The sequence below is a fragment of the Leptolyngbya sp. BC1307 genome (assembly GCF_002286735.1).
Classification (GTDB): domain Bacteria; phylum Cyanobacteriota; class Cyanobacteriia; order Phormidesmidales; family Phormidesmidaceae; genus Phormidesmis.
On record NZ_NRTA01000001.1, the window covers coordinates 228,503 to 286,173 of the forward strand.

Consider the following 57,671-nt stretch of genomic DNA (forward strand, 5'->3'; position numbering starts at 1 on the left):
ACCCCAGACAGCTTTTCCGCTAGCTCCTTCGCCACGATCAGATATTGAAAAGGCTCGCCAGAGGCACTTTCTACCACTGCGTAAGTAAGTTCAGGATTCACCGAGACGGCGACGTTTGCCGGAATTGTCCAGGGCGTCGTCGTCCAGATAGCTACGCCCAGGCTGTCTAAGTAGGGATCGAGTGCTTCCTTGGCCGTAGCCGAGGCTTCTACCATCGGAAAAGCGACATAGATACTCGGAGAAACATGATCTTCTGGATACTCTAGCTCGGCTTCGGCCAGCGCCGTTTGCGATGAAGGGCTCCAGTGGACAGAGCGCAGCCCCCGGTAAATATGGCCATTTTCGACCATCTTGCCAAATACCCCGAGCTGAGCCGCCTCGTATTCTGGCGCAAGCGTCAGGTAAGGATGATCCCAGTCGCCCCAAACGCCATATCGCTGAAAGCCTGCGCTCTGCTTTTCGACGGTCTCCAGCGCAAATGCCTTGGCCTTTTGCCGTAGCGCAATCGGAGTCAGCTCACGCCGCTCAGCCGATTTGAGCTTTTGCAGCACCTTCAGCTCGATGGGCAAGCCATGACAGTCCCAACCGGGCACGTAGCGTACCTTCCGTCCCTGCAATATCTGATATTTGTTGATGATATCTTTGAGAATTTTATTCAGGGCATGGCCCATGTGCAGGTCGCCGTTGGCATAGGGCGGCCCGTCGTGCAGGATAAAAGGATCGCCCGGATTTTCTTCAGCTAGCCTTTCGTAGAGCGCCTTTTCCTGCCAGTAAGCCTGTAGTTCGGGCTCACGCTTAATCGCATTGGCCCGCATACTGAAGTCGGTCTGAGGCAGCAAAACCGTCTCTTTATAGCTTTTGGCTGTCTCGTTATTGGGGGCGCTTTTAGATTCACTCACAGGGGTCACAGTTGGACTTTTAGGACTCAGAAATATGGGGTAAGAACGGGGAGACTGGGAGGCAGATTAGGCTATTTTGCCTTGAAGTTTGGTTTGCTTCAAGTCAATCATCCCAATTGCTCTCTTCCCAGTCGTCTTCAGCTGGCTCGTCTGTTGGTTCGGCGGTCATCGGCGGCGGCGGCGGCGGCGGCGGCGCTTCAGGCAAAGGTGACTGGGAGGAAGGGGGAGCGGCAGGGGGCGATCGCCGGGGAATATCAATCACAGGCTTAGCAGGTTTGGGTTTGGTCAATGAAGTAATGACATCTCTAACCCACCCCACCAGGATTAGAGGCGCAGCTAGCAAACCGGGTTTTTCTCTAGCTTTCTGACCATCGGGTGAGCTAGAAATCACCTCGTCAGTCTCAAAGAGAGCGTCACCCCAATCTTCATCTAGGCCGGGCGATCGCGCCTCAACCCTCGCAGTCACTGCCTCATCCTCAGTCCTTTCAGGTCTATCTATAGTAAAGCCATCCGCTTCAGATTGACTGGCTGCAGCCTGCTGAACATCTGGCGGTTCAGCTACCGATTGATTCAAGGCAGCATCCGACTCAGCCACAGCAGAAGTGTCCTGCACTTCCTCTGAGACTTCCTCTGAGACTTCCTCTGAGACTTCCTCTGAGACTTCCTCTGAGACGACTTCCTCTAAAGCCTTCTCAAGCTCCGCTTCACTCCCGGCTTCTACACCTTTGTCTTCTGCACTCCTGTCTCCTGTCTCCTCCACCTCAGCCGTTTCCACCGAAAGAATCTCAGCCTCCGCTGAAGGGGGCGCAGTATAGTCTGGCTCTGTAGCCGGTTCGAGGGCAGCCGGTGGTTCTTCAATCAGCGCCTCTAGCGTCAGGGCGGCTGACGGCTCAGGCAGCGTCGCTAACACACCGTCCTCCACAAATTCGTATTCATAGACGGGCCGACGGCGGGGATCGAGCCGCTGGGTGAGTCGTTTTGCTGATGACTCGCCTAAAGTTCGTTTCTGCAGCCGGATCGGGCGGACCGAGTCATCAGGTACCAAGCGCAGCTGATTGAGCCGACTTTTTGCCCAGTCTGTGACCACTTCTGGCGTCAGAACAACCGGTGTCTGCTGGTAGACCGGTGTTTTCTCGCGGCGCACTGTCAGAGTTTGCCAGCCTAAGCCCAGCAGCAGGGTCACCGCCGTCAGTTGGCCTAGCAGCACTGCTCCTGTGATCTGCCCAGCGCAAAACCACAGCACCACGGCGTAAAACATGCCCAGCCCACTCCACAAAAAGTCAGAGCGGCGGTGCACCTCCGGATAAAAGAAGGCAGCCATATAAAAGATAAAGCTGGCTGAGCCGAGCAGCACAGCTAAAACATTTGCGAGCATTCGCCGACCGTTTGCGTCCGACTGGGTTTGCCTCCCTATTGTGGAGGATAAAGGCCGACTTGCGGTAGCTAGCCGTAAAACATCGCTGGGATCGCTACATCGCGCCCGACTTTTTGCTGAACAGTACCAGCACCGTTTTTACAATCAGCTGAATGTCATACAGCAGACTCCACTTACGCTGATACTCTAAATCGAGCTGAATCACTTCTTCAAAGGTGGTGACGGTCGAGCGGCCGTTGACCTGCCATTCGCCAGTCATGCCGGGCTTGACATTCAGGCGCTGCCACTGCGAGATCTCGTACTGGGCAATTTCATCCGGTGTCGGCGGGCGCGTCCCCACCAGGCTCATGTCGCCTTTGAGCACGTTCCAAAACTGAGGAAATTCATCCAGGCTGGTGCGCCGTAAAAATCGACCGATCTGGGTAATACGTGGGTCATTGTCGTTTTTGAATAGCGGCCCTTCTACTTTGTTGGCGACCTCGCGCTTGCGGGCTTCGGCATCGGTCACCATTGAGCGAAACTTCCAGATGGTGAAGCGTTTGCCCATCCAGGAGCAGCGGGTCTGAGCAAAGAAAATTGGGCCACCGTCTTCGCGTTTGATGGCGATCGCCACCACCACTGTCAAAACTGCCGTCAGCCCCAGCCCCACGAACGCCCCAATGATGTCCATCGCCCGCTTTGCTTTAGAACGGACTGATGGATGCGTCTCTGGCAGTTTTTCTAGAGCGGACTGCACTTGCGCTGGCGTCGTCGCTGAGGGATCTGTCGGTTTTGAAGCAGGCTCAATATGGAAAATCTGATCGAGTTCAGTCAGAGAAAGGGCCATTAGCACCTGATTAGGCACATTCACGAGCCGCAGCCTTGCGCCTTGTGACTCGCAAAGCTTGTGGCAAATGACCAGAGCGCCAATGCCGCTGCTGTCGATAAAGACCGTCTCACCAAAGTCTAAGACGACTTCTTTAAGATCAGGGTGATGGGCAAATGCCGTCTGACAGTCGCGCTTGAAGGCGACCGCCTCAACGACCGTAAATGCTTTTGCAAGTTGAATGGTACCCATTGACTCCCAGACGGCTGCTTTAGAACTGGCGGCTTTAGGACTGGCATTGGGTGCAGCGGTAAAGCTTTGGTGGGGGCTAGTCATGGCGTTAAATCGTCAGAGCAATTGCAGCTGCCTGGCCCTGCTTAGCTTCCCTAAAGTGGCTGCGCCCTCACAGTAGAAACACAGGTGCAGCGGTTAGCGCGGTAATTGTACAACGAGTGGAGACAGGCTTTGCTCGATCTTGGCTAAAAGGCAGACTCGCTCCATATCCATATATATAGGAGTGAATAGCCCTTTATCTGGTCAACTTATCGCAGAATAACCCGGCCTACCAGTACTTTTTACGGGCCTTTTGTCAGAACCTCATATCAGGTAGGGCTGCTTGTTGTTTTAATCAGGACGCTTGACAAAAGCCATTCGGGGGTTATCGGCAGTCTCTCATAGCAAGGGGCAAACGGCCCTGCGCCTTAGGACGTACCACCGAAGCGTCACTCAACCTCAAGCGGCTAAGCCCGTTAGCGACAGCAGTAGACCTGCCGCTGCACCCGCTAGTACCAGCCAGGCAGAATTCACCTTGAAGCAAAACACCATGATTGCACTCAAGACCGCCAGAATAACCGTCGGCCCATCAACCAGAGCCGCCTGCCCTAGGGTATAGGTGACGCCCGCCATCAGCCCTAGCGAAGCCGCATTGACGCCGTCTAAAAATCCGCGCGCCCAGGGCGATCGCCGCAGTTTGGGCACCCAAGGATTAACCAGGCCAACCAGCAGAAATGCCGGCAGAAAAATGCCGACGGTGCCAGCCAGCGCCCCGGCATGACCCGCTAGCAAGTAGCCGACAAACGTCGCGGTTGTAAAGACTGGCCCCGGCGTGAGCTGACCAATGGCAACGGCATCTAACAGCTGCTGTGAAGTCAGCCACTGATTTTGCTCGACCAGATCGCGCTGCAAAAAGGCTAGCAGCACGTAGCCGCTGCCGTAGAGGACACAGCCAATTTTAAGAAAGAATAAAAATACGCTGGCCCAGCCAATTGAGACGGCAGTCGCGGTGGTACTACCGACTTGAGCGATCGCACTAGAAAAAGGCAATAAAAAAGCGCCTGCGGTCGTCCCTCTAGACTGCCAGTTTTTAAACAGCATGACCGCCAGCCCGGCTAGCAGTAAGAGCGCCACCTCGTTGAGTCCGGCAAAGTAAGCAGCGATCGCCGCCATCCCAGCTAGCACTGTCGGCACGTCTTTAGCCGCCTTTCTCCCCAGCTTCACCAGCGCCTGTAGCACGACCGCGATAATCACCGGTTTAATGCCATACAGCAACCATTCCACCTGAGGCACGGTCTGGTAGCGCTCGTAAAGCGCAGCTAGCAGCCAGACCAAAACCATCGCCGGCAAAATAAAGCTGCCACCCGCGACAAACAACCCCGGCCACCGGGCTCTCTCATAGCCAATATGAATCGCTAGCTCAGTTGAATTTGGCCCCGGCAGCAAATTGGTCACCCCAATCAGGTCGAGCAGGTCTTCCCGGCTCATCCACTGCCGCCGCTTGACCACCTCATCATCCATCATCGCGACATGAGCAGCCGGGCCACCGAAGGCCACCGTCCCCAGGCGAAAGAAGACAGCCGCTAGTTCTTTCAACCGCTGCTGCTGCTGTTCGGGAGGCAGCGTCGCGTAGGCAGCAGTGGCTGGCGATATTGGACTGCTTGCTTTCTCTGAGTTCACGTCAGATCTCCTGACCAAGGCATCAAGTTGACATCTCAGACTATACAAAGCCTCAGGATAAAGCGCTGTATTTCAGAAGATAAAGCAGCTCATCTATTCCCGTTTAGAGGGGCACTACTCGTCTGTATTACCAGTTAGGACAGCAGCCGTTTTCTGCTCATCAAGTTTGAGCATAATCACGCTTAAGGGAGGTAGCGTTAGATCTAGCGAGTAAGGACGGTTGTGAAAAGTCCAGTCTTCTGACCATTTGCCACCCAGGTTGCCGATGTTTGCCCCGCCAAACTCACGAGCATCGCTATTGAAAATCTCCCGGTAGTAGCCCTTAGTCGGAATGCCGACCCGATAGTGGCTATGCGGCTGCGGTGTAAAATTACACACCGTTAAGATAAAGTCGTCGCTGTCTTTGTCGTAGCGAATAAATGACACCACGCTATGGCGATTGTCGCTACAGTCCACCCATTCAAAGCCTTCTTGAGAAAAGTCCTGCGTATACAGCGCAGGCTCGCGTCGATAGAGATGGTTGAGCCGCTCAATGCAGTGCTTGAGCTGCTTGTGGCCATCAAACTGCAATAGGTGCCACTCCAGGTCGCCCCATACATTCCACTCGCTCCACTGGCCAAACTCCATGCCCATAAACAGCGTCTTTTTGCCAGGATGAGCAAACATATAGGCGAAGAGCGATCGCAAATTCGCCATTTTTTGCCAGTCATCTCCCGGCATTTTGCCAATCATGTGGCTCTTGCCATGCACCACCTCATCATGTGAGAGCGCCAGCATAAAGTTTTCGCTAAAAGCGTACCAGATGCTGAACGTGACATTGTTTTGATGAAACTGTCGGAACCAGGGGTCCATCTCGAAATAATCGAGCATGTCGTTCATCCAGCCCATGTTCCACTTCAGGTTGAAGCCCAAACCACCGACATAGGTTGGCCAGGAAACCATCGGCCAGGAAGTCGATTCTTCAGCGATTGAAAGCGCGCCCGGATAGTAGCTAAAGATAGCGTGGTTCACCTGCTTGAGGCATTCCGCCGCTTCGATATTTTCCCGGCCACCGTAGTCGTTAGCGACCCACTCACCTGGCTTGCGGTTGTAGTCCAGATAAAGCATCGAGGCCACCGCATCAACTCGAATGCCATCAATATGGTACTTATCAAACCAAAACAGCGCATTTGCTACTAAGAAATTGCGCACCTCGTGGCGACCGTAGTTAAACACCAGGGTGCCCCACTCTTTATGCTCACCGCGTCGGGGGTCAGCATGCTCATACAGGTGCGTGCCGTCAAAGAAGGCTAAGCCGTGACCGTCTTTGGGAAAGTGGCCAGGCACCCAATCTACAATCACCCCAATGCCATGCTGATGACATTGATCAACAAGATACATAAAGTCTTCCGGGGTGCCATAGCGAGAGGTCGGCGCGTAGTATCCCGTCACCTGATAGCCCCAAGACCCGTCAAAAGGGTGCTCAGCCACCGGCAATACCTCAATGTGGGTAAAGCCCATTTCCTGCACGTAGGGAATTAGCTTGGCCGCTAGCTCTCGGTAGGTGAGAAACCGCGCCCCCGGTTTGAGCTCAGCCACCGTTACCACCGGGGCGTCACTGCCGTCGGCCATCTTTGCGGGCTCTGCCGAAGACGCATGTAACCAAGAGCCCAAATGCAGCTCATAGACCGAAATTGGCTGAGTCGTCGCGTCAGTCTGGCGGCGGTGCTCCATCCAGTCGCTATCTTGCCATGAGTGCTCCTCTAGATTGGTGACCACAGAGGCTGTCTTCGGTCTGACTTCCTGCTGAAATCCGTAGGGGTCTGACTTTTCGTAAATGTGCCCGTCGTAGTTTTTGATTTCGTACTTGTAAGAATCGCCCGCTTTGAGCTGCGGAACAAACAAGTCCCAAATACCGCTGTTGCCTTTACGCATCTGATACTGGCGACCGTCCCAGTTATTAAAATCGCCAATCACTGATACGTTGCGCGCGTTAGGGGCCCATACCGAAAAATAAACCCCCTTCACATCGCCGCTCACCGTGGGATGAGCGCCCATTTTTTCGTAAATGCGATGATGGTTGCCCTCAGCGAACAAATGCGCGTCAAAGTCGGTCAGTACCGGCGACTTAAATGCGTAAGGGTCGTAGACAACATGCTCATTAGCGCCTTCTTTGTAGCGAATCTGGTAGTTGGCTAGCTCCTGAGCGTCGATCACAACCTCAAAAAACTGAGGATGCTGATCATTTTGCATAGGGAACTCTTTACGCGCTTCGGGGATGACCACCCAGGCCGCATCTGCCTTGGGTAAATAGGTGCGCACAACCCAGACCTGCTGGCCGTCTTGCTCTATAGAATGCGGCCCTAAAACCTCAAAGGGGTTTTGGTGCTGATTCCAAACAATCCGCTCGATTTGTTCAAGAGCAATCGTTGACGACATATAAATCACCTGGTTCACGTAAGTTTTAAGTTAGAAGGGGCTGCTTTGCAGCTGATGTAGCTCCCTTTCGTTGGCCCTTGGCAACTAGCTGCACTTCCCAAGGCGCTAGATTGAAAAGACGGCTAAAGAATAGCTATATGGGCCTTTTAAGGACAAAGACCTATTTTGAGGACACTGCCCGCCCGCAGACTTTAGCAGCAATATTCGGGGCGTTTCTCAATCTATCAAAGACGACCTGCCCAATCGAACGCTGTCCCCAAATTCTGTGCCCTTGAAATAGCTATGTATAGCCAGCAACAGTCATTGAATGCGCGTTTGATATGCTTGCAAGCTTAACAAAACTTGATGACTTTAGGCGATTTTTCCAGGGAAAGCCCGGTTTTATAACCCGGCTAGATAGCCTAAGGCGAGAGCAATTGATATTTTCAACGCTCTTCCTTAAGTCTCTGCATACTCTGCATACCTGTTAGGTCTGACCTATCCTTTGCAGCTTAACTGTAGGTGGCAGCCCAGAAAACTACCTTATTACATAAATATTGACCGTCTGAATTGACAGACTGGGCGGAACAATTCGTGCGGGTCGTTAGGATAGCTATCGGCGCATGGCGGTAGCGAGATGCGCTACTGGATGAACGGCAAAATGGGCCGAACGGATCGCCGCAGTTGGAGAAGAAAAATCAGGTAGCGAACCTCTGTGCTGACTAAGGTATCGCCTGCAGGCGCTGCTAACACTTCCTGGATTTGAGCGTACTCGGCGGCGCTGAGGGGTTCTCCGGTGAGGGGCGATCGCGCCGCCGTAATCACTTCTGTCCGCAAAATTTCCTCAGGAATATCGGCAGCTGGCTCAAGCGCTGGATGCTCTGCAGAGATGGGCTCGGCGGGGGCGTTCTTCAGGTTAATTTCGGCAGCCGCTACCTGTACTGGCCCGATCCACAGTGCCACGCCTAGCCCCCAACCTAACTGGCCAAATGCTTTCAGCGCCATGGCAATCCTCCTTTAAGACAGCTACCATAGTGTCCCATAAGACATCGGTGTCGATCTTACCCGTGGCTTAAATTTGTAGAGTGCCAACGCTTAATGCAAAAGCTTTGGCACTGAGATGTTTGTGTATGCTTCTGTCCGAGGCTGGTCTATATAATGCTCTCGGGCCAGCGACGCGGATGAAGCAACTCACTGGTCTCACGGGCATCTGCTTGACGAATTCCCGCCTGCCGAACTCATTAGGAACCTATCTGAGCTATGAAATTTATCACAGGGAAACTCCCTAACACTGCGACCCGTCTGCTTACCCGAGGGCTGTTGGCAGCAGCTGTGATTACCGGCGTCGCGGGAGTCGCCCACCGAGCTGCGATCGCTCAAACCGTCTTGCAGCAGCAAGGGACCCTAGCCCCGATGGAAGATACCTATACCTTTGACGGGGAGATGGGCCAGAGTATGACCATCGAACTTCAGAGTGAAGAATTTGACACCATTTTGATGCTCAAAGGCCCGAATGGCGAAGTCTTAACCTCTAACGATGACTACGGCGGTACGCTCAACTCTACTATTGTGTTTGAGCTGCCTGAGAGCGGTACCTATAGCGCGGTGGCCAGCTCATTTTCAGGGCAGGGCGGCAGCTACCAGATCGAAATCCGTCCGGCCAGTGAGTATGAGCAGGTCTTTAGCCGGGCCTATAATCTCTCTATCTCAGAAGACTTTGCCGACTCGATTGAAGCCTATACAGCCGCGATCGCACTCGATGATACCAATCCGGGTGCTTACTTAGGCCGCGCTGAAGCCACCATCAACCGATCCTACCTTGACGCTGACAGCAGCATCAGCGGCCCGACCGACCTGCCTGAGCCCGTGATTGATGCTGTCGTCGCTGACTACCTCAAAGCCGCCGATTTGCTAGAGCAGCAGGGTCAGGCAGGCCCAGCCGCCTCCCTGCGCGAGCAAGCTCAGTACTTCACAGGGGAGCTTTCTGTTGAAGAACCGGCCCCCGTCCAACCTGAAGTCGCCCCGACGCCCCCAGCCGACAGCCCCATGCCTGTAGAGCCAGATGGCGGCATTGGCGACGGTGCGACCCCTCTACCTGACGCTGGGTAGCGTCTGATTTGAGCCACTCACCTCAGTGACTGATTAGCTCAGGTGAGTTTGGCTTTTGACATCTTCTTTGACATCTTCACTGAGCAGCGAGCGAAGTTAGGCCGTTATCGCTTGAGTCGTAGTTTGCCTAATAGTCGCCCGTCCAGTACCGCTAGACCGGCTAAAATCAGAGCCATGCCTGAGGCCGCTGTGAGACTTAGCCGCTCATGTAAAAAGACGGCGCTGAGCAGCAGGGCAGAAAATGGCACCAGAAAAGAGACTAGAGACGTTTTGACAACGCCCGCTTCCGCCAGCAGCCGGTAGTAAATCAGGTAGGCCAGGGCAGTTGGAAATATTCCTAGCGCCAGTACAGCGAGTCCGGCTGTCCACTGCCATTCCACGCTGAGTGGCCACTCTACTATCAGGGTGAGCGGCACCATAATCACCGCGCCCATTGTGACCGTCATGGTAGAAACGAGCTGAGCGGGAATCGCTTTAAACCGCCTTCCCCAAAACCCGGCTAGCGCGTAAGATAAAGCCGCCCCTAGAATTGCTAATTCGCCGAAACCTTGCAAGCTAAACCCCTGCAAAACGCCAGGGCCGATCAGCACTATTACACCGCTAAACCCCAGTAGCACGCCCAGTCCGCGAGTCAGCGTCAGCCGCTCTCCGACGATAAATACCGCCAGCACCACCGTAAAGATAGGCGCAGCCGCAATCAAGATAGAAGCCAAACTAGCGCTAATGTGCTGTTGCGCCCATACCACCAATCCAAACGGCAGTAGATTATTGAGTATGCTCAGTCCGGCGCACTGTACCCAGAGCCTCCGTTGCTGAGGCCAGCGCCGCCCCTGTCTTAAAATGACGAGATTAAGCATGACTGCGGCCACGCCCATACGCCCTAAAACGATCATCAGCGGAGAAAACGTCGGCAGCGCCAGTTCCATCAGAACAAAGGCGCTACCCCAAAAGCAGGCAAGCAAAGCCAGCCACAGCCACTGCCGTAACGACATATTTTTGCCAGATGAAAGTATTGCTTAAGTAAAATTCTTTATCTAGAGAATATACAAACAGAAGACAGTCTACTTCTGACTACTGTCTACTGTCTCCTGCCTCTTAATTCTCTACCAAGCCAAAGCATTCTAGCCCAAGCCAATACCTGACGCGATCGCCTTTAGCATCGGTAAATCTACAACAGGCAATGCTACTTAACCCACCTCGTGACCCGTCGCGGTGATAGCTTGCCGAACGGAAGATTCAGACATTTCTGAGTCTACTTCTACCGTCTTTTGCTCGATGTTAACTTTCACGTCTGCATTCTCATCGTGAACTTTGATCCCTTTGGTGATCGTATCGCCGCAGCCCGCGCACATAATGGACGGCACTTTGAAAGTCGTACTCATAGCTCAAAATCTCCTGGATAAAACCTTATGTATTAAGCATCACTGATCCTATCTGTTTAGGGGTAACCTGCCTGCCAAATAGCGGCTTGGCAGCCGATTTTTATGGCTATAGACAGGTCTTTAGTATGTCTGGGGAGATAAATGTAAGCGGATCTGCCGTAGCTTAGGAATGAATTATCTTCAGTAGAGGCTTATAACCCGCCGACAAATCGCCCGGGGCTAAGCAGCCGGTGGGGATCGAATTTTTGTTTGAGGGCGCTCATGACGCCTGAGGCATTGCCGCTGTAGCCCCAGATCTCTATCTTTTGCTTGAGCGCTTTGGGTGCTTGCAGGAGGGTCAAAAAGCCGCCGTTGATTTGGCAGTGCGATCGCAATTTTTCTAGTGCATTCACCAGCTCATCGGTCGTCTCGTTCACGCTCTCTAGCTGCACCCAGCCCAGCCCGCTACTGACCTGTAGCTTTGCCAGCGCGCTGGGCATGACGGTTCCTAAAAGCTTCAGCATTGCCGAAATAGCACTGGGTCGCAAACCCACCTTACAAATTAAGGTGCCAGACTGGAGCACATCTCCCAGTTGCTGCCAAAAGTCCTGATCGGCTTCACCATCGAGCGACTGGCAGGTCAGGCTGTGGTCTGTGGCAATCTTTTGTAGTCGTTCTATTTGCTCCTCGACGCCAGCCGGAATGCCTTGGAACCGTGCCACCAGACTTAGCGATGTCTCGCGGTCTAGCGAATCCATCAGGCTCGCAGACAAAATATCCAGTGCCACTGGTGTTAGCCCCGATAGCCGAATGGCCGCTGCTGCCTGCTCAATCGCGGCTGTTTCTCCAGAGAGAATGAGCGATCGCGACTCTGCCTGCACCGGATACAGCCGAAAAGTCAGCTCACTCAAGATGCCCAGACTGCCGTAAGCGCCTGTCATTAGCTTCATCAGGTCGTAGCCAGCCACGTTTTTAACCACGCGCCCACCGGCTCTCGCTAGCTTGCCGTCATAGCGGGCAAACTGCACGCCGATTAGCATGTCTCGCAGCCCGCCGTAGCGCTGTCGGAGCGAACCCGTATCGGCAGTTGCGACGACCCCGCCCACTGTGGCCTGATTGGCAAAAGCCGGATCAATCGCTAAGAACTGTTTTTGCTCAACCAATAGCTGCTTGAGTTCAGCCACTTTAAGCCCCGGTTCTACAGTGACCGTATAGTCCCCAACGGCGTGCTCCACGACCCGATTTAGCCGCGCCGTACTGATTACCAAGTCAATCTGCTGAGCCAGTCCGCCCCAGCTCAGTTTGCTGCCCTGACCCATGGGCAGCGATCGCCAACCGTTTTCAGCCGCTAAGGCCATGACTTTGCTCAGCTCGGCAGTCGTCTGGGGAAAAGCGATCGCCGCCGGGGGATGATCAGTGGCGATCGCGGCCATAATTTGCTGCTGCTGATCGGGCGCTACCTTTATCCACGGCAGGCTACCGGTCTCACCTAAGGCATCAGACAGTCGGGCTGCGATCGCACTCATATACACACCGATTACATGCAAAGCCATGCTTACCCTACCGGATAGCCAGTCCGGACAGCCAGGCCAAATAGCCAGGCCCGATAGTCGGGCAAGCTTCAATGATTTCAATCGATCCCAATCGCAACTGGCCCGGTGGTCGGCGCAGACGCTGTTGGCCCAACGCTGCGCTGACGGCGAAAATCGCGATATAGCTGATCGCGCCACGTCCAAAAGACGCTGAATGCCGGATCGTCAACCAGACCAGGCACCCCTTTATCGCAAATGCCCACAGGCAAATCGACGTAGATTGATGAGGGGAACTTGAGATACATCGACAGCCCAGCGACGGTTAAATCAGCCAGCGTCGGCTGGTCGCCACATAAATAGGGCTGCGTGCCCAAAATCAGACACAGCGCTTCCAAGTCTTGACGGAGAATCTCTGTCGCCGATTTTACCGCGCCCGGCCCGAAGCCAACGCCAGTGCCCAGCAGATTGAGAATATCGCCCGGCACCGCGCCTACTGCGGTTTTCACCAGATCAGGGGTAGAAATCGGTAGCAGCGCCGTCCGAAAGTTAGGGTGCTGATTAAACGCGCCAATCATCGCTTTGCGGCCATTTAAGCCAATCGACTCGTCCGCCCAGGCTTCCATCATCAGGCACAGGCCCTTTTGCTTGGGGTCAGTCGGAATGATTGGTCGCTCTGGATATCGAGTGTCTAGATAGCGGGCGATCGCCGTTGAATCTGAAATTACCTCGTTGCCGTCTTTAAGGACGGGCACCTGCCGCTGCCCAGACAACCTATAGAGATCTATCTGGCCAATACCTGGGGCAACTTCAATGGTTCGGTAGGGCAGCTGCTTGTAATCCAAGACCAGCCGCACCTTTTCGCAATAGTGAGACGCCTCAAACTGGTGTAGTTCTAACATACGAATTTCTCCTTGAATTAAGTCAGCTTCTCAGTAAAAACCGTAGGGCTGCATCGCTTTCGTAACCAGGGATTACCCCTGTTTACTTAGAAGCATCTGCCAGGGCCTTTAAAGGTCGTCTTCATCTTGACGCCTTTGGCCATAATCAGCATCTACCTAACTGCGAACAATTTATTCTCCGATTTTTTAGATAGACTGTCCTTTGTAAAAGCTTAATAAACTGTTAGCGAAAACTTCACTTAATTAAGCTCAAACATTGCAGCTACTCCCACTGTGCAGTCGGCAGACTTGATGTCCACTGCACTGAATCTTTAGGCCAGCGATCGCGTCATCGGCCTCGCGGGTGTAAGCGGACGACTGCAATCCATCAGGAAAAGCTCACACAGACTCAACTCAAGAGGTTCTATGCAAGTCAACAAGACCCCCCGCTTCGTCAGAAGCTTCGTAATTGGCTTAATTGCTAGCAGTGCAGGCGCTTTTGTCGCGCTTCCTAGCGTGGCCATGCCAGAAGCCGCAGAAGCTGCTTCCGCGACTGAAACACCCCTTTCAACAGAAGCAGCTCCCACAGCCGATGGGATGGAAGACGCTACAGCAGAGATCGAAGATGACCAGGCTACAGAATCTGCTGATGTCATGGAAATGGATGCTGACACCGTCGAGGCGGCTGACATTGAGGCGCTGAGTGATGAGGCGATAGAAGCTTCTGACACTATGGACGGAGAACCTGTAAACGCGGCTGAAGCTGACGACGCATCGGTTGAATCAGCTGATTTAATGATGGAAGACGAAGCCGAAACCGCCGATAGCATGGAGGAAGAAGATACCGTCGAAGCCGCTGACCCAATGGCAGAAGAGGACGCTGTTGAAGCAGAAGCCTCAGACGAAATGGGAGAAGAGACCGTTGAAGCCGAAACGCTTGAGTCAGAAAGCGAAAGTGCTGAAGCGGAGATGAATACCGAAGAGTACACTATTGCTGAATTAACAGGCAGCAGTGATTCCTTCGAGATCTTAGCGGCGGCGCTAGCGGCGGCTGATCTGACTGAAACATTGGGTCAGGAAGGTCCTTATACTATTTTCGCCCCGACAGATGACGCCTTTGAAGCACTGCCTGAAGGTGCCATCGAGCAGTTGCTGTTGCCCGAGAACAAAGATGTCCTCATCCAGATTCTCTCCTATCACGTAGTTCCGGGGGCACTGTTTTCTGACAGCTTAGAAACCGGCGACGTGACCTCAGTAGAAGGCAGCGACATTGCCGTCGAGGTCGGTGATGTGGTCACCGTCAACAACGCTAACGTTTTGGTTGCCGATGTAGAAGCTAGCAATGGCGTCATTCACATCATTGACCGGGTGATTTTGCCCCCTGCTCCCCTCTCTGACGCTGGCTCTGCAAGCGTCAGTACTGTTCAGTAGACCATTCTCAGGCGCTGCCTTCTAAATGACGATAAAACAACAGTCAGGCAGCGCTATCAAACGCTTGTGTAGTTAAACTTCTGTATATCTTGTGCTACTTCCCTCCTTGGCCCTAGCGGTTTGAGGGGGTTTCTTTTAGCATTTGACATGGGCGTTTGATTGGGCAGTTTAATACTCTCCTGATTCTTTAATACGCCGCACCAGATACTCTCGCATTTCGATAAAGTCTTTTGAAACCCGCAAGTCAGAAGGTGCTGTTGTTTCTAGCTTAGCTGAAAACGGATTGGGAATATCTTCTACAATCCGACCAGGATTGGCATACATAAGAATAATGCGGGTGGAGAGCAGCAGCGCTTCTTCAACATCGTGCGTGATAAAGAAAATAGTCTTGTTGGTTTTTCTCCAGATATTGTGTAAGCCCATCTGCATCGATTCGCGGGTGAAGGCGTCTAAGGCTCCGAAGGGTTCGTCCATCAGGATGACTTTAGGGTCGGCGGCTAGGGCGCGGGCGATCGCCGCTCGCTGCTTCATTCCTCCCGAGAGCTGATGCGGCAGCTTTTTTGCCGCTTCTATCAAACTCACCCGCTGATCCAGGCATGACTTAATTACCGCCATGACGCAGTCGCTGCAACCGGCCCATCAGATATTCTATCGTCATGAGCCACGCCGATAAATGAGTGTGCTAGACGACTGATCGGTGGGAACTACATAGAGTTCACTAATATTGACGTGAAGCGGACGGGTAGCAGCAAATAAGATCAGCTCAGCAATATCTTCAGCCGTGAGCGCTGTCATGCCTTTATAGACGCTTTTAGCGCGGTCGGTATCGCCACGAAAACGCACATCGCTAAACTCTGTTTCGACAAAGCCTGGCTCGATGTTGGTGACTCGAATAGGCGTTCCTAGCAAGTCCATTTTCAATCCTTCGGAGAGCACCTTAACAGCGGCTTTAGTTGCGCAGTAAATGCTGCCGCCCGGATAGGTGTAGTGAGCGGCAATGGAGCCGATATTGATCACGTGTCCCTGGCCGCGCTCGACCATGCCAGGGACTACCGCCCGAGTGACGTATAGCAGCCCTTTAATGTTGGTGTCGATCATCTCTTCGCAGTCTTGCAGCGACACTTCATACTGCTTGTCCAAGCCGCGACTGAGGCCCGCATTGTTGATCAGCACGTCGATCTTTTGCCAGTCGGCAGGCAGGGTATCAATCGCTGAGGTGACAGCATCAGACTGCTGCACATCTAAAGGGAGGAGTAGAGACTTGGCCTCATACGTTTTGCTCAGCTCGTCGGCTAGGGCCTGGAGCTTGTCTTTACGACGAGCAGACAAAATCAGCCGGGCTCCGGCCTCAGCAAAGAACCGGGCGCAGGCAGCCCCGATGCCGCTGCTAGCTCCGGTGATGAGAATGGTTTGGTTTTCAAGTGCGATCGCCATAAAGCTACAGAAAATGAGGACTAAAAACTGATTTAGATTGACACGCTAGACCGATTTTGGACGGGTACACAGCGATCCAGATAGTTTAGCAGCGCTGTTTTAAAAGGCAGTAAGTTTTTGTAAATCTGCATATCTGGGCTGAGAGACCGAACCGCCTGAGTGAGCTGAGCGGCGGTTTCAGCAGACTGTGTTACCTGCGCCAGCGGATAGATATGCGTGCGAATGGTAAACAAAATCCCCTGGCTGACAGTCAGCCGACAAAGCGTCTGACGCTCCCAGGAGTTCGGCTAGTGCTCCGCCTATAGCCGCAGGTTAGGGGGTGGTGAAAGCCAGGTGAGCGCTAGCGAGCAATCTTTGCAATAACTTCAGTCTTCTGCATAACTCGCATGGAGGTTAAAGAAGGCGATCGCTCGCCCCTCATCAAGCCAAATCTTGCTCAAATCTCTCCTGGTTAAACCAGTAGTCTCCGCCCAAAAAATCAATCAGCCGCTGGGTATCATCTTCTGCTGTCTTTAAGCAGGTAGAAGCCCCTGGCGAAGGTGTGATGTTGAAAAGAATGTTTTTACCTAAGATTTTGGCCTCGCCCATTTCCAGCTTGCGGCTGTTGAGATTGACAATTTGCGGTCGAATGCCACCATAGCCAGCAGCAAACTTAAGTTCACTCAGCTTGATCATAGGAACAATCTTTCTGACCTGATGAATAAAGAAGAACTTTCCGAAAACTGGAATGTCGTAGATGAAATTCAGGATCAGATATCGCAAAATGGTCAGCTCACTCAGAATTGCAAAAAAGCTTCTGAATGCAGCCAAGCTCAGCCCAGCGGTCTTAAAGTATTCATAGACCGTACCGTAGCGGTGGCGCTCTAGCATCGGCAGCACTTTGGCCGTCGGCCCAAATCGGGTCTGGCTGGCATCGTGAACTTCCGGGTCGCCGTGAATCGCCGCGAACGGTAGCTTAGCCATCTGCACCATATAGACCTTGCCATTTAGCAAGGCAGGCGCAAAATAAAAACTGCCCGCCGCACTCAGCAGCGCGTACTCTTTGCCGTAGCCCAGTTCTTTAGCAAACAGCAGACTGTGAGCCCCGCTGGTAACAGCTACTGTCTTAGCCAGAATAGTCTTACCGTTAGTTTTAACCAAGTAGCTGCCCGCACCCGGTTCGATAGCGGTCACCCGAGTATTCATCATCAGCTCAATCGACTTGTCGGTGGCTTGCGTGGCCTTATCGACAAACGACTGCGAGAGCTTTTGATAGTCCACCGCATAGCCATCGGGTGTAGAGAGAGCCAGCGTTTCTTCATCGGGCGATCGCCCCTTAATCACATTGGGCTCTAGCGCCGCAATTTCTTCTTGGTGAATCAGCTTGAGTGCCGGGAAAAGCGTCTTAAAACTTTCGTAGCGATCGCTTAAAAATACTGCCTCAGCCGCTCCTACCCCTAGCACCATCTTGTGATACTGGGTGTAAATCTCTTGGGCCGGGTCGTGCTTGAGCAGATAGTTCTTCACCATCGTGGCCGCACGGTTGACCTTTTTGGCCTTCTCTAGGGAATAGTTGGTCTCAATATCGCCAAAGTGCAGCGTCTGACTGTTGCTTGTCTGCTTAGAGTTGACCAGCGCAACAGCCGCATTTTTCTCGATTAGAGCAATCTTACCTACATTTGTGTAGTGACTCAGACTGTAGAGCAGCGCCGTGCCGCACACGCCGCCCCCAATGATAACAACGTCGTAAATCTCTTTTTCTTCAGTCATTCGTTTCTCTACCCTGAATTTCTCTATCCTTAAAAGAGCCCTTAAAAGAGCATTGAGTTAGTCATTGCAAAGTACTCGCAAAAACTGTAAATCTGCTGTGTTCGTCGATGCTTTTTCAGTATAGCGCTGACGCTTAGCACCCCGGATTAGCTTGGCCTGCCTAAATTTTGATCCCCCAGAGCGCTTTTGGTCACGCAAGCTTTCTCTGGGGTGGCATACTGAGAGCTGTAACTGCCAGAAGTTTTTGGAATCATGCCGATCAACCGTCGTCGCTTCGTTATTTTGGCCGGGCTTGCTGTCGGTAGCGCGGGCGCGGGTGCGATCGCCTGTACCAAATCCACCGTGCAAGCGGAAGACACCCCGCCAGCCGACCTGCTAACCAGCGAATCTGCCGCCGTCACGCCTGTTAGCTCAGCCGCTATTGGCCCAGCGGGTCTATACGCTCCCCAGCGCGGCGACGTTCGCCTGGCGGTGATCAGCGATCTAAACAGTGCCTACGGCTCTACTGACTACCGGGCAGAAGTGATCAAAGGGGTGGCTATGCTACCCGACTGGCAGCCCGATATCGTGGTCTGCGGCGGCGATATGGTCGCGGGCCAAAGCCTCAACCTGTCAGCGCGCGAAATCGAAGCGATGTGGACCGCCTTTGACGAAAAAATTCTTGCGCCAATTCGCACAGCCGGACTGCCGTTTGCCCTCACCATTGGCAACCACGATGCCTCTAGCTATCGCAACGGCGATCCCAATAGCGGCAACTATATCTACGTGCTCGACCGTCAGGAAACGGCTAGATACTGGGCAGGTCATCAGTCGGATACCGATCTCGAATTTGTAGAAGCCGGTGGCTTTCCCTTCTATTACAGCTTTAAGCAAAACGACATTTTCTATCTGACCTGGGATGCCTCTTCAGCTAATGTTCCGCCTGAGCAGGTAGCCTGGGCCGACCGTGCCCTCGCCAGCCCCGCTGCCCAGTCTGCCAAGCTGCGAATTGTGCTGGGTCACCTGCCGATGTATGCGGTTTCGCAAAGGCGCGATCGCCCCGGCGAATATCTCAACCAGGCCGATGCGCTGCGCCAACTGCTGGAGCGCCATCAGGTGCATACTTACATTAGCGGCCACCACCATGCGTATTTCCCTGGTAAAGCCGGTCAAATCAATATGCTTCATGCTGGTGCACTGGGCAGCGGCCCCAAATCTCTGCTAAATACCACCACAGCCGCTTTCCAGACGCTGACGATTATGGATGTCTTCTTAGAGACCGCTAGCACCGTCTACACTACTTACAATATGAACACACTGGAAGTTGTAGACGCCCAGTCTCTGCCCCGTCAGATCGTCGGACCCAATGGCCGAGAGTTCCGTCAAGACCTGACCTTAGCCGACTTCACGCCGACCGAGCAAGCCCAGCCCTACGTACCCAGCGAGAGCTAATTGACAAATCGGGAACCCAAACCCGGGATCACTACGTCTGATCTACTTAACTAGCACAGCTATAGCTTGTAGCCAACGAGGGGCCGCTGAGTAGTTGAGTAGACTGTCAATCAGGCTGTGGTGACTGCTGTCATCGCCAGCTAACCCCACACTTGCACGCCCCCTCAGGCGCGATAGAGTCATACAGGCTATGTCCGCCACTGACCGTCTAGTAGTTTGCCTCTCTCTCGGTTAGCCTCCATGAAATCAAAGGACTCCTTTACTCAAGAGATTGAGATCGATCTGCAAAAGTACTGGCTCGTCCTCAAACGACGCTGGCCAATTGTCGTTCTGACTTGTGCGTTGACGACGGGGCTAGCCGCTTTTGTGGCGAGTTCCCAGCAGGCGGTCTTCAGAGCCAGAGCTAAACTTCTCATTGAGTCCAATCAAGCCTCTTCGCTGATCGGCTTAGAGGGAGCCTCTAGAGAGCTGACCGCACTGACCAGCCAGGCAGACCCGATCGATACGCAGATCGAGGTATTTAAGTCGATCCCGATTGCGCAAGCAGTGATTGACGAGCTGCAGATGGAAGATGAGGCGGGCGAACCACTGGAGTCATCAACCTTTTTAAACTATTTAGACGTGAGGGCGATTCCAGGCACTGACGTACTTGAGATTGGCTATCGCGCGGCTGACCCGGAGCTGGCAACAGCGGTTGTCAATACCATTATGGGGGTCTACATTCAGAACGACATTCAGGTGAGCCGGGCAGCTGCCTCGTCAGCCCGAGAATTTATCAAAGCGCAGCTCCCTGAGAGTGAGCGAGAGGTAGACGTTGCCGAGTCAGCGCTGCGCCAGTTTAAAGAAACCAATCAGATCGTCGATCTCACTGAGGAGGCGTCAAATACCGTTCAGGTGCTCTCCGGGCTGGACGACTCGATTATTCAGATTCAAGCTGAGCTAGCCGATACGACGGCCAGAGCTAACGAGATTCAGCAGCGGCTCCGTCTTAGCTCGGCGTCAATCTATGCCGTGGGTCTAGTCAGCGAGTCGCCGGGTGTGCAGGAAGTCTTAGAAAAGCTACAGGTGGTGCAGTCTCAGCTAGCGGTTGAACGAGCCCGGTACGAAGAGGGTCATCCAGCGATCGCCACTCTACGACGCCAGGAAAGCTCCTTAACCGCGCTCGTACAGCAGCGCGTCGGCTCGGCGCTCGGTAGCAACAGTGCGGCTCTGCCCGACGACGATTTGCAGGCTGGTGAACTAGAGCTGTCTCTTATCTCAGAATTTTTGGCGCTAGAGGCTACCCGGTCGGGGTTAGCGCAGCGGCTAGCGGCCCTTGCGAATGCTCAGCAAGCCCAGGGTGTCCGGGCGCAGGTACTGCCCAGCCTCGAAAAGCGGCAGGGAGAGCTAGAGCGCAACCGCAGTGCCGCCCAGACGACCTATGAAACGCTGCTACAAAACCTGCAGCAGACGCAGGTGATTGAGAACCAGAACGTGGGGAATGCGCGGATCGTTTCTCCGGCACTGATTCCGGACGATCCGATGCCGGTACCTAGTAAGCTCTATATTGCTGCTGGTCTGATAGCTGGCGGGCTGTTGGGCCTGGCATTAGCTTTTCTGCTAGACCTGGTTGACCGCTCTATCAAAACCGTTCGTGAAGGGCAAGAGCTTTACGGCTATCCGTTAGTTGGGGTAATTCCGGCCTGGAAAAAGCTGCCAGGGCGTTCTAAAGATATAGAGCTGCCGTCTGTGCTGGTAGGAGAACCTCAACCTTTGCCAATTATTGAGTCTTACCAGGCATTGCAGGCAAATCTCAAATTCTCGTATTTGGATAAGCCGCTCAAAACCATTACGGTCACCAGCTCGGTTGCTGGCGAGGGTAAGTCAGAAGTCGCCGCTAACCTGGCGCTCACGCTGGCGCAGCTAGGGCATCTGGTCTTAGTGATTGACGCCGACATGCGCAATCCTGTGCAGCATCACATCTGGCAGGTTTCTAATTTGCAAGGATTGAGTAATGCGGTAGCGGGTCAGGTACCGCTTAAAGAGGCGATTGTTCGCCAAGAACCCAATCTTCACGTTTTGCCGGTGGGCGTGATTCCGCCCAATCCATTGGCCATTCTAGAATCTCAGCGAATGTCGGCGCTCTTACGAGAGTGTGAGACTATCTACGACTATATTATTGTCGATACACCGGCTGTTTCGGGCCGGGCAGATACCCTGACGGTGGGTAGAAGCACAGACGGTGTTTTGGTGGTGATGCAGGCCGGCCTCACCGATATAAACAGCATCAACGCGACTAAAGTCATCCTGTCGCAGTCTCAGCAGAGAGTTTTAGGGCTAGTCGCCAACGGCGTCAAGGTTAGCAGCCAGCCTGATCACTATTTCTACTACAACCAGGAGTATGTCATCAGGCAAAACCAGGAGAGTTCGCTGAGTCTCTCAAACCAGCTTAATCACGCGGGTCACACCCGCGAAAAAGTCTGAGCCTCTATTCATCATTCACGGCTTCCCTTCGGCTTACTTGCTATGTGCATATCTAACTTCAGACACTCTCATCGGCTTTTGATTATGCTGAGACTGCTTTGCTGCGCGCCGGCAGCTGCGATGCTAGTAGTTGTGGGAGGATCTGCGATCGCCCAAACACTACCAAATCTGTCAGATTCGCCAGTTGACGAGGCCCCTGGCGCAGAGACCCGTGGTGCAGAGACACCTGCTATAGACACGCCTGTAATTGACGCGCCTGTGATTAACAACCCCCCTCAAGCGCCAACTGTCTCGCCTGCCTACGCCGCCTCTGCCTACCTGCTAGGCCCCGGCGATCAAATTCAGGTCAGTGTGTACGGCTACGAAGAATACACCGGGCCGATGCTAGTCCTGCCCGACGGGACGATTACCTTGCCGGTAGTGGGCAGAGTACCCGTCGCTGGCCGCACGACCGATCAGCTTACGCAAGAACTGACGGTTGTATTAGACCGCGTTCTAGTCGATCCGTATGTTTCCGTTACCTTGGGTACGCTCCGGCCAGTGGTAGTCAATGTCTCAGGAGAAGTCTACCGGCCAGGGCCCACGCAGCTACGGGGCGCGACCAGCGCAGCGACCAATTCATTTTCTAACTCGTCAGACAATGAGCCGCCACCTTCTGTGAGTGCAGCGCTGATCGAGGCGGGCGGCGTCACCCAGACGGCTAACATTCGTGAAGTGGTCGTGCTGCGGGCGCTACCCAGCGGTGAAACGGTCAGAACTAAGGTCAACCTCTGGGACTCGCTGTGGGCTGAGTCGCTGCCAGAAAACATGCTGTTGCGCGATGGCGATCTGGTATTCGTCCCGCGTCTGGCAGAAGGCGATGTGCTCGATACTCGGCTGCTAGCGCGCTCTAGTCTATCGCCCAGCACTGTACGGGTCAGAGTCGTCGGCGAGGTAACCAGGCCAGGTGAAGTGCCCGTACCGCCCAATAGTTCGCTGTCGAGTGCGGTGGCGATCGCCGGTGGCCCCACAGACGACGCCAAACTCAGCGAAGTTGCCTTTATCCGCATGAACGATGCGGGTGAAGTAGAGCAAGAAGTTGTCAACTTAAGCAATCTGGTAGACGGCTATCAGGTGCAAGACGGCGATGTAATTGTTGTGCCTAAGACTAGTACCGGCTCAGTCTTAGACTTTGCGCAGCGCCTACTTGGCCCGCTCGGTTTCTTACTAAGGATTTTTGATTGAATAGGAAAGTATGACGCATATCAGCATTGGTATCCTTGCCTACAACGAGGCAGCCATTATTCAATCGACTTTGGATGCTTTACTCACTCAAAGCGTCTTTCAAGATCCTCATATCACATCAGAAATTGTGGTGGTGCCCAACGGCTGTACGGATGATACGGCAGCGATCGCTGAGGCTTATCTCAAGGGCACAGGCGATCGCCTAAACGCTAGCAAAGTTAGCTGGAAGGTATGCAACCTACCGCAAGCAGGCTTAGCCAATGCCTGGAACACTTTCATTCATGAGCTTTCTAGCCCGTCTGCAGACTACTTGTTCGTGATGTCTTCCGATATTCGACTGATAGAGCCCGAAACTTTTCGATCAATGGTTCGTATTTTAGAAGACCGCCCGGAAGCGTGGGTTTCTGTTGATCAACGAATCAAAGATGTCGCCTTTAAAGAGAACAAAACACCTGCCGACTGGCTATCGCTATGGATTTCAAAAATTTCTGGCGGACATTCTGTTGAAGGCGAGCCTGCTTGGATCTCAGGTCAGCTCTCCTGTACAAGAACTGCTATTTTAAGAAAGCTGTGGCTACCCCTCACACTGCCCACTGACGACTCTTTCTTTTATACGATGGTAGTCACCAATTTCTTGACAGAGCCTCCTAAACCCGAGCGGGTGCTCCTTGCGCCTGCTGCTGCGCATACCTTTGAAGCCTATACCAGTGTAAGAAAACTGTTCAAACATGAGAAGTGGCTGATCTTCGGCGCAGCTGTAAACGAGTTGCTCTACACACATTTGCAGCAGTTTCAGCCGGTTCACAATTCAGATATCTGTTCATCTATTCGGGAGAGCAATCAAAAAAATCCTGTTTGGCTGAATGAGATGGTTCGAAAAGTTACTTTAAACAGTCATGGATGGTTTATTCCTAAGTTTATTCTTATTCGGCGATTCCAAAGCCTGCGATCAACATCTCTGGCTAAAGCAGTCATAATGTTACCCCTATCAGTAGCGGCCTTTTTAGTCGATGCGACGCTGGCCTTTCAGGTCAATACAGAAATGAACAAAAGCGGCGGACTATCCACCTGGAAAGGCTCTGGCAGCTGGGGGAAGGAATAAAGTCGAGAGCGCTCTTGGCTCAGCACTAAAAGAGCTAATAGGTTATGCCTATCGAACTGTTGAGAAAAGAGTTATCTAACTTTCTCTTCAGTAACTCAGTATCTGCATGTACGTCATCAGTTCGATGGGTTATATGGGAGCTGTCACCTTTAGAATAGTCAACCAAACAGTCATACCGCAGCCCTAGCAGATGGGAGAGGTAGTAGAAAAACGGAGGACTATAGCTGCCGTTCATAAATTCAATCACCTGAGTGCCTGGGCTACACCACAGTAGGTTAGCAAGGGCAGCGCCATGAGGCGCAACAATCACTGCGGCCTGACGGAACAGCTGAATTTGCTCATCAACCGTCCGATAAGAATCTGGAATCACTTCAAAGCCGTATTGACTGACTAAGTCAATCACCTCATCTTGGTTTGAGAGGCGGCGCGTGTGCTTTCTCAGCAAAAGTAGCCGACGCTGCGGTGTTACAGGCTCAGGCGGCAAAAACCTCTGGCGCAGCAAAGCAACATTAGAGGGACTCACTCTACCAAAGCATTTTTGGTTATTCGACAGAAGCACACAGTCCGTCGTGATCCTGGTTTTGCTTTTGGTATCGACTAAAGCGTCGTGTCTTATGCCCAACTTGGTGAGATATTCACGCTCAAACTGAGTATTGAGGATGGGATAACAAAGCTTAGCCTCTGCTAATACATCAGAGCCTAGCGCCTTCTCTATGAGGCAAAATTTCGCCAGCATTACAAATAAAAAATCAAAGTATCCTAGTTTTGCCAGATGCGACCAGGGGGCAATCACGAGCGGAAAGTGAAGCCGTCTGAGCTTCACAGGAAAGTCTCGATAGCCAGAAGTCGCCCCAAAGTCTAAGTCTAGTAAGGTCTTGTTGTTAACTAAAACGCTGCCAGAGCTACAAAGGCTGAGTTGCTTTATCTTGCCGCCGCGCTGTAGCTTCCAAACATAGTCCGTCTCATAATCTATGCAGTTAGTATTCATATACTCAGGACTGCGGAAAGCATTGACGCTCAAGGAGTGCGATTCATCTATCGGGTAGGCAGGCAGCTCTATCGGCGCGTCTTGCGATTCATACACCACCGAGTCTTGAAGCAACGCGACGGTCTCCTCTCGGTTGAGGGCACGTCTCCAAAAAGTCAAAATGTATTCGACAACTGGTTTGGCGTAGCTTTTTGTGGCGTAGAGTAGAGCTTTCGTCCTATCTTTTAGACTAACTTTCATGAGAAGACCTACTTGGTTGCTACATCGAATAAGCAATCGGCCATTTTCAAGCGCCATCCCTATGGTAAAATTTCCTACGATTTGGCCGTCATTCTGTCACACAGTTGACAAGTATTTTATCTAACTTTTTCTTCAGCAGTTCAGTATCTGTATATATATCGTTAGCATGATACGCTCTGTAAGAGCTGTCACCTTTAGAATAGTCAACCAAACAGTCATACCGCAGCCCTAGCAGATGGGAGAGGTAGTAGAAAAACGGAGGACTATAGCTGCCGTTCATAAATTCAATCACCTGAGTGCCTGGGCTACACCACAGTAGGTTAGCAAGGGCAGCGCCATGAGGCGCAACAATCACTGCGGCCTGACGGAACAGCTGAATTTGCTCATCAACCGTCCGATAAGAATCTGGAATCACTTCAAAGCCGTATTGACTGACTAAGTCAATCACCTCATCTTGGTTTGAGAGGCGGCGCGTGTGCTTTCTCAGCAAAAGCAGCCGTCGCTGCTGCGTCACAGGTTCAGGCGGCAAAAACCTCTGACGCAGCAACGCAACATTAGAGGGGCTCACTCTACCAGAACGGCCCTGGTTATTTGATAGAAGCATGCAGTCTGCAGTGATTCTGGTTTTGCTTTTGGTATCGACTAAAGCGTCACACCCCACGCCCAGCTTGGTGAGATATTCACGCTCAAACTGAGTATTGAGGATGGGATAGCAAAGCTTAGCCTTTGCTAATACATCAGAGCCTAGCGCCTTCTCTACGAGGCAAAATTTTGTCAATATCTGTAGTAGAAAATCGAAATATCCAATGCTAGCGTTGTGTGACCAGGGGGCAATCACGAGCGGAAAGTGAAGCCGTCTGAGCTTCACAGGAAAATCTCGATAGCCAGAGGTCGCCCCAAAGTCTAAGTTTATTAAGATCTTGTTGTTAACTAAAACGCTGCCGGAGCTACAAAGGCTGAGCTGCTTTATCTTGCCGCCGCGCTGTAGCTTCCAAACATAGTCCGTCTCATAATCTATGCAGTTAGTATTCATATACTCAGGACTGCGAAAACCATTGACGCTCAAAGAGTTCGATTCATCTATCGGGTAGGCAGGCAGCTCTATCGGCGCGTCTTTCGATTCATACACCACTGAGTCTTGAAGCAACGCGACGGTCTCCTCTCGGTCAAGAGCACGTCTCCAAAAAGCTAAAATGTATTCGGCAACTGGTTTGGCGTAGCTTTTTGTGGCGTAGAGTAGAGCTTTCGTCCTATCTTTTAGACTAACTTTCATGAGAAAACCTGCTTGGTCGCCATAGTCCCAGAGACTTTTGACAAATAAAAAGCAAAGTTAAGACTCTTCGCTTTAGTGTCTATTCGAAGCATTGCTATTCAAAAGCGTTGCCTTCCAAAATATGGAAGATTGTACCATTTTTTAATAGGCTTTACGTTTCTAAGTCTGCTGAACTTGGATAGTCATGCAGTGATAGTCATGCAGTGGCTAATTACTCAGACGCATACCTGTAGAAAGTGTGCCTGACTGACTGCGTTTTTCCCAATGGTTTAAGCCTGGTTCCAGCTCAGTTTGTTTGAGGCGGTTTAGGTAGGGGTCTTCTACTGTTGAGTGATGAAGCAATCAGGAGATTGCGCAGGTTTTGCTTAAATAACGAATTCAGCATTTTGCCTATGCAATCTGATTCGTTATAAGCAAAGTACCAATGCTAATGGACAATCCTATTGCTTCGGGTTGGCACCGACGGGGCATCCTTTTGAGTTTGGCTTTCGCACTATTGATAGTCATAGCGTCTACCCGTTGCTTGTGAAGATATAAAAGCTGACTAGCAAATTTTCAAGAATCTAAGTGTTTATACGGTAGTTTTTAAGTATTTTATACTCTTCCTAACTTCCACAGCACATCAGAAATAATTGGCTGAATTGAGTATTTATTTTTGACAGATTCGAAAAGGAAACCAGACGGGCTATATAGAAAGATGTCGCTGTAGCTGTTTGGTATGTCCGGCGTGAGCTGCGTTAGATTATCTTTTGGCTCCAGTAAAGGTAGATACCTGGTTTCTGGCTGAAGATAGTGGCTGAGGGAGAAATAGTTGATAAAGTAAGCGTCGCTGATAACCAGGGGAGAAGCAGCTGAGTTTATGATCTTGGCCACTTCATGGTGAATGTTCTGCTTGTCTTTTATCCACCACTCTTCAGCGGCTGTGTACTGGTAGCAAGAAAGGGTTGCAACCACCAGTACCGCTATAGACCAACAAGCCCAAAACCTACGCGAGGCTGTTTGGGGGGTAAAAAGCTTGTTTGCCATGAAGCAGGCGACGGCTATATTGATGCCAATGTAGCTAGGAACGAGGTATCGCGCTTGTGTCGTCGCGATCGCCCCGAGCAAAGCGTCATGAATCCCCAGACAGAGCCAAGGAACGACCGACAGGCAGACAATAAAACTAGAGGTCTCTCTATCTACATTTTTGGCCACCCAGAACAAGATATAGATAACGGCGGCAGTAAAGGCCAGGCAGTACAAACCAAAAGCGGCCTTACCAAAGAAAGACATATTGTCATCACTACCAAAATCGACGACCAGCAGGCCGACGTTGCGCAGCAATGACTGAGGATAGATCAAAGGGCTAGGGGGCGATCGCTGCCCGCCTGCATTAGAAGGCGGATGAGTAATTAAAATTTGAATCCATGGCGAAAAAAGAATCAGGCTCGCGAATGAAGCCGCCGCGAAACAGAGCAGCTTTCGGTCTGGCCGCGATCTAGTCAGCAGGTACGCCGCATGAGCAACCATAGTCAAGACTGTAAACATGAAGGTATACAGCCCTAGCGCCATTGAAAGGCTGTAAGTCAGCCAGCCGATCAGCCGCCTGCTATTTACGGCACTGACTAGAGCAATGCACGAAAGCAAGGTGAGTGCTACCCAGAGACTGTAGGGACGGGCTTCCTGTGAGTAAATCAGATGAAACGGAGAAACCGCCATCATAGCTGTAGCGATCCAGGCAACTTGCCAGGTTTCAAATAGCAGCCAGCAAAGCCAAAACATCAAGGGCAGAGATAAAAGGCCAAAGAGCACCGAGAGGCTGCGCAAGACCCAGATAGAGTTGCCCAACCACTGAACCCAAGATCGCGCCATCAGAAAGTAGAGAGGCGTAAGCTGCGGCTCAAAGTTAATCAGTCCGTCAATCGTATCTTGAAAGGTCTTACCGCTAGAGATACTCGGATACTGATAACGGGCGATATCCTGAAAAGTAACGATTTCACCCGTAACAAGCTGTGCCTTGACCGCTTCTCTAGAAAAGCCTGAAATCTGTAGCCCAGTGTATACTTCGTCGAACCAGAAGACCTTTGAGTCAATGTTTGACGTTCTAAACACACAGCCTAAAGCTATCAGCAGAACCAACAACAGGCTCACCATTTTCTTACTCATAACAAAGTCCTCCCTAGTGAGGGCTAGTGATTTCATTTATCTTAAATCACTGACTCAAGTGATCGGCTGTTTGTGCCGTAGCAAAGACCAAAGCGCAGGTTTCTACACAGCATGTCAGCGGGCAACAGAGACGGGTTGTCGCGTTTTCAACCAAACAGATGCTGCTGGTATTCGTCTAAGATCCTGTCTAGACAAAAGCGCTGAGCCCGCTGTTTAAGCTCTTGTGACCGGGGCGGTTCGTTCAAAGTATCTAAAATCGCGCTAGCCATTTCTTTCCACGCTCCCACCGAGACTAACCTACCGTGTTTCCCATTCTCCAAAATTTCGGTGGGTCCGCTCGGGCAATCGGTTGAGACAACTGGCGTTCCGGCCCCCATAGACTCAACTAGCACATTGCCAAAGCCCTCCCAAGCCGATGAGAGTACGCAAACAGAAGACTGAGCCATATAGGCAAGCGGGTTTTCAACAAAACCTGGAAAGGTAACTTCAGCTTCACTCAAATTCAGCTCCTTGCAGAGCGCAAGCAGTTTTTGATGTTGGCTTCCCTGACCCAAAATCATCAGCCTAGCAGGCAGTTGCTGCCGTACTAGGCTATAGGCTCTAATCAGCGTTTCAAAATCTTTTTGCGGCTCTAGCCTACCCACACCTAAAATCAGGGGACAATCCGGGTCGGAGAACCACGGGTGTTCTGGGTAAGCCCTGGCCGTATCGTCAAAATCGGGTGTGATAATGGGATTGTAGATTACTCGAACTTTATCAGGATGAATGCCTAGCCTTGTCAAATCTTCAGCTACGCCATGAGAAACAGCGACAACCAGATCGGCGAAAGGATAAGTCCATCTAATCAGTTTTGGAACAAGCTTACGCTTTAAACTCTTTAAGCGCTTAGACTCTTGCGTCAGATTATTGTGAACTGTGACCACCATTCTTGTAGGCACGCGGGCCAAAAGATGAGCAAAAATAGCCGCTAAGTTAGTGTCTTCAAGCGCGGTTATTAAAACATCGGGCTGCGTTTGCTTGAGATAACTAACCAGCTCCGGAATGCTGCTTGATAATTTGCTGGCCTTAAAGCCGATGAGCTTGATATCTCGATGAAGCTTAGAGAGATAAGGCCCTTCCGAATTCACCAAAAGCAAATCGACCTCGAAGCCTCTAGCAATAAACCCATTGGCCAGGTTGAGCATGACCCGTTCGGCCCCGCCACCCCCTAGATCGGTTAGGAAAATTGCAATCTTTTTAGTAGATTTACTACACGCTTTTCTATCTTTGGCCATTACCTAACTTCCTGATTCCTTCAGACATCTCATTCAGATATTCTTAAACTTCAGCTGTAGGTAAATAAATACCGAAGTTTGGTATGTCGAGAATATTTGCCAATCATAATAGGCAGATAAATGCCAGCCAATGTTCCTGCAACAATATGAATAAACGGGTTGGCAATACCAAATATGCTTTGCAGAGCAATTCGTAGCCCCGCAATTACAATGACATGCACCAAAAATATTTCTAAGGAAAAATGTCCCCATAACCCAATAAATGCGTAGAAATCAAAACGAACTAGCAGACCAGCCAAACAAATAGAAGCAAACATACCCGGTGCAGCGGCTAAAGGTATCAGCTCAACTTGATTATTCCAACCCCAAAAAACGGCCAGGCTCAGGATCAAGTAGCTACCTATGCTGAAGACAAGCAGATGCAAGCTCTTAATTGATTTGAGCTTTAGCATCAGCTCAGAGCTCTGACCTACCACCGTTCCAACTGCTAGATAAATAGCGAAATGCCGGGCGATATTAAAAACGCCTACACCGGAGCTAACCTCCAAAATTAGAAGAAAGTATGCAGCGGTAGAGGCGACTAGAAATGAAAAAGAGGACAGACGCAATCGATGAAAGATGGCATATGCCAGGCTTATTACAAATAAAATATAAAGGAACCAGAACTGATCAGGAGGCTGGTAGAGGATCTTCCAAAAACTGTCTAACAAAAGCAAAAATCCGGCGCTACTGTCACCGCTACCATAGGTCAAAGACTGCAAACTCTCTTGAATCAGTGACCACACTAGATAAGGGTAGACCAGTATCGTTAATCGATTAATAACAAAAGCTTTAAATGGCCTAGATGTTGACCTATAGAGAAAAAGTCCCGACAGGAAAAAGAACAAAGGCATATGGAAGGCATAGATCCACTGGTCGAGATAGTCGAATAAGAATGATGTTGACAGAATGGCGTTATCGGCTAGTCCCCTGAGAACATGACCTAGCACCACTAGAAATATACCAAGCCCTTTTGCATAATCTACCCATAGCAGACGAGTGACAGGCTTTGAACTTGGTTGAGCATCTATCTGAGCTGTCATAAGGCATTGGGGTAACTTTGAGCGGGCTCTAGACTATCCGGTTTTATCAACGCTTTCTACGCCGCTGCCTCGGTCAGGGGATAGGTTCAAGCTGCATCTCTTCAAACTGCATCTCTTTAACCTGCAGCTTTTCAGACTGCGTCTTTTTGAACTGATGGTAGTCTGACAGGGTAAGGGCAACAAGAAGTACAAAGAAAATTGAATTGTGGAGAATGAGCGTCGCCTCAGTCTGGTTATATAAGATTAAAAAAGTCAAATATACTAGGGGCCAGTAAGCTGTTTGCACGCCCACCGGCATAGGCAACGCTGCTGCCCGCAGCAGGGTATGTAAGAAGCTTAGGCCAAACAAAGCAACGCCTACAAATCCGAAGGCCAGCGCCAGCTCTAGAAAGCCATTGTGCGCATCTTTAGGTAGATAGATATTGTTAAACACTTTGCCAACATAGGCCGAGCCGCCATAGATATCGCGCCAGAAGCCTAAGTAGCCATAGCCTAGCAGCGGACGTTCAGCAATCTTGTAGCTAACCGCGCTCCAAATCGTTGTTCGGCCCGTTAAGGTCAGGTCTTTGCCTGCACTATTAGCAATGTTTCCCAGGTTAGAGACCAGCAGCAATGACGAGCCTAAGAGTGTCACTAGGAATAAGCTCACACTAGGGATCAGTAGGGCAGAGCGATTTCTGATAAGTGAATATAGACCTCTATAGGCATATACCGATAGAAAGAGTAAGCTGACTACCAGCAAAGCGGTTTTAGAATCAGATAAGACAATCATTAACCCGGATAGAGAAACGATTGCTAGCCGGGTGACGTTCCAGAGGGCGCTCTTTGACTTGTATAAATAGGTAGAAATACAGCAGAGCACAATGATTTTCGCAAACTCATTTTTTTGGATGAAGGGGCCTCGCCAATCGCCCGCATGTCCTCCGGTTTCGATCGCACTGCCAGGCAGCGCGACTGAATATAGGAAAGAGGTCACGATGATGATGCTACTCGCGATCGCCAGCAGCTGCAGCTGTTTACCTAGACTAAACCGTGAGCCAAAGTAAACGCCAAAGGTGATCGTTTCAAAAAGTGCCACGGACTTCCTCATAGTGTCAGAAGGAAAATCCGACCATAGGAAAGAACCCATCATGAGCGCGACCAGCAGCCAGAAAATAGGAGCCCTCAGACTGGCAACTAAAGAAAGCTTCCATCTGAGCAATATCAGCAGTAAGGCTATCAGAAAAACGCCGTGCTGCAGCGCCTGTAACAACGGCGTTAGAGGATTATAGATGGCAACAGCGGACACCCCTAGACTATTGAATGAAGACCCGTTAAACAGACTAGAAAAAGCCAGCAAATTTGAGTAAAACAGCAGCGAAAAAACTGCGAAAAAATCTTCTGCAGAAGATAATGTTAGCCTCATGGTCATCTTTTTCTCCCCAAGTAATAGCGCTCTCTCAATTTGACCTTTATCCGCTCTAGGAAGGAGAGCGAGGCGTAATAATCTTTGACCAAACGGTGCAACTGCTGGTCATCTTTTTGAGACTGCTGTAAAAACTCGGCTGCTCCTAGAGAGAATAGGTTATTAGCATAGGCTTTGATCTCAGGAAAGTCTCTCCTTAAAAAGTAAGCCGTCTGCAGCAGGATTTTGGCGCGCAAGAGTGGTCTGTCGTCACGAAAGGTATAGGCGTTACTCGGATGTATTCTTTGCAGGGCTAAGTTTTCAAGTAAGATATAGCCCTTGCTGACGCCTAGTGCAGCGTATTTAATATAGTCATCGCTAGTAATTCTAATTTCTAGCGGCATCGGCAATATTTTTTCTAGCAGCTCTCTTCTAAAGCACATGCCCGAAGTAACGATGCTTTTAAAGGGCATGGCCTCGCCTAGCTTTCCCCTTCTCAATAGCTTACGCAGGTCATAGGGGCCAGGTGCGCCGCTATACTGCTCTGGCGCTAAGTATTGCTTAAGGTCATTGTCTACTCGTTCGAGCGGATGAAAGCACCACCCCACCTCACGGTAGCGGTCAAAGATATCGACTAGCTTTTGTAGCTTATCGGGCAAAAAGACATCGTCAGAATCTAAAAAGCAAACGATATCGCCCTGACTTTTTTCAAAGCCTGCATTAAAAGCAGATGCCTGCCCACCGTTTTTTTTGGCTATAGGCACAATGCGATCACCATAGCTTTTAATCACCTGCCAAGAGTTATCTGTCGAGCCATCATCGACGACGATTACCTCTATATTCTCATACGTTTGCCGTAGAGCGCTATCGACCGCTTGAGTTAAAAACGGCGCGTAGTTGTAGTTGTTGATGAGGATACTAACGAGAGGAGTGGCGTTCATTGGCGGCTGGGCGGCTAGGCACGTAAGCTTAGAAGTTGAGTTGGCTGCAGGGAACATGGCCGAAGCGTTCATCGAGCTGTTGTATCTAGCCATAGTGAGAGATCTTGCTGAATGAGGGCCTGCAGCTTGAGAATATCTGCTCGAAATAGCTGACTCAGGTAAGCCCTATCTGCTTCTGGAAGTTCAGGCTTTTGACTGTCGGCTACATTCCAGCGCTTGATCTGGTCAGCGATGCGGTGCCGTACGCTTAACGGCAATAGTCGCTTGGCCGTTTCTTTAAGCGGATTAGACTTTAGCAGCAGCCTGTTTAAAGCTAGGCTCTTTGGCATTTTAGAAACGTTGTATTTCGTAGACGTATCGGGGACAAAATCTTCATCGACGCCCAAGAATGTAAACATATCTCTAATGACTGCTTGAGGATTTTGCTTAAAGTCTTCATACATATAGACTTTGACTTGCTCTCGACCAAACAGCCGATAATAGCGCTCAACTTGAGCATAGTAGAATCCTCTTTGGGTGTGGTGCCAAATTGGATCCCAGTTCATTTCTACACGGCCTTTTTCGGCCTGAAGCGCCGCAGAAAAGCTCTTTTGCAGCTCATCGCCATCTCTGACCAGGTGTAGAAAGCTCGCGTAGGCGGCATCGACCGGGTTGCGCAAAATTGCGATAATTTTTGCGTTGGGAATACAGCGCTTGATCTGATCGGCAGCGGTGCGACTGCTGAGGTAAGTCGTCGAGGCTTCGCCAATGGCTATCTCGTCTTGCGCACCGTCAAACAACCTTTGATAGTCTTCCAACCGATGAACTGCCAATTTGAAGCGGTCTGAATCGCCCGGCCCCTGAAAATCAGCCTTTTGATTATTCAGCATAAAAAAGTGAGGTTCTTTAACAGGAGACATATAAACCTCGGGATGCTGTCTGAGATAGGCGTAAATCGAGCTGGTACCTGCTTTAGGCGCACCTATAATCAGGAAATTAGGCATTGTCATGGCTGATAACTCCTCAAGCGCCTTGCCTAAATCCATTTACCAAGCGCTGTAGAGCGAATCCCCAGCCTTTTATAGACTAAGAAAACCAGCAGTACATTCCAAGCGATACGGCTGGCTGTAGTTGCGATCGCTGCGCCCTCTAGCCCGCTCGATGGAATTAAAACAGCGTTTAAAATAACGTTCAGCACAGCGCTCGCCGTTACGCCAAAGGCGACATCGCGCTCATAGTGAGTCATGGTTAAAAGCAAAGCCACCGAACCGGTAGCGGCGTTAAAAAGCTGACCGACAATTAAGATGGTCAAAGCGCTTTTCCCTTGAACAAACTCCGCACCAAAAAGCGACAAGAAGAAACTGCTGAAGACGGTCAGCCCCAAACACATAGGCACCGTTGCCAATAAAATCATTCGAGAACTTTTAGTGACAATTTTCTGTAATCTGTTGAAATTTCCCTGAGCATACAGACTGGCGAAAGTAGGCGCTAGCGAAGTATTAAACGCGATCAAAACGAAAGAAAGCAGGCTCGAACCTTGAGAGGCAATGCTATAAATGCCCACCTCCGCCTGATCGCGCATCACGCCTAACATAATCGTATCGGTTCGATTATTGATGACGTACATGCCCCCAATCAGCAGCATCGGCAGGGCACTTCGCAGCCAAATTCTTGGGGCGTATTCAGCAGGGACTTCTTGGTAGACAGCAGGCAGAGACTTCGTTAGAAACCAGGTACCAAATAAAAAAGCAACGCCGTTAGCCGCCACATACAGGCCCATTGCCCAAGGGGCGGTAAAGTTTTTGCCAAAAGCTAAATAGCTCCCACCCAGCAAGCTGATAAATAATACAGGGCGGATTAAAAATTCGGGTAGCTGACCTAATACGATGCGGTTGAGCGCCTGCATCGTCGGCTGGCGAAGCTGTGTCAGGGTCATTAAAGGCAGGGCGATCGCAGCTATGCCTAAAATAGAAATTGTCTGAGGTGTGGCGTTTGTCAACCACCGCGTCATCCCTACAAACAGTAAAGCCAGGGCGAGAGACGTTAACAAAACAATTTTGTTTGCCCAAAGCAGTAGCCCCTTTGCCAGCCCCCAATTCGACTTTGACTGATAGATAGAGATCTCGCGCGTAATCAGTCCCGGTAGCCCTAAGAGCGCAGGAATGGTGAGCAAGTTAAGCCAGGCAAGCGCATAAGCATAGCTGCCATAGCCTTCAGCCCCTAAGAAACGGGCCAGCAAGAGGGTGCTGACGTAGGCAAACCCGGCGTTGGCTACCTGCAAGCCAAACGTGCCCGCAACTGCTTTAGCTAAGAAGCTGCGCAGACTATTTTCCTGTTCACCCAAAGATTTCATCAATAAGTCCGTAAGCCATCTGTGCGCTGTCAAAATCAAATTCTACTCAGCTCATCTGTTCCAGCCTCTATAAGGCTGTTGAGTCGAATAGACGGCTTCCTCTGACTCATTCAGATAGCTTGACGTATTTTTAGCGAGTTTAGTTTCTTGAACGACATCCGTACGCTGGCTATGGGTGAAGTGCGATCGCTCTCCAGCGATTCAGCAGGAACATTGCCTGATTCAAATTGACAGAATACTCACAAGTCTTCATCCCCCAGGATAGGGCCAATAGTTTACTATATTGAACTCACCCGTTTTCTACTGGTTCGGCGAACCGCGCAGCAGCTATGAGCACAGGCACCCTGTTTGACAAAGTTTGGGACGCACATACCGTCGGCATTTTGCCTTCTGGCCAAACTCAGCTATTCATTGGCCTGCACCTGATTCATGAAGTGACCAGCCCTCAAGCTTTTGCGATGCTAAATGAGCGCGGGCTCAAGGTGATGTATCCGCAGCGGACGATTGCCACAGTCGATCACATCGTGCCGACTGAGGATCAGTCTCGGCCCTTTGCCGACCCGATGGCCGAAAAGATGATAGCGGCGCTGGAGACCAACACGCAGGCGCACAATATCCGCTTTTTTAATGTGGGATCTGGCAGTCAAGGAATTGTGCATGTGATCGCCCCAGAGCAAGGGCTGACGCAGCCGGGCATGACGATTGCCTGTGGCGATAGCCATACTTCTACGCACGGGGCCTTCGGTGCGATCGCCTTCGGCATTGGGACCAGTCAGGTGCGCGATGTGCTTGCTTCTCAAACGCTAGCGCTGGCCAAGCTCAAGGTTCGCCGGATTGAAGTCAATGGCGAACTGCCACCTGGCGTTTTTGCCAAAGATATTATTCTGCACATCATTCGCAAACTCGGCGTTAAAGGCGGAGTGGGTTACGCCTATGAGTTTGCCGGAAGCGCCATTACTAGCCTCTTGATGGAAGGGCGTATGACCCTGTGCAATATGTCTATCGAGGGCGGCGCTCGCTGCGGCTATGTCAACCCTGACCAAACCACTTACGACTATTTACAAGGCCGTGACTTTGCGCCTACCGGCAGTCAGTGGGATGCCGCCGTTGCCTGGTGGGAAAGCCTGCGCAGCGATGCCAATGCCACCTATGACGATGTCGTCAGATTTGAAGCCGCCGACATTGCCCCTACTATTACTTGGGGAATCACTCCCGGACAGGGCATCGGTGTTGACGAAGCTATTCCTGCTCCGGAGGCTATGCCTGACGACGAGCGGCCTGTTGCGGAAGAAGCCTACCGCTATATGCAGCTTGCCCCTGGTCAGCAGATTGAAGGGACCAAGATTGATGTTTGCTTTATCGGTAGCTGCACCAATGGCCGGATCAGCGACTTGCGCGAGGCAGCTAAAGTAGCCAAAGGTCGGCACGTTGCTGGGGGCGTTAAAGCCTTTGTTGTGCCAGGCTCTGAGCGGGTTAAAGCGCAGGCCGAAGCTGAGGGCTTAGATAAAATATTTGTAGAGGCGGGCTTTGAATGGCGGGAGCCCGGCTGCTCTATGTGCCTGGCCATGAACCCAGACAAGCTAGAAGGCACTCAGATTAGCGCCTCCTCTTCTAATCGCAACTTTAAAGGGCGACAGGGCTCAGCTTCTGGCCGTACGCTGCTGATGAGCCCGGCGATGGTGGTCTCTGCTGCAGTCACCGGTCAGGTTAGCGACGTGCGTCAGCTCGCGCCGGTTGGGTAGAAGCTACTCAACGTCCTCACTAGGTGGCTCAATGTCTAGAGTCGGCACCTTAATGGTTCTCTCTTCTGTAGAGACATCTACCTCCGGCCCTTCGACATCGTAGGTAGGTGCTTCTCCGGCCTCAATGTCAACGTCGGGGAGTTCTCCTTCGCTGGTTTGCTCGACCCGGCAGCCGCTGACCGAAACCGTTAGTAATAGGGCCGCTGGGAGTAGCAGGAGTCGTCTCCAGCACAACTGATGGAGTACATTAGTCATTCTTTAAAACCTCTCGTGGTAACGGTTGCTTGAGGCTTGCCTAGTTGACGGAGCCATTTAAGGCACACAAGCGTCCACGCTCCGCAGCACCAGTGTGAATCATAAGTTGCATTTGGCCTATGGCTAATGACAGGCACCGGCGGGCTGCATAAAATCACCGTACATACTTTCTTAAGCGAAGCAATACTCCCATGCTACGTAAGAAGCTGGACAGGTTCATCTACCGGTAGGTGCGCTTAAATATTCTTTTCAGACTTAGATATCTTTCTTGTGCGGCGTCTTCGTTAGCCTCTGATAATTACTAACCAAATATTGTTCTTCCCTTAACCTTCTCTTTCCTTTGGGTTAACGCTTGTCACTAATGATGACCGTAAAGTCAGCAGGCGCTCGTTCAAGAGCAACAGGTACCTAAAGTTAGCAAATTGATCTAGCTGCTGTAAGTCTGCTAGCACACATTTCTCACTGCTTTTTTACTGCTGATCGCGAGGTTAATTCGTTTTGTCTTTAGCTATGTCTACTTCAGCTCAAGCAACTTCTCATCAGATCGTCACGCCGCTAGAGCAGCTCTATCAGGAGCGATCGCTCATCCCCTTTACCGCTGGCCGCAATATTCCCTTACAGCGTCAGTATCTCTACATCATCTGCCGGGGCATTGTGCAGCTCCACACCATTCACGCCGACGGGGGCGAAACTCTAGTCGGGCTATGCGGGCAGTCGATGGCCTTTGGCCGCGCCCTCAGCAGCGCTGATCCTTACTGGGCAACAGCCCTAACTGACGCCGATATTTTGCCTTTAGCCGTCAGCGAAGTCGAAGCTTCCCCCGCCCTGAGCGCCGCCCTGTATCCACAGATCGTTCGCCGTTTGCAGCAGGCAGAAGCCTGGCTGTCTATTTCAGGTAAGCGGCTAGTAGCCGACCGCCTGCAGTGCCTGCTGATTCAGCTCGCTCAAGACTTTGGCCATGTCGAACCTGGCGGCGTGCGGATCAAGCTGCGCCTGACTCACCATCAGCTCGCCACCATCATTGGCACAACCCGCGTTACCGTCACCCGGCTGCTGCGCGACTTTCGGAACGAGGGCTGGCTCAATATTCACCAGCGGCAGCTGATCTTGTCGCCTGAGGTGGTAGGGCTAGCGCATCAGGGCGATTCGGCTGATTAAACCTACGCACCTACAACCACACCGCCATTAGGATGAAGCACCTGTCCGGTCATGTATGACGAGTCTTCTGAGGCGAGAAATACGAAGCAGGTAGCCACTTCGACGGGCTGGCCAGGACGCTTCATCGGCACTTGTTTGCCAAAGCCTTCTACCTTTTCAGGTGGGAAAGCATCTGGGATAAAAGGCGTCCAGATCGGGCCGGGGGCGACGCCGTTGACGCGAATGCCTTTTTCGAGCAGGCGCTGAGAGAGCGATCGCAGAAAGGCTAGATTAGCGCCTTTGGTCGTCGAGTAGCTAAGCAGCGGGGCATTGCCTTTGTAGGCGTTGATCGAGGTAGTGATGATGATAGCGCTGCCTTCTTTCAGGTGGGGCAAAGCGGCCTTGGTGAAGTAGAACATCGGGAACACGTTGGTGCTGAAGATGCTGCCGAGCCTGGCCGAATCGATTTCTTCCCAGTCTTCTTCTAAATACTGCTCAGCGGCGTTGCTGACCAAAATATCCAGCTGGCCAAATTCATCAACGGTCTTTTGGACCACTTCTTGACAGAAGGTTTCGCTGCTAATGTCGCCAGGCAGCAGCAGGCATTTTTGCCCTAGCGCTTCGACTGCTTCTTTGGTTTTTTCAGCATCTTGAGTTTCGTCTAGGTAAGAAATAGCGACGTTTGCGCCCTCTTTGGCATACAAAACGGCCACCGAGCGCCCAATACCGCTATCGCCGCCGGTGATCAGGGCTACTTTGCCCTTGAGCTTTTCGCTGCCCTTGTAGCTATCGCGATCAAAGATGGGCGATGGCGTCATCTCATGTTCGTGAGCAGGCTGGCGATCTTGCCCCTGAGCGGGAATTTGATCAGCAGAAATTACCATGTGGAGTCTCCTTTCATAAAGATTACTCCGTCTATAAAAGCGGTTCTGCAGTCTTTTTTTCACCTTCTAAGAGCAGAATTTAGCAGGTTGCTTTCTGTAAATCTCTACGTCCTAAGAAGCAAGCTCGGGGGCCTTTGGGTACGATTTTGGGCGCGATCGCCTACTCTATATCTGTCGGCTCAGCTGCCCCATCGGTCGCTCCAATGATGGTACTTGCTAGCTGAACGGCCCAGCCGCCAACCGCGACAAAAAATAGCAGCGTCAGCGGCGCTAGCCCCGCAAAGGGAAAGGCAATCAGTAAAAGAATCGTCAGTAAAATAGTCAGTCGAATCCAATCGCTATTCATGGCATATCTCTGTAACAACGTGCCTTTAAAAATAACGGCTAGCGTCAAGGTCTGTCTTCAGCCAGAAGACTACTTGTTAGTAACTCTCTACGCTCAAGAGTGACGTTTTAGCTTTCATCCCAGTGATGAGCGTTAGTTTATGAATATTTTGAAGATTTCACGAGTGAGCCGGCTAATCAGCCTATCCAAGCTGCGCAGGTTGGCGATGGTGTTAGTAGCGGGCGTTTTGATGCTGGTGACTACGGCCTGCAGTCAGCCCGATATCACCGCTAGCCAGCCGCCAGTACCTGAGGCAACTGAAGCTGCCGTTGACCGAGCGCAGGATAATCTCAGCGATCAGGCCATTGATGAAGATGTCCTCTCCCGACAGGGAGAATCTCGGGCCCGGCAGAGTGGTGGCGCGGCAACGACCGAATAGCTACTCTAAAGCAACAAGCAAGCGTTAGGACTAGCTATGATTTCACTCGCGTGGCTGTCGGGCCTCATCGCCTTACTGCTAGCTTTGGTCCACATCTACGCTGGCACGTTCAAATCGCTCAAACCTACGCCCCGCAGCCGCTGGCTTTCACTAGGCAGCGGCGTCTCGGTGGCCTATGTCTTTGTCCATATCCTGCCGGACCTGGGCGCTGCTCAGGCTGACTTTCAAAGCAATGTAGAAATTTTCGACACGATTGAGCACCATATTTATCTGCTGTCGCTATTGGGGACGCTAGCGTTTTATGGGTTAGAGCGAGCGGCGAAGGTGTCGCGTCAGCGGAGCCGGCAAGAGGGGGAGGGCGATGCGACTCAGCCGGGGGTCTTCTGGCTGCACATGGCTTCGTTTTCTCTGTATAACGCGCTGATTGGCTATTTGTTGCTGCATCGGGAAGAGCCTGGCTTAGGTAATTTGGTGGTGTATGCGATCGCTATGGCGCTGCACTTTATGGTCAATGACTACAGCCTGAGTGAAGATCACAAGCAGGCATATGAGCACAGAGGCCGCTGGATTTTGTCAGCCGCTATCGTTTTTGGCTGGGTGATCGGCACCCAGACGACCGTTCATGAGGTGGCCACTGCCGTGCTCTTTGCCTTCTTAGCCGGTGGCATCATTCTCAACGTGCTCAAAGAAGAATTGCCCCAGGCGAGAGAAAGCCGCTTTTGGACGTTTGCCCTCGGCGCAGCTGGCTACTCAGTATTGCTGCTAGCCCTCTAAATTGGCTCAGCGATATTGGCTCGCGCAGTCACCGCTGCGGGTAATGTAACGCCCAGCGCTGTTGCCGCCGCTGGGTTGATGTGAAGCTGTAGATTTTCGGCGTACTCCACTGGCAATTCGCCCGGTCTGCTGCCTTTGATGACTTTGACAACCATTGCCCCAGTTTGGCGACCGATATCGTAGTAGCTAAAGCTAAAACCGGCGATCGCCCCCCGAGCTACCGCCTCTTCGCTGCCAGCAAACACAGGCACTCCGCTATTTTCACCGGCTTCGACGACGGCCTCTAGCGCTGCCATTACCGTCTTGTCAGGCGGCACATAAAGCGCATCGACCGATCCCGCTAGCGTACCGGCAGCCTCTGATACCTCATCTGAGGCGAAGACCGTCACACCCTTGACTTCGGTAAATCCCTGTTCGGCAGCTTCGGCTGTGATCGACTCGATCAGCCGGGCCGCGCTTTTTGTGCCTGCGTCATAGATAACGCCAATGGTTTTGGCCGCTGGCAATATTTCTTTAATCAAAGCAAGGTGGGGGCCAATGGGTGAGAGGTCGCTGACGCCGCTGATGTTTTGACCGGGTTTGGCGGTATCTTCGACCAGCGCACTGCCGACCGGATCGCTCACGGCTGAAAAAATGACGGGTGTTTTTTTGACCGCAGTGGCGATCGCTTGAGCGCTAGCAGGGGCGATCGCCACAATCACCGTGGGCCTGGCCGCCGCATACTTCCGAGCAATTTGCGCCGCTGTCACCGGATTGATCCGAGCGCTGCGCCACTCCCACCGCAGCGTCTCACCTTCTACATAGCCTGCCTCAGTCAGCTCGTCTTTAAGGCCATCGCGCACTGCGTTAAAAGCAGGCTGCTCAGCCATCTGTATCACCGCGACAAACGGCCGCTCATCAGCGCCGCCGACCGTCTGCGCTGCCTGGCTACAGCTGATGAGCAAAACATTTAGCAGAGCAGCTAGCCCCATCAACACAAAGGGCATCAGCTTAGCGCGACTCAAGAAAACCATAGCTTTACGGGAATTCATAAAGAGGGTTCACAGCGGCGATATCAGCCTACTTTTGCGCTGGTGACACCGTTGCCGCTGCCACACCTAGCGCGATATAGGTGCCGCCAGCAACGTACTTTTGCCGCCGCAGAAATAAGGGATTTTGCCGAAACCACTGCCGTAGTTGTCCAGCGATGACAAAATAAGTGCTGTCGCTCAACAGACCGAGGCTGATAAAAACCAGACACAGCGGTATAAGCTGCTGCCAGACTGGGCCGATAGCAGGGTTTATAAACTGTGGCAAAAACGCCAAGAAGAAAATAGCGGCTTTGGGATTTAATACGTTGACAACGACGGCCTGACGAAAGATGACAAAGAGGGGATCTTTGACGATCGCCTCATCAATTACCAGAGTTTCGTGCGATCGCAACTTCTGAAGACCCAGATAAATCAGATACAGTGCCCCCGCATATTTAACTACTGAAAAAGCCGCTGCCGACGTCATCAGAACCGCCGACAAGCCTAGTCCGGCTGCGACAAAGTGAACTATTGCCCCTACGGAAATTCCTAAAACAGAGGCGATTCCGGCCTGCTTTCCCTGATCCAAACTGCGCGTCACAATATACAGCGTTGCCGGTCCCGGCATCACGACTAGCGCTGCACTAGCCACACCAAACGAAATCAACGTTGCGCTATCTACCACAATCACTTCCCCTTCAGATACGGTAACGGTGCTGAATCCGCGATTATTTTAGACTGCCGTTCATAATTATGTCGGTGCTCTTTCCCATACTGATAGCTATGGGCAAACAGTCATGAGCTACTCACCGCCGTACTGAGCCTTTAGCTCGGCGACCCGGTCGTCGTCTATTTTTTGAAACAGCACGGGTGGCACTTCAAACGCTCGCCCTGCTTTAAGAATGGTCAAGTCAGTCGCGTCGGTCATGGTGCTCTGACGCTCTGCCCCTGTCAACTGCAAGGCATCGAATAGCCGCTCTGCAGTCTCTGGGATAAACGGCGCTGAGGCCACTGCATACAGCCGAATCAGGTTGACGCAGGTACGAATAACGACAGCAGCCTGATCTTTATCCTGCTTAAAGAGTGTCCAGGGAGCCCGCACGTCTATATATTGGTTGCCCGCTGACCAGAGGGCGTTGAGAGTTTCGGTGGCTTTGCGAAACTGCATGTTCTTGAGGTGCGATCGCAATTCCCCAACCAATTCCTGACACCGCGCCTCTAGCTCAGCCTCTGCTTCTCCGGGCTCACCGCCATCGGGTAGCTCATTGCCAAACCGCGACGCCGTAAACTTCAAAATCCGGTTGATAAAATTACCAAAGTTATCAGCTAACTCCTTATTCACCTTGGTCTGAAACTGCTCCCAGGTAAATGCCGAATCTGAAGACTCCGGCGCAGAGGCCATCAGCATATAGCGCCAGTAATCTGCCGGGGCAATCTCCAGCGCCTGATCTAAAAACACGCCGCGCTTAGAGCTGGTCGAAAACTTACCGCCGTAATAGTTCAGCCAGTTGAAGCCCTTGATATAGTCCGCCATTTTCCACGGCTCGCGCGTCCCTAAAATGGTCGCTGGCCACATAATTGTGTGAAAAGGCAAATTGTCCTTCGCCATAAACTGCGTATAGCGCACATCCTCAGCGTCATACCACCAGCTTTTCCAATCGCGGTCAGGGTTAGCTTCGCCCCAGCTTTTAGTCGCCGACACGTAGCCAATCGGCGCATCAAACCACACGTAAAATACTTTGTCTTCAAAGCCTGCTTTGGGCACGGGCACGCCCCACTTCAAGTCGCGAGTGATGCCCCGGCTTTGCAGCCCCTCATCTAGCCACTTTTTCGCAATCGATTTAGTCAAGCTCGGCCAGTCCTGCTGCGACTCTACCCAGCTGCGCACCTCATCGCTGAGTTTATCTAGCCGCAAAAATAGATGCCGGCTCGTGCGCACTTCTACAGCGGTACTGCCTGACACTGCCGATCTGGGGTTGATCAAATCAGTTGGATTCAGCATTTTTGTGCAGTTTTCGCACTGGTCGCCGCGAGCCTTTTCATAGCCACAGTTAGGGCAGGTGCCTTCGACATAGCGATCAGGCAAAAATCGCTCGTCTGTGATCGAGTAGACCTGGCTGATTTCACGCTCCTCAATAAAGCCATGCTGATCGAGGCTGCGATAGAAGTCTTGAGTCAGTTCGCGCTGCGCTTGAGACGACGTTCGACCGAAGTAGTCAAAAGAAAGGCCAAACTTTTGGTAGACCTCTGCCTGCCGCTCGTACTGCCGCTTGCAAAAATCAGCTACGTCCAGCCCTTCTTCCAGTGCTGCAATTTCAGCCGGTGTCCCATGCTCATCAGTACCGCAGATGTATAAGACTTCTTCGCCCTCCTGCCGCAAAAACCGGGCATAGACATCTGCTGGCAGCATGGAGCCCACCAGATTGCCAAGGTGCTTAATACCGTTGATATAGGGGAGGGCACTGGTGATGAGATGTCGCATATGGCCGGGAGGGTCAGTCAGTAAGTAACGGATTAAAAGATAACCTTAAACTAAGCCTAGCGGTTTGCGGTACGTGCTGACCAGTCTGCTGGAGCTGGATTCACTAAAATGTATGTGATTACTCCCGCATAGCGAATGTAGTAGCATAGAGGCCAGCAGACAGCGGTCAAAACAGATGATTTCTCTACCTATTGCTTGGCCTACTCGCGAAATGGATAGCTTCTGCGATCGCTGGCTCGTCTCAGAGCTGTCTCTCTTCGGCTCGGTTCTCCACGACGACTTTCATGCAGATAGCGACATCGATATCTTAATCGAATTCGCATCTAACACGCATTGGACGTTGTTTGACAAAGTTAAAATGCAGCAAGAACTTGCCACCGTTCTACATCGCAAAGTAGATCTAGTCAGAAAACAAGCTATTGAGCGCAGCCAAAATCCTATTCGCCGCAAGAATATTCTCTCGACGGCTCGTGTCATCTATAGAAAAGAATCTTATGTCAGCAAATAGAGATATTGAGTCGCTCACAGACATTCAGCGGGCGGCAAAGAACGTCCTAAGCTTTAAGCAAAAGATGAGCTATGAGGAGTTCTGCGCAGACGAAAAAACTCAGTCAGCCATTGTTTTTCAGTTACTTTGTTTTTCAGTTACTTGTCATTGGGGAAGCAACCAAAAGACTATCAATAACGCTACGAGAGCAGTATCCCAACATACCCTGGCTACTCATGGCCGGTATGCGAGATAATTTAATCCACGATTACCACGGTATTAGCATTGGAGAAGTTTGGGACACCTCCGAAATCAGTATGCCTACTTTGCTTCGCTCGCTAGAGGCTGTAGTAGCAGGCCCCGATCATCTAAGGCTGACCTTAGAAGACGAATCATAACTGACGGCGAAACTTTAGCGTTAATTCAAATGAAAAATGGAAACAGGGTCTAAAGCAGCATCGTTGAAAATTGAGGATGCCACCTTGATAGGGCGTAATGGGCGCTGGACAATCGCAGTTCAAAACGGCTTAATCGTCGAAGTCGCTCCCGCCATCACCACAGAGGCTTCCCAAATCATCAACGCCAACGGCAACCTTGTCATTCCAGGACTTGTAGACCCTCACTTGCATCTTGATAAGGCATTGCTTTTAGAACAATGTCCGGCAAAAGAAGGAGACTTTCAAGAAGCACTAGAAGAGACTTTCAGCCTCAAACGTAACTTCACTATTGAAGATATTCAGGCGCGGGCGCGGCGGGTGCTGGAAAGCGAGATCGCCTTTGGCACCACAGCCACCCGCAGCCATGTAGAAGTTGACCCGGTACTGAAGCTGACCTCTATAAAGGCGCTGTTGCCGCTAAAAAAGGAATATGCCTGGGGCCTAACCCTACAGCTCGCCGTATTTGCCCAAGAAGGGATTACCAATCAGCCTGGCACCGAAGCACTGCTGCGAGAGGCGATGGCGATGGGCGGCGATGTGATCGGCTCTGCGCCTTACACCGATTCTGATCCTGAGCAAAACATTTGGATTGTCTTCGACATTGCTCAAGAATTTGACTGCGATGTGGATTTTCACCTGGACTTTTTAGACGATGATGCGCCGCTGCTGCTGCCTTTTGTCGCGAGTGAAACGATCAAGCGAGGCTGGCAAAATCGCGTTTGCCTGGGCCACATGACCCGACTTGCCGGACTCTTCCCAGCCGATCTCAAGGCAATGGGCGCACTGCTAAGAGACGCGGGCATCTCGGTGCTAGCGCTGCCCGCATCAGATCTATATATGATAGCTCGTAAGGATACTCACAATATTCGGCGGGGGATTGCGCCGATTCAGCAGCTAATTGAGCTGGGGGTAAATGGGGCGATCGCCACCAACAATATCCAAAATCTCTTCACGCCCTTCGGCGACGGCGACCCGCTCAAAATCTGCACGCTAATTGCCCAAACTTTGCAGCTTGGCACCACTGCTAGCCACGAGCAATGTCTAGAAATGGCCACCACCCGCGCTATCGGCATTCACAATTATGGTATTGCGCCCGGGAAAGCGGCTGACCTGGTAATTGTCGAGGCTCGCTCAGCTTCTGAAGCCATTGGCGCAGCCCCGACCGGTCGCATGACGATTAAGCGCGGACGAGTCGTGTCGCAGACGAGCGTGCAGCGAACTTTGACTCGGGGCTAGGGCTTACGCCACTCGGGGCTGGGGCTTACGCCTCGTTCGAAACCGCTGCTTTAGGCGCTGCTTTATCTGAGGGAGAAGCCGCCGCCGACTCACTCAAAGGGCGAATGCTGACGATCTCTCCGCCCAGCTTGGTGACGCGCCGCATTTCTTCATTCATACGATGGAAGGGTACCTGCATAAACTGGCTTTGACTGCTGCGGATGGGCGAGCGAGAAAGGGCTGTTACCTCGTTTTGGCTGAGGCCAGCGACCTCGTATACAAAAACTCGGCTGTCAGTATTAGCGGCCTTGCTGGCTGCGTATTGTCCTAACATAGTTATCTCGGGATGAATGGTTGACTCTAGGTGGAGCGGCTTAAGCAGGGGTAATATTGGCTACCCGACCGCCTGATTTGTTGATTCGCTGTAGGGTCTGCGACAGTTCTTCGTAGGGCACCACTAGCGCCCGACTGCTGCGGCGGATGCTGGGATAACCAGGGAACCGCTGGCCTGACACTTCAATGCGATAGAGCTGACCGCGCTCTGTAGTACCGGTGGGTCTAGCAAAAGCGCGATTGGGAACATTGCCTTGCTTAGCGTCCCGGTAGGCCCAGCCGTTGCTGTCTGTGCCAGAGGGAGGCACCACTGCTGAGACGCTCCCTTGGGCTAGCTCGGCGGCGAGACGAGAGTCACTGCCTGCAATTTGAGCGCGATCGCTATTCGCATAGCCCCGATACAGGCTAAACATCCGCGTAAAGCCCGCAGTCTTTTGGCCAGTTTGCGTGTCGAACCCCCGGTAGTAAGGCACGATTCTATCGCCGAAGCTGCTCTCATACTCTGCTGTATCAATGTACGAGTCGATATCGGCATCGAAGCCCTCGTTTTGATAGCGATCAAGATGCTCAACCACTTCAGACTCGTCGTAGGGCGCTCGGCCTAGTAAGTGCTTAAAGTTCAGCTCAATCACGCGCGTTTGAAAGTTGGGGTACAAAAACTTCTCTTTGTACAGATCCGACTTAGCCACCGCGCGCACAAAGTCTCGAATGGTCAAAGCACTGTTGGTCACCAGAGACTCCAGCGTAGTAAGCCGCTGTGACTGCATGATATAGTCGTTGCCCAGCACCTGCCGGTAAACGGCATCAATCGCAGCTTGAACGTCGCCCGTAGAGAAATTGGGACGCAGTTCTACGGGACTTTGCTCAGTGAAGGCGGCGGTGCCCAACCGAGCGGACGCTGTTGTAATAGCCACAGATATAGATCTCCTTAGACGACGGGATGAAATGTTTTTACTTGCTTTGAAAGCGTGTTTGTTGGCGGGTTAAGCCGACGTAATGCTGACAATCTGGCTGCCGCGCTTATTCAGTCGCTGCAAGGTGGCCGAAAGCTGCTCGTAGGGCACTGTGTATTCTTGAACGCCTAGCCGCACCTGCGGGGCTCGTCCGCCTGCTACCCCACGAGCTTTTTGAGAAACGCGAACCCGGTATAGCTGTTCGCGAGCGCCACCAGTGACGCCTTGCAGCTCTTTACCGAGGGTCGATGTTCTAACTGGGCTGGCTGAGTTGCGGGCAAGTTCTGCGGTGAGGGTCGCTTTTTTGGAGTTGGCGCGATCGCTGCTTGCCCGGCCTCTATAGAGCTGAAACATCCGCGAGAAGCCAACGGTCTTTTGGTTTCTTTGGGTGGCAAAGCCGCGATAGTAGGGGACAATGCGATCGCCAAAGCTCTCCTGATACTCTAGCGAATCAATATAGCTGCTAATTTCAGCGTCATAGCCCTGCTGAATGTAGAGATCGACATGCTCAGAAATTTCGCTCTCATCGTAGGGCGCTCGGCCTAGCAAGTGCTTAAAATTCAGCTCAATAAAGCGCACCTGAGGGCTGTTGTAAAAAAACTTTTGTCTGTATAAATCCGACATCGCCAGCGCGCGAACAAAGTCAACCACTCGAATGGCACCCTGCCGCAGCAAAGATTCAGCGCTGGTCAGCCGCTCAGAACTCATCACATGGTCGTTGCCAAACACCTGGCGATACGCCGACCAAATAACCGACTGCACGTCGTCTTCAGATGCATGAGGCCGTAGCTCGGTAGGCGACGATTGGGCGGGTTCAAATCCTAAAAGTCTTGCAGAAGTTTCACTTGTCATCATGGAATCCTCAAAGCTGACGCTAAAACTGTGTTTAATATCTAGAGTATTGTCTGATTGCCCCCACCCCAGTTCTCTCTCCTAATTAGTAATAAGAGGAGGGTGAGGGGATGAGGGCACTTCATCGGCAGTCGCTACCGGCTTAGCTCAGGGCATTGATAGCGTAGTCAATGTAGGAGTTAGCTTCAGTCGCTGCGTCACCATCTAGGCCATGATTAGCGCGAATGTGCTTAAGCGCTTCTACATACCAACTAGGCGACAGTTCAAAGGTGCTGTTGATTGCGCCAATGCCAGAGAGCAGATACTCATCCATGGGGCCAGTGCCGCCGGCAATCAGGCAGTAGGTAACCATCCGCAGATAATAGCCAATGTCTCTAGCACACTTGGCTTTACCAGAAGAATTGGAGGCAAAATTGTTGCCTTCCATTTGGGTGGTGTAGGGAAACTTTTTGTAGACGGCTTGGGCGGCACCATCGACCAGGCTATCGGCGTTTTTGCTCAGGGATTGCGCGGCAGAGAGCCCGGCTTGAGCCTGACGGAAACGACCAAAGGCCACCTGAAGCTCTGAGCTACTGAGGAAACGGCCTTGCGAATCAGCGGTTGCAACCGCTTCTGTCATGGGAGTTTTCATGGATTAATCTCTCTAAAGGATGTAAAAAGAACGAAGATGAATGTGAAAGCGATTTTACACGCGAATGGCTAGCTAACGGCTGCGGCTGCTCGGTCAAAGTAACCGCCCAGTTCAGACATCAAAGAGCTGCAGTCGCCCTGAGTAATGCCGTCGCGGTTGTTGGCAATAGCTACAGCGGATTCTTTCATCTTGTTCACACCGGTAGCGACGGAGTTACCCGGTACGCCCAGGGCAGTGTAGGTTTCGCGGAGGCCGTTCAAGCAGCGGTCATCCATCACACTGACATCGCCGGTAAACATAGCGTAGGTGACATAGCGCAAAATGATTTCCATATCGCGCAGGCAAGCAGCCATGCGACGGTTGGTGTAAGCATTGCCACCCGGGGCAATTAGCTGAGGCTGCTCAGAGAACAAATCGCGCGCCGCACTGGCCACAATTTCAGAAGCGCTGCCGGTAATCCGGTTAACGGTATCAATGCGCTTGTTGCCTTCGGCCACCATTTTATTGAGGGCGTCGATCTTGTCGCCGCTGATGTACTCGCCCCGGGCATCCGCCTGAGAAATCACTTTGGTAAAAACGTCAAACATGTGAAAACATCTCCTGCTTTTGGAAAATGAGAATAAAACTGTCTCGATGCTGGTTCGTGGCTTGTGACCTTGGCTGCAGGTACGTTCTAAACCGGGCTGTATTACCTTGGCTCTGCCATAAATTCAGGCTTGCTGTGAAGAGAAGCGTATCCCCCAAACAGCAGGATGGCAAAAGTTAGAACATTACTTACAATCTGTCACACTCAGCTACAGACACCCTCACTAGGCTGTTCTGTTGGCTTCAGCGCTCAAAGTCGCGACGGGTTGACGGCGAGGACTCAGGCGGTTTGAACCAGTAACTTGATTAAATCAATTCAGTTGTGCAGATCCTGTGCACAACAGTGTTGCTGACTGGTTACAATCTCTCGAAAAAGCGCTAAAGCCTTGTCAAAAGCGCCTTTGAGGTGATTATGAAAGCGTTTTCACAAGTCTAATAAACTTCATATTCCGTAACAGAAGGGGGGGAATAGCGTTTATTGAAAGCTCGGATGCGGAAACATCACACAGTGCAAGATATCCAGATTGTTCCCCACTTTGGCCAGTTCGATATAGAGCTTGCGAAAGTGAGTCGTTTGATAGCAAACATTTTCGACTACCAGCCGTTCCCCTTCCAGGCTGCCTTCTACATAGCCTAAATCGGTCGGCATCACTTCCCGTGCAGGCATTGTGCAAAGCCCGTGCAGCTAGAGCGCCACCTGACGGCTCCGTTTTAGCCGATTCAGCACCCGGACTGCGAGATCTTTGCCCTGAATGGGCTTGGTGATGTAGTCGTCGGCCCCTAGCTCAAACGCCCGCTCCTGGGTTGACCGGTCGGCATGGACGCTCAAAAACACGATGGGCAAATACTGCCACTGCGGGTGGCCGCGCAGCACTTTGCACAGCTCAAACCCATTGATATGGGGCATTTCAATATCGAGAATGACCAGATCGGGCAGCACCTGATTAAACAGCGACCAAAAGCGCTGCGGGTTGGCCAGCGGCGTAATTTCTAAATTCCAGGGTTGCAGCAGTTGCATGACCTGCTTGAGATAGTGCGCGTCGTCATCGACGATCATAATTTTGCGCAGATGGGAGCCCAAGTGGGTGGCTTGAGAAATCGCCTCCAAAACCTCAGACGGCACCACCGGATACTCCAACACCATCGTGCCCCCTCGACGGGTCAGATCCAGGCGATTGCCAAAGTCGGCCTGCGGCGTAATCACCAGCACTGGGAGCTGCGGCCAGCGCTGGGAGACCTGCGTGATAAATTGCAGCAGCATTTGCAAAATTGGCTCGTCGAGAATCGAGTCAGTTTCATCGGCGACCAGATTGATCAGCACCAAATCTGGCAAATCATTGGGCGAGTCGGCCTCTGCCTCAGAAGCGGACGGCGCTGAGTCCAGGGCTAAGCGCTGGGAGGCTTTGCCTATCGACGCAGCTACGGTGGTTTCGAAGCCCTGGGCGATAGCTAAAGCCATGATTTGCTCAATGTAGGGCATCTCGTTGACATCGACGACGAAAACAGCGGGCGGACGGGGCGTGTCATCCGGCGGGCTAATTAGCTTAGGTGGGTCATCTAGGGCATGGCCCAGCGTTGTCACCAGCGTGAGAAACTGTGAGGCTTGAGCTGATAAGGTCTCGCTCTGCAAAAGCTCTTCTATGCGCCGGGCCAAGCGATAGCCTTCCGCCAGGCCAAAGGTGCCCAACGTACTGGCCAGGCTGTGGGCGATGTGCTTGGCTTGCGCCTGCTGCTGCTCGCTCAGGCTTTGCTCCTTGAGCGTGCGGGCAATGTGCAGCAGCGTATTCCAGCGCTCTACGCTTTCTCCCTTGTGAGCGTTCCAGGCTTGGGTGAGCCCTTCTAAGTAGCGGTGGCGATCGCGCTGAGCAGGCGAAGTCGGTTCGCGCTGTGAAGCCAGTGCCCCGGTCTTTAGCCGATAGCCCAACCCATGTACCGTCTCGATCAAATCGCTCGGGGTTCCCGCAGCTTTGAGCTTGTGGCGCAGTCCACGAATGTGCGATCGCACGGTAGACTCGCTCGGAAATTCTTCTGAAGACCAGACTCTATCGAGCAGCGCCTTGGCGTTAAAGACCTGATGGCTGTACCGCAGGAATAGTTCTAGCAGCGAATATTCCTTGGCGGTGAGGGCCACAAGCTGCCCGCGATAGGTGACTTCGCAGCTAATGGGATCGAGGCAGAGATCTCCCCAGGTTAAGACGGGGGTGGCTTCGGTCAGCGATCGCCGCAGCAAAACCCGAATTCGCGCCAGCAGTTCGCCAATGTCACAGGGCTTGACGACATAGTCATCGGCTCCGGCTTCAAGCCCTTTAATTTTGTCGGTTTGATCGTCTTTGGCGGTGAGCAGTAAGATCGGGACGCTGTAGCCCTGCGCCCGCAGCCGCTGGCAGAGCTGAATGCCGTTGAGCTTCGGCAGCATCCAGTCCAAAACAATCAAATCGTACTCAAAAGTAGACGCGTAGGCCCAGCCGGTTTCACCATCGGCCACCCGATCTACTACATAGTGCTGAGCAGAGAGGTGCCCGCTCAGCAGCGTAGCAAGGGCGTCATCATCGTCAATCAATAAAACTCTCATTAGCTACGCAATATCGTCCCAGTCCAACAGCTTTGAAATTTCGCTGGCCAAAGAAAGCGGATTGAATGGCTTAAGAATCATCCTGGCGACGCCCAGCTTTTGAAACAGTAGCCTGACGTTCTACCCAGATTTGACCGCCGTGTTGTTCTACAATTTTGCGACAGCTCGCAAGCCCCAATCCCGCCCCCCCTTTTTTGCGTGAATCAGAAGTATCGATCTGCTGAAACCGCTCGAAAATACTGTCTAGCTTGCCAGCAGGGATGCCCTGACCGTTTTCTTGAACGTAGAAAAGGGCCATAGCCGGGGGAATGCTCTGGTGATTTTGCGACAGGCGATCGCTCCCCCGAACCGTTTTGCCGGGGCTTGAACACTTAATGGCCACACTCGCGAGGACTTCGGGCAGCGAAGTCTCACCAGAGGCGGTGAGGAGATGGGTCTCCATAGCGACATTTCCCGCAGCAAGCTTGGTAGAAACTTCAGCGGAAAGTTCAAATGCCTGATCGGTTGGAGACATCAGCAGCGGGTTCTAAATTGACGCATAGACTGCTCCTAATCTATGCGCAATCGGGCCAGACCACCGCACAATTGTTTTTATTCTTTAAGTTTCTAGATTGCTTTAGTTACCTAAGTTTACACCCGTCTTCGGGCCTTTCTACACCGCTCGCCGTTGCCTTCTCTACAGGCGATTGATCGCAAGGTCACTCTGCAACCGCCCCCATACGCCGCGACTCCTGCCTCATCAGTAAAAAACCAACCCCCAGCCAAAACACCAGCAGCCCCGCTGTGATTAATAGCGTTACCCACAGCCCTAGCTGGGCAATCAAAGCCGGAGCCGCTGCGGTAAATAACCCGCCGCCGACAATCGGTTCAAAAAAGAGCTGCTTATAGGCGAAGCTCTCAAACGCGCCCGATTTGTTCTCCGGGTCAACCATTGTCAGCAGCAAAATGCCGGTCGCTGTCACTCCCATTGACTGCCCCAAGTCGCCAATGCCTTTCTCCAGCCAGTAGTCAGGGAAAATGCGCGGCGCATAGTATATAAAAAAGCAAATATTCCAGGCAATTCCAGCAATGCTCAGCACCAGGAATATACCTAAATTACCGCCAATTACCTGCAGGGAAATTGAGGCTAGGGCGGTGACGATCACGACATCGAGCGCCATGCCCGCGATGTTTTTAGTTAGCCTCGGAATAATCAGCGCGTCTAGTCCTAAGCGAACCATGCCAATTTGCACGAGAATGCCGCCAATCAGCGCCATTGGAAACAGCGGCACGTATTCCATCATTGTGAAGCCGGTTTGCCCCCAGGTGAGCGTTTCGATCAGTACCAGACCCTGCTGAATTAGCCAGCCAAAGATCACGGCAATGCCGACAAAGCCAAAGTTGAGCGAGAGCGGATCGACCAATAAGCCTCTAGAGAGCTGCCGCCGCCGCGCTCTCACCTCTGGGTTATCAGAGTGAGTCAGCTCAGGAATGCCCTCTGAATCTTCTACTTCAGCTCGTTCTGTTTGGACATATCCTTTGCGGCGACCCCAGTCGGCGATAAACGTACCGGTGATAATGCCAGAGACAATGCCGACAGTTGCAAGTCCTAAGGCTAAGTCAGCGCCTTCTTCAAAACCTAATTCGCCCAGTGTCCCGGCCATACCACCTGCGGTTCCGTGGCCGCCTTCAAAGCCAATTTCAATCAGCGCCGCCGAAATCGGGTTGGCATCAAACAGCGGGATCAAAATAATCAGCGTGACTAGAATGCCGACGACGTACTGCCCCCAAGCCAAAGATTGGCCAAAGACCACCTGAGGCGCAGCCTTTCGCCAAATCGCGCCAGGGCTTGGAATGATTTCTCCTAAGAAGAGCGCGGCAAAAACGATATTGATAAAGATGCCAGGTGACTGAGACCACACATCGCGAATCGCTTCAGTGAAGAGGCCACCGGAGAGCAGCGTGCCTTCTCCGCCTATGGACGTGGCGATCGCCCCCAATATCTGCGGCCCTAGAATTAGCGCGATCGCTCCAGCGACAATCGACTCCGGCAAATAGAGCCGCTGAATCCAGCGCACTCGCTGCTTGACAAGCCGCCCCGCCAAAATCAGCAGTGCAATCCAGATAAAGGCAAAGAAAACTTCTTTTAACATGGTAGTAATGCAGCAGTAGCTTTTAGACGAAGGCGGTTGGTTAAGACTAAGGATGCGTCTTTGATGCGTATTTACGCTTAAATTAGCTGCGCTTGCTGTAGTAATGCTTACCGTTAAATGGACTGAAGCTGCCGGTAGAGATCGAGGTGCATCTGCGCTGAGGTTTGCCAGCTATAGCGCTGGGTGATGGTCTCAGGGCTGATCGGGCGCGGTCTGGGCTGTGTGATAGAGAGCATTCCAGCGGCGATCGCCTCTACATTTTCTGGCTCTACCAAACAAGCCTCCTCAGATGAGAGAAATTCGGTAAAGGGCGCTCGGTTAGCAGTTAAGACAGGGAGACCGGAGGCGATCGCTTCCAGTACCACCAGTCCCCACCCTTCTTTAACTGAGGGAAAGACAAACGCATCCGCCAGCCGGTACAACGCTGGCAGCATCTCATCTGGAACCACGCCTGGTAAAACCAAAGCCTCTTTGAGGTCATCGACTTGAGCGATGGCCATAAACGCATCTCGATAGTCCTGATAGTCGAACAACGTTGCCCCGCCCGCGATCACCAGTTGAGCCAATGGCTGGGTCGCTCGAACCTGTTCAAACGCCTGTAGCAGCCGAATCGAATTTTTGCGGGGCTCAATTCCGCCTACCGTCAGATAAACCGGCTGTCTGTTAATCCCGTAGGTTTCAGCGACCAGATTTTCTAATCCATCGGGCTCAGTGGAGAAGCGATCGCTCACGCCATTGATCACCCGATGCGCTGCTATCCCATACTCAGTTTTCAACACCTGTTGCCATAGGTCGCTCACACACAGACAGCGATCCGGCTGATAGATAGACTTTTCCTGACAGTCTTGCAGGTAAGGACTGCGAAAACTCTCAATATGGTGAACTGTCCGTAAAAAGTGAGGTATGTCCCCCTTCTCTCTCAGCAGCGCCAACGCATTTGCACTCAAACAATCCTGCGCATGATAAACATCAAACCGCTGCAAAAGCCCTTCAAAAAATAGAACAAACTCACCAATTCGCTGTTTGATCAAACCATCAATATCTCCCTCGTAAGGGTCAGCTGGCACCGCGCACGTCTGAAAATCGACCTGGCGGTGAAATCCTTGACCGTCCTTATCTAGCGCAAACACACAGGGCTGATGACCCAGCTTACACAGGGCGTCTGCTAGCTCCAGCGTATGTATAACGCTGCCGCGAGGTTTTGTAGAATAGGTTAATAATGCGATCCGAAGAGACATATTAGGAGCATTATGGAGTGCGGTCGTTGCCATTTTTAGCGCGATCGCCAAACCCCGTAAATGGCCAAGCCAGATCCCAAAACAGCTGCTGCTCTCCCTCGTGTTGCCAGTAGACCTGACTGCCGGACGTTACCATCCCAATCGACTCGCAGGCTAGCCCCTGAGCAACAAACATCTCTCGCACCTGAGCCACATTTTCAGGCGGTACGCTCAGCAAAAAACCAAAGCTAGGAAAGCTAATCAGCCACTTATGCCAGGTAGCTTCTACCGGATGTGGCACCTGATCAAGATTGAGACTTGCGCCACAGCCCGACGCCTCAGTCAGCATCAACAGCGTTCCGGCTAGGCCGCCCATGCTGATATCTTTTCCCGCGTGAACTAACCCAGTCTCAGCCAGTTGCGGCAACAGGTCTAACTGCGCTCTAAGCTGGCCAGGATCAGCCTCAGTCGCCGCATTCCAAAAGGGATAATCGCCGTAATACTGACCGGCCAAATTTACCACCATCACCAGCTGATCACCCGGCTGCGCGTCAAAGCTGGTGATGAGGGAGCGCGATCGCCCCAAAATCGAAACCGCTAGGCCGGTGTAGGAACTATGGCAGTTGGTATGTCCGCCAACAATTGGCACGCCGTAAGCTTGAGCTGCTGCCTGCATTCCTTCCCACAGCAGTTTGCTCTTGCTGGGCGATTTACTCCACAGCGCATCAACGACTGCAATCGGTACCCCGCCCATCGCAGCGACATCCGAGATATTCACCATGATTGCGCACCAGCCCGCAAACCACGGATCTTGTTCCACTAGCTGCGGCCAAATGCCCTCCGCCGCCAGCAGCAGATAGCCCTCGCCATCAGGAATCGCCGCGCAGTCGTCACCCAGGCGAATCGGCGCAGCATCTCGACCCTGCACATATTGACCAATAGCCTTTGCTGCCGTTTGAATATCTTGCTTTTGTAAAATGCTCAAGGAAGTCTGCAGAGAGGCAATCAAGTCAGAAAGGACGGCAGCCTTAGGCATGTTAGTCATGACCATCAGGCTACTAACCCAATGGGTAGTGCCGGACGCTGCTGATCGCTAGGAGGATAGTAGTCTAGGTCGGCCTGCATCAGGTGATGGGGTCGCTCTAGGATGTCTATTTCCTCAAGACTATCCCAGTGAAGTCGGGTAAAAAAGCGAACGTTTTGCAGCTGAACTGTAGCGAGAAATCGGTCGCATCCCCAAGTATTCGCCGTGGTCACCGCTTTTTGAATCAGCCCTTTGCCAATCCGCCAGCCGCGCCGAAAGTCAGGATGTACACCCAGGCGTCCGCCATACCAGAGCCGGGGGGCTTGTTCGTAAATTCTCACGACGCCGACGACTCGGCCTGGCTGATTGGGTTCGTGAGCGAT

The 57,671-nt window shown here is 52.0% G+C and carries 51 protein-coding genes and 3 pseudogenes (2 of these 54 running past the window's edge); 13 read left to right on the forward strand and 41 right to left on the reverse strand.

Annotated features, from left to right (window positions below):
- The 6 genes from ileS to CKL79_RS01080 form a co-directional block, all read right to left on the reverse strand.
- Positions 1-815, reverse strand: partial view of an isoleucine--tRNA ligase gene (gene ileS, locus CKL79_RS01055; protein ID WP_240518583.1) — the 5' portion only. Its footprint begins 2,029 nt before the window's first position; 815 of the gene's 2,844 nt are visible here — the first part of the coding sequence; the start codon lies at positions 813-815; the stop codon falls past the left edge of the window.
- Between the two features lie 187 nt (positions 816-1,002).
- Positions 1,003-2,274: a Ycf66 family protein gene (locus CKL79_RS23410; RefSeq protein ID WP_205878945.1), complete on the reverse strand. Its 1,272-nt coding sequence runs from the start codon at positions 2,272-2,274 to the stop codon at positions 1,003-1,005.
- Between the two features lie 94 nt (positions 2,275-2,368).
- Positions 2,369-3,331, reverse strand: a complete 963-nt coding sequence (locus CKL79_RS01065; protein ID WP_121967781.1) for a sugar transferase — start codon at positions 3,329-3,331, stop codon at positions 2,369-2,371.
- Between the two features lie 480 nt (positions 3,332-3,811).
- Positions 3,812-5,005: a chromate efflux transporter gene (chrA, locus tag CKL79_RS01070; RefSeq protein WP_170943922.1), complete on the reverse strand. Its 1,194-nt coding sequence runs from the start codon at positions 5,003-5,005 to the stop codon at positions 3,812-3,814.
- Positions 5,006-5,146: 141 nt separating this feature from the next.
- Entirely contained in the window at positions 5,147-7,450 is a 2,304-nt protein-coding gene (gene glgB / locus CKL79_RS01075) for a 1,4-alpha-glucan branching enzyme (RefSeq protein WP_121967783.1), read from the reverse strand.
- 621 nt (positions 7,451-8,071) lie between these two features.
- Entirely contained in the window at positions 8,072-8,434 is a 363-nt protein-coding gene (locus CKL79_RS01080; protein WP_205878946.1) for a hypothetical protein, read from the reverse strand.
- Between the two features lie 255 nt (positions 8,435-8,689).
- Here CKL79_RS01080 and CKL79_RS01085 point away from each other — a divergent pair, with 255 nt between their 5' ends.
- Positions 8,690-9,538, forward strand: a complete 849-nt coding sequence (locus CKL79_RS01085) for a pre-peptidase C-terminal domain-containing protein (RefSeq protein ID WP_121967723.1) — start codon at positions 8,690-8,692, stop codon at positions 9,536-9,538.
- A 104-nt stretch (positions 9,539-9,642) separates the two neighbouring features.
- On the opposite strand, the gene CKL79_RS01090 is transcribed toward CKL79_RS01085, so the two are convergent.
- From CKL79_RS01090 to CKL79_RS01105, 4 genes are all read right to left on the reverse strand, one after another.
- The gene (locus CKL79_RS01090; RefSeq protein ID WP_121967724.1) at positions 9,643-10,530 is read right to left on the reverse strand and encodes a DMT family transporter; all 888 of its coding nucleotides are present in this window, start codon (positions 10,528-10,530) and stop codon (positions 9,643-9,645) included.
- 195 nt (positions 10,531-10,725) lie between these two features.
- Positions 10,726-10,920, reverse strand: coding sequence for a heavy-metal-associated domain-containing protein (locus CKL79_RS01095; protein WP_121967725.1), 195 nt, complete (start codon positions 10,918-10,920; stop codon positions 10,726-10,728).
- Between the two features lie 191 nt (positions 10,921-11,111).
- Positions 11,112-12,452 (reverse strand): FAD-binding oxidoreductase, encoded by a 1,341-nt coding sequence (locus CKL79_RS01100; protein WP_205878947.1) that lies wholly within the window; start codon positions 12,450-12,452, stop codon positions 11,112-11,114.
- Between the two features lie 77 nt (positions 12,453-12,529).
- A complete protein-coding gene (locus tag CKL79_RS01105) occupies positions 12,530-13,330 on the reverse strand; it encodes a glutathione S-transferase family protein (RefSeq protein WP_121967727.1) in 801 nt (266 codons plus the stop codon).
- 405 nt (positions 13,331-13,735) lie between these two features.
- Between CKL79_RS01105 and CKL79_RS23710 the strand changes: the two genes are divergently transcribed.
- Positions 13,736-14,740, forward strand: coding sequence for a fasciclin domain-containing protein (locus tag CKL79_RS23710; protein ID WP_240518579.1), 1,005 nt, complete (start codon positions 13,736-13,738; stop codon positions 14,738-14,740).
- 168 nt (positions 14,741-14,908) lie between these two features.
- Here the strand turns inward: CKL79_RS23710 and CKL79_RS01115 are convergent.
- From CKL79_RS01115 to CKL79_RS01130, 4 genes and pseudogenes are all read right to left on the reverse strand, one after another.
- A pseudogene (locus CKL79_RS01115) lies at positions 14,909-15,328 on the reverse strand (ATP-binding cassette domain-containing protein); the annotation flags it as partial.
- A gap of 66 nt (positions 15,329-15,394) precedes the next feature.
- Positions 15,395-16,174 carry an SDR family oxidoreductase gene (locus CKL79_RS01120; RefSeq protein WP_121967729.1) on the reverse strand — a complete coding sequence of 260 codons (780 nt, stop codon included), beginning with the start codon at positions 16,172-16,174 and terminating at the stop codon, positions 15,395-15,397.
- Positions 16,175-16,206: 32 nt separating this feature from the next.
- Positions 16,207-16,437: pseudogene (locus CKL79_RS01125) on the reverse strand (hypothetical protein); the annotation flags it as partial.
- A 157-nt stretch (positions 16,438-16,594) separates the two neighbouring features.
- Positions 16,595-17,923 carry an FAD-dependent oxidoreductase gene (locus CKL79_RS01130; protein ID WP_121967731.1) on the reverse strand — a complete coding sequence of 443 codons (1,329 nt, stop codon included), beginning with the start codon at positions 17,921-17,923 and terminating at the stop codon, positions 16,595-16,597.
- A 252-nt stretch (positions 17,924-18,175) separates the two neighbouring features.
- Here CKL79_RS01130 and CKL79_RS01135 point away from each other — a divergent pair, with 252 nt between their 5' ends.
- The 4 genes from CKL79_RS01135 to CKL79_RS01150 all read left to right on the forward strand — a co-directional run bounded on the left by CKL79_RS01135 (position 18,176) and on the right by CKL79_RS01150 (position 24,143).
- Positions 18,176-19,354 (forward strand): metallophosphoesterase, encoded by a 1,179-nt coding sequence (locus CKL79_RS01135; protein ID WP_121967732.1) that lies wholly within the window; start codon positions 18,176-18,178, stop codon positions 19,352-19,354.
- Between the two features lie 240 nt (positions 19,355-19,594).
- Positions 19,595-21,817, forward strand: a complete 2,223-nt coding sequence (locus CKL79_RS01140; RefSeq protein ID WP_121967733.1) for a polysaccharide biosynthesis tyrosine autokinase — start codon at positions 19,595-19,597, stop codon at positions 21,815-21,817.
- A gap of 120 nt (positions 21,818-21,937) precedes the next feature.
- Entirely contained in the window at positions 21,938-23,041 is a 1,104-nt protein-coding gene (locus tag CKL79_RS01145; RefSeq protein WP_121967786.1) for a polysaccharide biosynthesis/export family protein, read from the forward strand.
- 10 nt (positions 23,042-23,051) lie between these two features.
- On the forward strand, positions 23,052-24,143 hold the full coding sequence (locus CKL79_RS01150) for a glycosyltransferase family A protein (protein ID WP_121967734.1): 1,092 nt from the start codon (positions 23,052-23,054) through the stop codon (positions 24,141-24,143).
- Between the two features lie 34 nt (positions 24,144-24,177).
- Here the strand turns inward: CKL79_RS01150 and CKL79_RS01155 are convergent, their stop codons facing one another.
- The 9 genes from CKL79_RS01155 to CKL79_RS01195 all read right to left on the reverse strand — a co-directional run bounded on the left by CKL79_RS01155 (position 24,178) and on the right by CKL79_RS01195 (position 35,802).
- Positions 24,178-25,371, reverse strand: a complete 1,194-nt coding sequence (locus CKL79_RS01155) for a glycosyltransferase family 61 protein (RefSeq protein WP_170943915.1) — start codon at positions 25,369-25,371, stop codon at positions 24,178-24,180.
- An 88-nt stretch (positions 25,372-25,459) separates the two neighbouring features.
- Positions 25,460-26,644: a glycosyltransferase family 61 protein gene (locus tag CKL79_RS01160; protein WP_121967736.1), complete on the reverse strand. Its 1,185-nt coding sequence runs from the start codon at positions 26,642-26,644 to the stop codon at positions 25,460-25,462.
- A 594-nt stretch (positions 26,645-27,238) separates the two neighbouring features.
- Entirely contained in the window at positions 27,239-28,789 is a 1,551-nt protein-coding gene (locus CKL79_RS01165) for a glycosyltransferase family 39 protein (protein WP_170943916.1), read from the reverse strand.
- A 146-nt stretch (positions 28,790-28,935) separates the two neighbouring features.
- On the reverse strand, positions 28,936-30,063 hold the full coding sequence (locus CKL79_RS01170) for a glycosyltransferase (protein ID WP_121967738.1): 1,128 nt from the start codon (positions 30,061-30,063) through the stop codon (positions 28,936-28,938).
- A gap of 50 nt (positions 30,064-30,113) precedes the next feature.
- On the reverse strand, positions 30,114-31,145 hold the full coding sequence (locus CKL79_RS01175) for an acyltransferase (protein ID WP_121967739.1): 1,032 nt from the start codon (positions 31,143-31,145) through the stop codon (positions 30,114-30,116).
- A gap of 73 nt (positions 31,146-31,218) precedes the next feature.
- On the reverse strand, positions 31,219-32,223 hold the full coding sequence (locus CKL79_RS01180) for an O-antigen ligase family protein (protein WP_170943917.1): 1,005 nt from the start codon (positions 32,221-32,223) through the stop codon (positions 31,219-31,221).
- Positions 32,224-32,552: 329 nt separating this feature from the next.
- On the reverse strand, positions 32,553-33,470 hold the full coding sequence (locus CKL79_RS01185) for a glycosyltransferase family 2 protein (protein ID WP_121967787.1): 918 nt from the start codon (positions 33,468-33,470) through the stop codon (positions 32,553-32,555).
- A gap of 68 nt (positions 33,471-33,538) precedes the next feature.
- Positions 33,539-34,459, reverse strand: a complete 921-nt coding sequence (locus tag CKL79_RS01190) for a sulfotransferase (RefSeq protein WP_121967788.1) — start codon at positions 34,457-34,459, stop codon at positions 33,539-33,541.
- Positions 34,460-34,485: 26 nt separating this feature from the next.
- Positions 34,486-35,802 (reverse strand): flippase, encoded by a 1,317-nt coding sequence (locus CKL79_RS01195; protein WP_121967741.1) that lies wholly within the window; start codon positions 35,800-35,802, stop codon positions 34,486-34,488.
- A 329-nt stretch (positions 35,803-36,131) separates the two neighbouring features.
- On the opposite strand from CKL79_RS01195, the gene leuC reads away from it, so the two are divergent.
- Positions 36,132-37,544 carry a 3-isopropylmalate dehydratase large subunit gene (gene leuC, locus CKL79_RS01200; RefSeq protein WP_121967742.1) on the forward strand — a complete coding sequence of 471 codons (1,413 nt, stop codon included), beginning with the start codon at positions 36,132-36,134 and terminating at the stop codon, positions 37,542-37,544.
- Positions 37,545-37,547: 3 nt separating this feature from the next.
- Here the strand turns inward: leuC and CKL79_RS01205 are convergent, their stop codons facing one another.
- On the reverse strand, positions 37,548-37,799 hold the full coding sequence (locus CKL79_RS01205) for a hypothetical protein (protein ID WP_205878948.1): 252 nt from the start codon (positions 37,797-37,799) through the stop codon (positions 37,548-37,550).
- Between the two features lie 510 nt (positions 37,800-38,309).
- On the opposite strand from CKL79_RS01205, the gene CKL79_RS01210 reads away from it, so the two are divergent.
- Positions 38,310-38,957, forward strand: a complete 648-nt coding sequence (locus tag CKL79_RS01210; protein WP_121967743.1) for a Crp/Fnr family transcriptional regulator — start codon at positions 38,310-38,312, stop codon at positions 38,955-38,957.
- A gap of 2 nt (positions 38,958-38,959) precedes the next feature.
- Here the strand turns inward: CKL79_RS01210 and CKL79_RS01215 are convergent, their stop codons facing one another.
- Together CKL79_RS01215 and CKL79_RS01220 are read right to left on the reverse strand one after the other, a co-directional pair.
- Positions 38,960-39,820 carry an SDR family oxidoreductase gene (locus CKL79_RS01215; protein ID WP_121967744.1) on the reverse strand — a complete coding sequence of 287 codons (861 nt, stop codon included), beginning with the start codon at positions 39,818-39,820 and terminating at the stop codon, positions 38,960-38,962.
- A 160-nt stretch (positions 39,821-39,980) separates the two neighbouring features.
- Positions 39,981-40,166: a hypothetical protein gene (locus CKL79_RS01220; RefSeq protein ID WP_121967745.1), complete on the reverse strand. Its 186-nt coding sequence runs from the start codon at positions 40,164-40,166 to the stop codon at positions 39,981-39,983.
- A gap of 139 nt (positions 40,167-40,305) precedes the next feature.
- On the opposite strand from CKL79_RS01220, the gene CKL79_RS01225 reads away from it, so the two are divergent.
- Together CKL79_RS01225 and CKL79_RS01230 are read left to right on the forward strand one after the other, a co-directional pair.
- Positions 40,306-40,584 carry a hypothetical protein gene (locus tag CKL79_RS01225; RefSeq protein WP_121967746.1) on the forward strand — a complete coding sequence of 93 codons (279 nt, stop codon included), beginning with the start codon at positions 40,306-40,308 and terminating at the stop codon, positions 40,582-40,584.
- A 36-nt stretch (positions 40,585-40,620) separates the two neighbouring features.
- On the forward strand, positions 40,621-41,358 hold the full coding sequence (locus CKL79_RS01230; RefSeq protein ID WP_121967747.1) for a hypothetical protein: 738 nt from the start codon (positions 40,621-40,623) through the stop codon (positions 41,356-41,358).
- On the opposite strand, the gene CKL79_RS01235 is transcribed toward CKL79_RS01230, so the two are convergent.
- The 3 genes from CKL79_RS01235 to metG form a co-directional block, all read right to left on the reverse strand.
- Positions 41,355-42,389: an ABC transporter substrate-binding protein gene (locus CKL79_RS01235; RefSeq protein ID WP_121967748.1), complete on the reverse strand. Its 1,035-nt coding sequence runs from the start codon at positions 42,387-42,389 to the stop codon at positions 41,355-41,357. The genes CKL79_RS01230 and CKL79_RS01235 overlap by 4 nt on opposite strands.
- Positions 42,390-42,417: 28 nt before the next feature.
- Positions 42,418-43,053, reverse strand: a complete 636-nt coding sequence (locus CKL79_RS01240) for a LysE family translocator (protein ID WP_170943918.1) — start codon at positions 43,051-43,053, stop codon at positions 42,418-42,420.
- A gap of 117 nt (positions 43,054-43,170) precedes the next feature.
- Positions 43,171-44,850, reverse strand: coding sequence for a methionine--tRNA ligase (gene metG / locus CKL79_RS01245; protein ID WP_121967749.1), 1,680 nt, complete (start codon positions 44,848-44,850; stop codon positions 43,171-43,173).
- A 175-nt stretch (positions 44,851-45,025) separates the two neighbouring features.
- On the opposite strand from metG, the gene CKL79_RS01250 reads away from it, so the two are divergent.
- The 3 genes from CKL79_RS01250 to CKL79_RS01260 all read left to right on the forward strand — a co-directional run bounded on the left by CKL79_RS01250 (position 45,026) and on the right by CKL79_RS01260 (position 47,010).
- A complete protein-coding gene (locus tag CKL79_RS01250; protein WP_121967750.1) occupies positions 45,026-45,358 on the forward strand; it encodes a nucleotidyltransferase domain-containing protein in 333 nt (110 codons plus the stop codon).
- A 71-nt stretch (positions 45,359-45,429) separates the two neighbouring features.
- The gene (locus tag CKL79_RS24315) at positions 45,430-45,735 is read left to right on the forward strand and encodes a HepT-like ribonuclease domain-containing protein (RefSeq protein WP_121967751.1); all 306 of its coding nucleotides are present in this window, start codon (positions 45,430-45,432) and stop codon (positions 45,733-45,735) included.
- Positions 45,736-45,819: 84 nt separating this feature from the next.
- Positions 45,820-47,010 carry an amidohydrolase family protein gene (locus CKL79_RS01260; RefSeq protein WP_240518580.1) on the forward strand — a complete coding sequence of 397 codons (1,191 nt, stop codon included), beginning with the start codon at positions 45,820-45,822 and terminating at the stop codon, positions 47,008-47,010.
- Between the two features lie 25 nt (positions 47,011-47,035).
- On the opposite strand, the gene CKL79_RS01265 is transcribed toward CKL79_RS01260, so the two are convergent.
- The 12 genes and pseudogenes from CKL79_RS01265 to CKL79_RS01320 form a co-directional block, all read right to left on the reverse strand.
- On the reverse strand, positions 47,036-47,323 hold the full coding sequence (locus CKL79_RS01265; protein WP_121967753.1) for a phycobilisome linker polypeptide: 288 nt from the start codon (positions 47,321-47,323) through the stop codon (positions 47,036-47,038).
- A gap of 40 nt (positions 47,324-47,363) precedes the next feature.
- Complete coding sequence (locus CKL79_RS01270) at positions 47,364-48,236, reverse strand: phycobilisome linker polypeptide (RefSeq protein WP_121967754.1); 873 nt, start codon at positions 48,234-48,236, stop codon at positions 47,364-47,366.
- Positions 48,237-48,305: 69 nt separating this feature from the next.
- Positions 48,306-49,127, reverse strand: a complete 822-nt coding sequence (locus CKL79_RS01275) for a phycobilisome linker polypeptide (RefSeq protein WP_121967791.1) — start codon at positions 49,125-49,127, stop codon at positions 48,306-48,308.
- Between the two features lie 142 nt (positions 49,128-49,269).
- Positions 49,270-49,758, reverse strand: coding sequence for a phycocyanin subunit alpha (gene cpcA, locus CKL79_RS01280; protein WP_121967755.1), 489 nt, complete (start codon positions 49,756-49,758; stop codon positions 49,270-49,272).
- A gap of 68 nt (positions 49,759-49,826) precedes the next feature.
- Positions 49,827-50,345, reverse strand: a complete 519-nt coding sequence (locus tag CKL79_RS01285) for a phycocyanin subunit beta (RefSeq protein WP_121967756.1) — start codon at positions 50,343-50,345, stop codon at positions 49,827-49,829.
- Between the two features lie 485 nt (positions 50,346-50,830).
- Positions 50,831-50,992: pseudogene (locus CKL79_RS01290) on the reverse strand (phycocyanobilin:ferredoxin oxidoreductase); the annotation flags it as partial.
- Positions 50,993-51,028: 36 nt separating this feature from the next.
- Positions 51,029-52,915, reverse strand: a complete 1,887-nt coding sequence (locus CKL79_RS01295) for a response regulator (protein WP_121967757.1) — start codon at positions 52,913-52,915, stop codon at positions 51,029-51,031.
- A gap of 70 nt (positions 52,916-52,985) precedes the next feature.
- The gene (locus CKL79_RS23715; protein ID WP_240518581.1) at positions 52,986-53,429 is read right to left on the reverse strand and encodes an ATP-binding protein; all 444 of its coding nucleotides are present in this window, start codon (positions 53,427-53,429) and stop codon (positions 52,986-52,988) included.
- 184 nt (positions 53,430-53,613) lie between these two features.
- Positions 53,614-55,047, reverse strand: a complete 1,434-nt coding sequence (locus CKL79_RS01305) for a sodium/glutamate symporter (RefSeq protein WP_121967758.1) — start codon at positions 55,045-55,047, stop codon at positions 53,614-53,616.
- Positions 55,048-55,160: 113 nt separating this feature from the next.
- The gene (locus CKL79_RS01310) at positions 55,161-56,318 is read right to left on the reverse strand and encodes an MSMEG_0565 family glycosyltransferase (RefSeq protein ID WP_240518582.1); all 1,158 of its coding nucleotides are present in this window, start codon (positions 56,316-56,318) and stop codon (positions 55,161-55,163) included.
- The gene (locus CKL79_RS01315) at positions 56,296-57,309 is read right to left on the reverse strand and encodes a sll0787 family AIR synthase-like protein (RefSeq protein ID WP_121967792.1); all 1,014 of its coding nucleotides are present in this window, start codon (positions 57,307-57,309) and stop codon (positions 56,296-56,298) included. Before CKL79_RS01315 ends, CKL79_RS01310 begins: the two co-directional genes overlap by 23 nt.
- A gap of 5 nt (positions 57,310-57,314) precedes the next feature.
- Positions 57,315-57,671, reverse strand: partial view of an MSMEG_0567/Sll0786 family nitrogen starvation N-acetyltransferase gene (locus CKL79_RS01320; protein WP_121967760.1) — the 3' portion only. It continues 162 nt past the right edge of the window; 357 of the gene's 519 nt are visible here — the last part of the coding sequence; its start codon lies beyond the right edge, outside the window — the gene reads right to left on this strand; it ends in the stop codon at positions 57,315-57,317.

Excerpts from the sequence above, each read along its gene's own strand:
- CKL79_RS23410 (WP_205878945.1), bottom strand. The coding sequence starts at position 2,274 with ATGCTCGCAAATGTTTTAGCTGTGCTGCTCGGCTCAGCCAGCTTTATC.
- CKL79_RS01065 (WP_121967781.1), bottom strand. The coding sequence starts at position 3,331 with ATGGGTACCATTCAACTTGCAAAAGCATTTACGGTCGTTGAGGCGGTC.
- glgB (WP_121967783.1), bottom strand. The coding sequence starts at position 7,450 with ATGTCGTCAACGATTGCTCTTGAACAAATCGAGCGGATTGTTTGGAAT.
- CKL79_RS01080 (WP_205878946.1), bottom strand. The coding sequence starts at position 8,434 with ATGGCGCTGAAAGCATTTGGCCAGTTAGGTTGGGGGCTAGGCGTGGCA.
- CKL79_RS01085 (WP_121967723.1), top strand. The coding sequence starts at position 8,690 with ATGAAATTTATCACAGGGAAACTCCCTAACACTGCGACCCGTCTGCTT.
- CKL79_RS01090 (WP_121967724.1), bottom strand. The coding sequence starts at position 10,530 with ATGTCGTTACGGCAGTGGCTGTGGCTGGCTTTGCTTGCCTGCTTTTGG.
- CKL79_RS01095 (WP_121967725.1), bottom strand. The coding sequence starts at position 10,920 with ATGAGTACGACTTTCAAAGTGCCGTCCATTATGTGCGCGGGCTGCGGC.
- CKL79_RS01100 (WP_205878947.1), bottom strand. The coding sequence starts at position 12,452 with ATGGCTTTGCATGTAATCGGTGTGTATATGAGTGCGATCGCAGCCCGA.
- CKL79_RS01105 (WP_121967727.1), bottom strand. The coding sequence starts at position 13,330 with ATGTTAGAACTACACCAGTTTGAGGCGTCTCACTATTGCGAAAAGGTG.
- CKL79_RS23710 (WP_240518579.1), top strand. The coding sequence starts at position 13,736 with ATGCAAGTCAACAAGACCCCCCGCTTCGTCAGAAGCTTCGTAATTGGC.
- CKL79_RS01120 (WP_121967729.1), bottom strand. The coding sequence starts at position 16,174 with ATGGCGATCGCACTTGAAAACCAAACCATTCTCATCACCGGAGCTAGC.
- CKL79_RS01130 (WP_121967731.1), bottom strand. The coding sequence starts at position 17,923 with ATGACTGAAGAAAAAGAGATTTACGACGTTGTTATCATTGGGGGCGGC.
- CKL79_RS01135 (WP_121967732.1), top strand. The coding sequence starts at position 18,176 with ATGCCGATCAACCGTCGTCGCTTCGTTATTTTGGCCGGGCTTGCTGTC.
- CKL79_RS01140 (WP_121967733.1), top strand. The coding sequence starts at position 19,595 with ATGAAATCAAAGGACTCCTTTACTCAAGAGATTGAGATCGATCTGCAA.
- CKL79_RS01145 (WP_121967786.1), top strand. The coding sequence starts at position 21,938 with ATGCTAGTAGTTGTGGGAGGATCTGCGATCGCCCAAACACTACCAAAT.
- CKL79_RS01150 (WP_121967734.1), top strand. The coding sequence starts at position 23,052 with ATGACGCATATCAGCATTGGTATCCTTGCCTACAACGAGGCAGCCATT.
- CKL79_RS01155 (WP_170943915.1), bottom strand. The coding sequence starts at position 25,371 with ATGAAAGTTAGTCTAAAAGATAGGACGAAAGCTCTACTCTACGCCACA.
- CKL79_RS01160 (WP_121967736.1), bottom strand. The coding sequence starts at position 26,644 with ATGAAAGTTAGTCTAAAAGATAGGACGAAAGCTCTACTCTACGCCACA.
- CKL79_RS01165 (WP_170943916.1), bottom strand. The coding sequence starts at position 28,789 with ATGAGTAAGAAAATGGTGAGCCTGTTGTTGGTTCTGCTGATAGCTTTA.
- CKL79_RS01170 (WP_121967738.1), bottom strand. The coding sequence starts at position 30,063 with ATGGCCAAAGATAGAAAAGCGTGTAGTAAATCTACTAAAAAGATTGCA.
- CKL79_RS01175 (WP_121967739.1), bottom strand. The coding sequence starts at position 31,145 with ATGACAGCTCAGATAGATGCTCAACCAAGTTCAAAGCCTGTCACTCGT.
- CKL79_RS01185 (WP_121967787.1), bottom strand. The coding sequence starts at position 33,470 with ATGAACGCCACTCCTCTCGTTAGTATCCTCATCAACAACTACAACTAC.
- CKL79_RS01190 (WP_121967788.1), bottom strand. The coding sequence starts at position 34,459 with ATGACAATGCCTAATTTCCTGATTATAGGTGCGCCTAAAGCAGGTACC.
- CKL79_RS01195 (WP_121967741.1), bottom strand. The coding sequence starts at position 35,802 with ATGAAATCTTTGGGTGAACAGGAAAATAGTCTGCGCAGCTTCTTAGCT.
- leuC (WP_121967742.1), top strand. The coding sequence starts at position 36,132 with ATGAGCACAGGCACCCTGTTTGACAAAGTTTGGGACGCACATACCGTC.
- CKL79_RS01205 (WP_205878948.1), bottom strand. The coding sequence starts at position 37,799 with ATGACTAATGTACTCCATCAGTTGTGCTGGAGACGACTCCTGCTACTC.
- CKL79_RS01210 (WP_121967743.1), top strand. The coding sequence starts at position 38,310 with ATGTCTACTTCAGCTCAAGCAACTTCTCATCAGATCGTCACGCCGCTA.
- CKL79_RS01215 (WP_121967744.1), bottom strand. The coding sequence starts at position 39,820 with ATGGTAATTTCTGCTGATCAAATTCCCGCTCAGGGGCAAGATCGCCAG.
- CKL79_RS01220 (WP_121967745.1), bottom strand. The coding sequence starts at position 40,166 with ATGAATAGCGATTGGATTCGACTGACTATTTTACTGACGATTCTTTTA.
- CKL79_RS01225 (WP_121967746.1), top strand. The coding sequence starts at position 40,306 with ATGAATATTTTGAAGATTTCACGAGTGAGCCGGCTAATCAGCCTATCC.
- CKL79_RS01230 (WP_121967747.1), top strand. The coding sequence starts at position 40,621 with ATGATTTCACTCGCGTGGCTGTCGGGCCTCATCGCCTTACTGCTAGCT.
- CKL79_RS01235 (WP_121967748.1), bottom strand. The coding sequence starts at position 42,389 with ATGAATTCCCGTAAAGCTATGGTTTTCTTGAGTCGCGCTAAGCTGATG.
- metG (WP_121967749.1), bottom strand. The coding sequence starts at position 44,850 with ATGCGACATCTCATCACCAGTGCCCTCCCCTATATCAACGGTATTAAG.
- CKL79_RS01250 (WP_121967750.1), top strand. The coding sequence starts at position 45,026 with ATGATTTCTCTACCTATTGCTTGGCCTACTCGCGAAATGGATAGCTTC.
- CKL79_RS24315 (WP_121967751.1), top strand. The coding sequence starts at position 45,430 with ATGAGGAGTTCTGCGCAGACGAAAAAACTCAGTCAGCCATTGTTTTTC.
- CKL79_RS01265 (WP_121967753.1), bottom strand. The coding sequence starts at position 47,323 with ATGTTAGGACAATACGCAGCCAGCAAGGCCGCTAATACTGACAGCCGA.
- CKL79_RS01275 (WP_121967791.1), bottom strand. The coding sequence starts at position 49,127 with ATGACAAGTGAAACTTCTGCAAGACTTTTAGGATTTGAACCCGCCCAA.
- cpcA (WP_121967755.1), bottom strand. The coding sequence starts at position 49,758 with ATGAAAACTCCCATGACAGAAGCGGTTGCAACCGCTGATTCGCAAGGC.
- CKL79_RS01285 (WP_121967756.1), bottom strand. The coding sequence starts at position 50,345 with ATGTTTGACGTTTTTACCAAAGTGATTTCTCAGGCGGATGCCCGGGGC.
- CKL79_RS01295 (WP_121967757.1), bottom strand. The coding sequence starts at position 52,915 with ATGAGAGTTTTATTGATTGACGATGATGACGCCCTTGCTACGCTGCTG.
- CKL79_RS23715 (WP_240518581.1), bottom strand. The coding sequence starts at position 53,429 with ATGTCTCCAACCGATCAGGCATTTGAACTTTCCGCTGAAGTTTCTACC.
- CKL79_RS01305 (WP_121967758.1), bottom strand. The coding sequence starts at position 55,047 with ATGTTAAAAGAAGTTTTCTTTGCCTTTATCTGGATTGCACTGCTGATT.
- CKL79_RS01310 (WP_240518582.1), bottom strand. The coding sequence starts at position 56,318 with ATGGCAACGACCGCACTCCATAATGCTCCTAATATGTCTCTTCGGATC.
- CKL79_RS01315 (WP_121967792.1), bottom strand. The coding sequence starts at position 57,309 with ATGACTAACATGCCTAAGGCTGCCGTCCTTTCTGACTTGATTGCCTCT.